This is a genomic window from Streptomyces sp. NPDC059649 (genome assembly GCF_042734445.1).
Taxonomy (GTDB): Bacteria; Actinomycetota; Actinomycetes; order Streptomycetales; family Streptomycetaceae; genus Streptomyces.
Map to the genome: position 1 here is coordinate 1 of NZ_JBHWDV010000027.1, position 56,252 is coordinate 56,252.

The following is a 56,252-nucleotide window of genomic DNA, read 5'->3' on the forward strand; positions in this document are numbered from 1 at the left end:
CCCCTGCTCCGGGCGGGAAAACCTCAGCTGTGGCCCAGCTCCTCCGCCGGGCCCGCTTCCTCGACGGAGCCGCCGTCGCGTTCCGGCCGCAGGGCCAGCGGTTCGACGACGGTTTCGTCGACCACGGGCGGCGCCGGCCGGGGCGGCTTCGGCATGACGGCCGCCTCGGAGTGGGCGCCGCAGCCGTACGACAGGGAGACCACGCGGCCGTCCGCGGGGGCGAACTCGTTGGCGCATACGCCGAAGGCCTGGCGCAGCGAGCCGGTGAGCGGGGTGAGGAAGCCGCAGGTCATACAGGTCGCGGGGGCCGCCTGGGCCATGGGGGACTTGGCGCCGAAGGCCTCTTCCCAGCGGTCGGCGGCGGCGTGCAGGCCGTAGCGGGACAGGACCCGGGCGCGGCGCAGGCCGAGTTCCTCGGCGACGTCGGCGATGCCGCCGCGGGCCGGGGCGGGCTGGACCGCGGGCGAGCCGGGGACGACGTCGGCCTCTTCGGTGTCGGCGACCTCGGCGGCCATGCCCTCGGCGACCGGGGAGTTCGGCGGCGGGACGTCCTCGCCGGTGAAGCCGGGCTCCAGGCGCAGGTCGTCGGCCTCGGTGGGGAGCAGGTCGCCGGGGCCCATGTCGCCGGGGCGGAGGCGTTCGCTCCAGGGCACCCACTCGGGGGCGAGGAGGGCGTCGGGGCCGGGCAGCAGGACCGTCTCGTCGAGGGTGACGACCTTGGCGCGGGAGGCGCGGGCGACCGTCACGGCCCAGCGCCAGCCGCGGTAGCCCGGTTCGTTGCAGACGAAGAGATGGGTGACGACGCGGTCGCCGTCGGCCACGGCCTCGATGTGCTCGCCGACCATGCCGGGGAGTGCGGTCTCCTCCGCCGCCGCCCGGGCGAGGTCGACCGCCTCGGCGCACAGGCGGTCAGGGGTACGGCTTCGCATCGCAGCACTCACAAGAATCGATTCTCTCTTCCACGCCGTCTCACGAGTGCGCCAGCCGGAGCTGTCCTTGTCCGTCCGGAGGGCCGGGGCGGGCGGAGCGGACCTGGGGACCGCGTCGACGTCCGCGCCCGATCGATTCGGTCGAGCGCACCTCTTGCAACCCATTCTGCGGGATCGCGGATCGCAATGAGACACGCGGCCAAAACCGACCGCCGGTGGCGCGCTAGACACGCTACCCCTTCAACGGTGTACGACTCCTCGGAGGGAGCGGCAATTGGCAGCGGGTGACGGCGACGGCCCGGTGCGCCCCGCGCGGCAAGCAGGAGGAACCGCCCGGTCCTGGGCGAGTTGGGGCACTATGGCCAGGTGGCTGCCGCGCGGGCGTCGAAGGTACGGAAGCCGCGCGCACCGACGCGCGGCGGGTTCGGCGGCAGCCGGCGCGGGCGGACCACGCGGGCGGTCGGACAGGCCCTGCACCGGCCGTTCACCGGCGCGGCCCGGGGCGTACGGCGGGCCACGCATGCGCACGGCGCGGGCGAGTCGGGGCTGGGCAAGCTGATCGAGCTGCACGCGGTGAACTCCGCGGGCGACATGATGATCACGGTCGCGCTGGCGTCGACGGTGTTCTTCTCGGTGCCGACCCATGAGGCGCGCGGCCGGGTGGCGTTGTATCTGGCGGTGACCATGGCGCCGTTCGCGGTACTGGCGCCGGTGATCGGGCCGCTGCTGGACCGGGTGCCGCACGGCCGGCGGGCGGCGATGGCCGCCTCGATGCTGGCCCGGGCGCTGCTGGCGCTGACGATGTCGGGGGCGGTGGCGACCGGTCGTCTGGAGCTGTATCCGGCGGCGCTGGGCGTGCTGGTGTCGTCGAAGGCGTACGGCGTGGTGCGCAGTGCGGTGGTGCCGCGGCTGCTGCCGCCGCGGATCTCGCTGGTCAAGGCCAACTCGCGGGTGACGCTGGCGGGGCTGCTGGCCACCGGGCTGGCCGCGCCGGCGGGGGCGGGGCTGCATCTGCTCGGGCCGCCGTGTCCGCTGTACGGGGCGTTCGTGGTGTTCGCGGTGGGCACGGTGCTGTCGTTCTCGCTGCCGCACAAGGTCGATTCGGCGAAGGGTGAGGGGCGGGCCCTGCTGGCGTCCCGGAACGGGGGCCGGGCAGGGGCGGCGGGGCGGGCGCCGAAGCCGGGGCTGCGGACGGTCGGGCCGTCCGTGCTGCACGGTCTGCAGGCGAACGCCGGGCTGCGGGCGCTCTCCGGTTTCCTGACGTTCTTCCTGGCCTTCCTGCTGCGCGAGCATCCGCTGGACGGGCTGGGCGCGGCGGCGTCGCTGGGGCTGGTGGCGGTGGCGGCGGGGGTCGGCAATGCGCTGGGCACGGCGGTCGGGGCGTGGCTGAAGGCGCGCGGGCCGGAGCCGATCGTGGCGGCGGTGCTGGGGCTGGCGCTGTGTTCGACGGTGTTGGCCGCGGTGTTCTACCCGGTGCTGGCGGTGGTCGTGGTCACCGCGGCGGCGGCCACCGCGGGGCTGTGCCAGGCGCTGGGCAAGCTGTCGCTGGACGCGATGATCCAGCGCGATGTCCCGGAGGAGGTGCGTACCTCGGCGTTCGCCCGGTCGGAGACGGTCCTGCAGGTGTCGTGGGTGGTGGGCGGTGCGCTCGGGATCGCGCTGCCGCTGGTGGGGGTGGTGGGCATGGCGGTGGCCGCGGGCCTGGTGACGGCGGGCGCGGTGCTGTCGGTACGGGGGCTGCTGCAGGCGGCGCGGCGGGGCGGTACGCCGACGCCGCGGGTGGCCTGAGCGCGGGCGGGACGGACCCGGTGGGGGCGTCGCCCCGGCCGGCCCGGCGGGCTCGGGAGGCACCCCCTCGGGGCGTGCCGCGCGGCACGCCGCACCCGGGGGTGGCGTGGGCCGGGGCGCCAGATAGCCTGCCCGTATGACCGCTGCGTTGATCTCCTGGGGCAAGGGCCGCCGCGCCGCTGCCGCCATCGGTGCCGTGTCCCTGGGTCTGGTGACCCTCTCCGCCTGCGAGAAGCCGACCGCGCTCGCGACCGTGACCGTCGGTTCGTCGACGGTGTCGGCCGAGGCCACCCCCGGCTGCGACGGCAACGGCAAGGAACTGTCCAGGAAGGCCGTGGCCGCCTGCATCACCAAGAAGGGCGGCAAGACGATCACCGTGCACCCCGGTGAGAAGGTGCGCGTGGGTGTGGACCCGGACGTCGCCAAGTCCGGCTGGATCGTCATCGGCGCCGGGCCCGTGATGCGCGAGCCGAGCAAGCAGACGTACCGCAGCTTCGACGCGGACACCCTGTTCATGCAGCAGAACCCGCAGACCGGTCAGACGACGTACACCAAGGACGTCACCCTGCAGGTCGCCGAGCTGCACGAGGGTGACGGCCCGACGACGATGTGGCACTTCACGCTCAAGCAGAAGGACTGAGCCCGCTGAGCGCCCCGAGCGACGCCGGCCGGCCGCTGCGGGTGCTGGCGGTCACCGCGGTGGCCGCCGAGCGCGACGCGGTGTGCGCCGCGGCGGAGTCCGGCGCGCCGGCGGTGCTGCCGGGCGGCTACGAGCTGTGCCGGGCGGACCGCGGGCCGGTGGCGTTCGACGTGCTGGCCGCCGGGGTCGGACCGGCCGCCGCGGCCGCCGGTACGGCCACCGCGCTGACCGCCGGGGCGCTCGCCGGGGAGCCGTACGACCTGGTGGTCTCGGCCGGTATCGGCGGCGGTTTCGCGCCGGACGCGCCGCTGGGCGCGGTGGTGGTCGCGGACGCGATCGTGGCGGCCGATCTGGGTGCCGAGACCCCGGACGGCTTCGTTCCGGTCACCGATCTGGGCTTCGGGACGGTGGCGCACCGCCCCGACCCGGCGCTGGTGAAGGCCGTCGCGGCGGCGGCCGGCGCGGTCACCGGCACCGTCGTCACGGTCTCCACGGTCACCGGCAGCGCCGCCCGTGCCGCCGAGCTGGTGCGGCGTCACCCGGGGGTGCTGGCCGAGGCGATGGAGGGCTTCGGGGTCGCGGAGGCGGCCGCCGCGCACGGGGTGCCCGTGCTGGAGATCCGGGCCGTCTCCAACGCCGTCGGCCCGCGCGACCGGGCCGCCTGGCGCATCGGTGCCGCGCTCACCGCGCTGACCGGCGCCTTCCGTACGCTTCCCGGAGCCCTGGTGGCCACCGCCGGGCCGGCTCCGGATCCGCACCGTAACGCCAGGAGGATTCCGTGACCCGGCCGCTGAACATCGCGTACTCGCCGTGCCCGAACGACACCTTCGTCTTCGACGCGCTGGCGCACGGCCGGGTCCCGGACGCGCCGGAGCTCGCGGTCACCTTCGCCGACATCGACGTCACCAACGGCATGGCCGAACGCGGTGAGTTCGACGTGCTGAAGGTGTCGTACGCGGTGCTGCCCTGGGTGCTCGACGAGTACGCGCTGCTGCCCTGCGGCGGGGCGCTGGGGCGCGGCTGCGGGCCGCTGGTGCTGACCCGCGAGCAGGGGTCGGCCGCGGGCCTGGCGGGGAAGACGGTGGCGGTGCCCGGCGAGCGGTCGACGGCGTATCTGCTGTTCCGGCTGTGGGCGGCGGCCGAGGTGCCGGGCGGGGTCGGGGAGATCGTGGTGCTGCCGTTCCACGAGATCATGCCGGCCGTGCGGGACGGCAAGGTCGACGCCGGTCTGGTCATCCACGAGGCCCGTTTCACGTACCAGGACTACGGGCTGGTGTGCCTGGCGGACATGGGTGAGCACTGGGAGCAGACCACCGGACTGCCGATCCCGCTCGGCGCGATCATCGCCAAGCGGTCGCTGGGCGAGCGGACCCTGCGGGAGCTCGCGGCGGCCATCAGGGCGTCGGTGCTGATGGCCTGGGACGACCCGCATGCGTCCCGGCCGTATGTGCTGGAGCACGCGCAGGAGATGGACCCGAAGGTGGCCGACCAGCACATCGGGCTCTACGTCAACGAGTTCACCGCCGACCTCGGCGAGGACGGCTATGCCGCGGTGCGCGGGTTGCTCACCCGTGCCGCGGCCGAGGGGCTGGTGCCGCCCCTCGGCCGGGATGCCTTGCGTTTCGTATGAGGTGGGTGCCGGGCGGTCCGGGCGGTCAGACGTCCAGCTGGTCGGCGACCGCCCGCAGCATGCCGGCGATCTTGGCGCCGTGCACCTTGTCGGGGTAACGGCCGCGCTCCAGCTGCTGGGTGACGTTCTCCAGGAGCGTGGTGAGGTCCTGGACGATCGAGGCGAGTTCGTCGGGCTTGCGGCGCTGGGCCGCGGCCACCGAGGGTGCGGGGTCGAGGAGTGTCACCGTCAGCGCCTGGTCGCCGCGCTGGCCTGCGACGACGCCGAATTCGACGCGCTGGCCTGGCTTGAGTGCGGCCACACCGTCGGGCAGCACCGACGAGTGTACGAAGACGTCACCGCCGTCGTCGCGGGAGAGAAAGCCGAAGCCCTTCTCGCTGTTGAACCACTTGACCTTGCCGGTAGGCACGTCTGTCCTCGTCCTCGTACTCGTTGGAAAAAACTGGGATGGGATCTGCCGCGGAACCGCGGAAGAAACGGTCTGAATAGCAATGCAGCGGGCCGCAGGACCCGCCACCACCAAGGCTAATGGTCGCCCGGCCGGTGACAAGACGCCGCCGGGGGGATCCCCGGTGCTTCCGGTGCGGACTTACCCTGGTCAGGTGTCTGACGAAACGCCCCGGGCAGGGGATCTGCTGGTCCGAATCGGCGCGATCATGTTCCTAGTTGGCGCGCTGGCCACTCTCGCCACGGTGACGCCGCTGTTCCTCGGCTCGACGCCGTTGCCGTGGGGCTTCTACTGGCTGTGCATGCTGATGGGCGCCGGCTTCCTGGTCGCGGCGAGCGGATTGGTCCGTTCCGCGGTGGTCCAGCGGCGTCAGGCGGTGGCGGCCGCCGAGGGCTCCGCGCCGTCCGCGAGGTAACGCGCCAGCCAGGACGGGAACTCCGTCAGGTCGCCGAGCAGCACCTCGGCGCCGGCCGCCCGCAGTTCCGCCGCGTCGCAGGGCCCGGTGGCCACCGCCACCGACAGCGCCCCCGCGGCGTGCGCACCGCGTACGTCACCGGTGTGGTCGCCGACGTAGACCCGCGCGTCGTGGTCGCGCAGCGCCTCGGCCTTGGCCTCCGCCCACAGCGAGCCGATCACCGCGTCCGGTTCGAGGCCCAGGTGGGCCAGGTGCAGCTTGGCGTTCGGCTCGTACTTGGCGGTCACCACGATCGCCCGGCCGCCGGCCGCCTGCACCGCGGCGACGGCCTCGTGGGCGCCGGGCATCGCGGGGGTGGAGGCGATCGCGTGCTCCGGGTACAGCGCGCGGTACAGGTCGCAGATCTCCGCGACCCGCTCCGCGGGGAACCACCGGCGGATCTCCTCCTCCAGCGGCGGACCGAGCCGGGTCACCGCGGCCTCGGCGTCGACATGGGTGCCGGTCCGCGCGGACAGCTCCTCGTACGCGGCCTTGATGCCGGGCCGGGAGTCGATCAGCGTCATGTCGAGGTCGAATCCGACCGTCAGGGGGTACGCAGCCATGCCCGCCATTGTGCCGGGGCCCCACGGCCGCCCGGGGGGCACCCCTGGCGGGCCGCCGGCCGGGGAGGCACCCCTACCGTGCCGCCCGCCGCATCCGCCACAGCAGGAACAGCGCCGAGGCGACCGCGGCGACCCGCACCACCCCCGGCAGCGCCTCGAGCAGCTCCTGGCCCAGCCGGCCCCGCGCGATCGGCTCGCCCCACCGCCCGTCGAACCGCCCCCACAGCCACACCAACAGACCGCCGACGACGGTCCCGGGCACCCCGAGCGCCGCGAACTTGGCCTCGGCGGGGCTGAGCCGCCGCGACACATAGGCGAGCGCCCAGCCGCCCGCCAGCGCGAGCCACGACCCCAGCACGGCCCCGGCCACCAGGAGGACCACCGCCAGCGCCGGCACCGGGCTGAGCCAGGCCCGCAGCGGCACCGTCCGGACGGCCTCCGCCGCCTCCGCGTCGTCGCCCGCGCCCTCGTCCGCGCCGCCGTCCGCACCCTCTTCCGTGCGGGCCCGGGCGGCGTCCCCGTCCGAGTCGTCGTCCGCCTCCGCGCCGTCCTTCCGCAGCGACGGCGGCCGCCCGGCGGGGTCGCCCTTCGGGCGGTGCCACATCTCCGGGATCTCGATCCCGCCCACGAACCCGGGCACGGTCTCCCCCGGCCCGTACGGCCCCGGCTCCACCCGCCACCAGTCGGGCGCGTCCTGCGCGTCACCCAGCTCGTCCGCACCGGCGAGATGCGGCGGCAGCCCGGCGGACGGCGCGGACTCCGGCTCACCGGCACGCGGGCCGGGCACCTTGCCGGACGCCGGGCCCTTGCTGAACAGGCCCCGCGTGCCGAACGCCGCCCTCCGGCCGGATGCGGGCCGGTCGCCGTTGCGGGCCGCCGCGTCGCCCTCCCCTGCCCCGCTCCCGACCGCCGTCCCGGCACCGTCCGCCGCCCGCTCCTTCGGCGCCGCCTTGGCGAGCAGTCCGTCGCGCCAGGCCGTCAGCGCGCCGAGCCGATCGCGGGCGGAGGGGGCTGACGGGGCGGGCGGGGCCGGGTCCGGCTGCGGGGTGCCGGCCGCCGCCGGGGCGCCCCCGGCCGCCTCGACCACCGCCTCCGGCGTGCCCAGCCGCGCCAGCATCCGCCTGGTGCCCACCACCGAGTCGGCCCTCTGCGCCTCGATCTGCGTCCGGAGCCCCGACACCAGCCGCATCCGCGCGGCGGACGGCAGGCCCCGCTGCTGGGCCAGGTCACCGACCCGGCTCAGATAGTCAAAGACGAGCTGCTCACTCTCGATCCCCACGAAATCCCCTGCGGCGTCCGCTGGTTGCTGCCCCGACCGTACCGCGCCGGCCGCCGCCCCGGCCGGAGCGGCGGCGGGGCGCCGGCGGATCCGCCGCGAGCGGCCCGGCGCCGGATCCTCCGGAACCCCGCCGCCGCTCCCTGCCCCTCCCCCGCTCGCCCCGCTAACGTTGTACGAATGACCACCGATACCCCCCGCACCCTCGCCGAGGAGCTGCGGACCCGTAGTGACAGCGGGATCGTCGGGCTGCTGCGGGCACGGCCCGATCTGCTCAGCCCGGTGCCGGGCGACGTCACCCAGCTGGCGACCCGGGCGGGGACCCGGGCATCGGTGGTACGCGCGGTGGAACGGCTCGACCGGTTCGCGCTGCAGACCGCCGAGGCGCTGGCGGTGGCGCCCGACCCGTGCCCGTACGACACGCTGGGCGCGCTGATGGGCGGGGACGCCGGGGACGAGGCGGTGGCCGCCGCACTGCCCCGGGCCGTCGCGGAGCTGCGCGGGCAGGCCCTGGTGTGGGGGCCGGACGACCGGCTGCGGCTGGTGCGGACGGCCCGGGAGCTGCTGGCGCCCGGCGCCACGCGGCCCTCACCGACCGGTCTGGGCCCGACCGTCGCCGAGGCCGCCGCCGGGATGTCGCCCGGGCGGCTGCAGGAGATCCTGGCCGCGGCCGGGCTGCCCACCACCCACGACCCGGTCTCCGCGGCCGCCGCGCTGACCGCGCTGTTCCGCGACCGGGAGCGGATGGCGGCGCTGCTGGACACCGCGCCGGCCGAGTCCGTCGCCGTCCTCGACAGACTGCTGTGGGGCCCGCCGTACGGCGCGGTCACCGACCGCCCGGCCGCCCATCTGCGGTGGCTGCTCGACCGCGGTCTGCTGCTGCCGGTGGGCGCCCGCAACGTCGTCCTGCCGCGGGAGGCGGCGCTCCATCTGCGCGGCGGGCGCGCGCACCGCAACCCGGAGCCGGTGCCGCCGGCGCTGACGCCCGCCACGGAACGCGATCCACAGCTTGTGGACAACGCCGCGGCGAGCCAGGCGTTCACCGCCCTGGCGACCGTCGAGGAACTCCTCAAGGAGTGGGACCTGGGCGGCCCGCCCGTACTGCGCGCCGGCGGAATGAGCGTCCGCGATCTCAAGCGCACCGCCACCGCCCTGGACACCACCGAACGGCTCGCCGCCTTCTGGCTCGAACTCGCCTACGCGGCCGGGCTGATCGCCTCCGACGGCGAGGCCGACGAGCGGTACGCGGCCACCCCCGCCGCCGAGGAGTGGCGACAGCTGCCCGATCACGAGCGGTGGGCGGTGCTGGCGGCCGGCTGGCTGACCGCGACCCGTACCTCGGGCGTGGTCGGCACCGCCGACGCGAAGGGGCGCGCGCTCGCCGCCCTCGGCCCGCACCTGGACCGCTCCCCGGCCCCCGAGGTCCGCCGCCGTGCCCTCGCCCTCCTCGCCACGCTGCCGCCCGGCACGTCCGTACCCGCGCCGACCGTGCTGTCCCGGCTGCGGTGGGAACGCCCGCTGCGCGGGGCGTCGGGCCCGGCAGCGGGTGCCGCGGCGGGGTCGACGGCGGGCGGCGTCGGAGGGCAGACGGCCGGTGGCGCCCCGGCATCGACGGCGGGCGGTGCCGGATGGTCGACGGCGGGCGGTGGCGCCGAGCCCGCTTCCGACGCCACCGATGACCTCCGTTCGCGCCTGGCCCAATGGGCGCTGGAGGAGGCCGAGTTGCTGGGCGTCACGGGGCGCGGCGCCCTCGCCACCCACGGCCGGGCGCTGATCGACGCGGAGGCAGCGAAGGCGCAGGCGGGGAGAGGAGCGGGAGGGGGAGGAGGAGAAGGCGGGGCCGGAACGAAGGCCGGAAGGGAAACCGGAGCGGAAGCCGGAGCGGAAGCCGGAGCGAAGGCCGGAACGGAAACCGGAACGGAAGCCGGAACGGAAGCCGGGTCGGAGGTCTCGCCGCTGACGGCCGCAGTGGCGTCCGAGGCCGAGGTACGTGCCGCGGCGACCCGCGCCGCCGCGCTGCTCGCCCCCCTCCTCCCCGAGCCCCTCGACCACGTCCTCCTCCAGGCCGACCTGACCGCGGTCGCCCCCGGCCCGCTGCAGCGCCCGCTCGCCGAGGCGCTGGAGGTCCTCGCGGACATCGAGTCCAAGGGCGGTGCGACGGTCTTCCGCTTCACCCCGGCCTCGGTCCGCCGCGCCCTCGACGCCGGCCGTTCCGCCGCCGAACTGCAGGACTTCCTCAGCAAGCACTCCCGTACGCCGGTCCCCCAGCCGCTCGCCTACCTCATCGACGACGTGGCCCGTAAGCACGGCCGGCTACGGATCGGCGCGGCCACCGCCTACGTCCGCTGCGACGACGACGCGCTGCTCTCCGAGATCCTCGCCGACCGGCGGGCCGCCGGCCTCCGGCTGCGCCGACTGGCCCCGACCGTGCTCGCCGCACAGTCCGCACCCGAGCAACTCCTCGACGGATTGCGGGCGATGGGCTACGCCCCGGCCGCCGAGTCCGCCGCCGGTGACGTCCTGATCGCCCGCGCCGACTCGTACCGCACCCCGCCGCGGACCGCCCCGGCCCCCGTCCCGGACGGCCCGCCGTCGCCCGACCGCACCCTCCTGGAGGCGGCGGTGCGCGCCATCCGCGCCGGCGACCTCGCCGCCACGGCGGAACGCAGACCGGTGCACGCCCCCGCCCCGGCACCCGGCTCCCTCCCGCGCACCACCTCCGCCGAGACCCTCGCCACCGTGCAGGCCGCGGTGCTGACCAACTCGGCGCTGTGGATCGGCTACGTCAACGCGGACGGTGCGGCCAGCCAGCGGGTGATCGCCCCGGTGCGGGTGGAGGGTGGCTTCGTCACGGCGTACGACCACACCGCCGACGAGGTGCGCACCTATCCGCTGCACCGGATCACCGGCGTCGCGGAACTGGCGGACGACGTGGTGTGAGACGGCAGGCGGCCGGCGGCACGCGGCAGACGACCGGCGGCAGGCGGCACACGGCAGGCGGCACACGGCAGGTGGCACACGGCAGGCGGCCGGGCCTCGCCTCGTGGCGACGCCCGGCCGGGAGCGGTGGTGCGGTGGTGCGGTGGAGCGGTGGAGCGGTGGAACCTGTTGTCGCGTCAGGTTGCGGTGAACCCTGTCGCAGTCCAGGTCAGCGGTTTCGGATCAGTGGTTTCGGGTCAGCGGGGCCAGCCGCAGTGCACATGGGTGCCGTGTCCGGCGTTGCCCGGCCCGAGGACTTCCCGCGCGCCGAGCTTCCGGCAGGCGGCCATCAGGGCACGGTGCGGTGCCCCGCTGCCGACGTGGCGGCCGTTGATGTGGGTGATGTCGAAGGCCAGCCCGGCGTAGTGCTTGGAGCGGGTGCTGTGGTCACCGCCGACGATCTCGGAGACCGCGATGCGGTAGCCGTACCGGGTCCGCAGCTTCAGCAGCCCGCCCAGCATCCGGGTGTCCAGGGCCACCCGGCGGTTGGGCCGGTCGCCCCAGGGGCTGGTGAGCGCGCCCTTGCCGTGGGCGGTGTCGACGATGTTCTGCCGCGCGGAGGAGGCCGGGTGCGGGCGGCTGACGTGGGTGGTGGCCAGCGCGATCCCGTTCGTCCGCAGGATCTGCTGCGCCAGCGCGGCCCGACTCGGCGCGGCGGAAGCGGAAGCGGAAGCCGCTGATGCGGAAGCGGCCGAGGTGGGGGCGGATGCGGCCGATGCGGGGGCGGCGGTACCCAGAAGGGCGGTCAGAGCGAGCGCCCCGGCGATCAGCCGCGGGGCACGCGCGGTGCGTACGGACGCGGACACGGAAGCGGGCAGAGGCAGGGGCCGGGGCCGGGACCGGTACAGCGACTCGGGCAGAGACGGAAACATGCTGATCTCCTCGTCAGTTATTGGACGGCTACTGCGTGTTGAGGGAAGGTGCCGGCCGTCAGCCGGCCAGGTCCCGCAGCTGCGCGAGGCTGCCGCGGAAGACGTTGCGGTCGCCGGTCCCCGGGATGCCGGGCGTACGACCGTGCTCGGTGTGCTGCCAGAACGTCCAGGAGCGCCCGGCACCGGGCACCGGCTGCGGCTCCCTGGCCCCGCTGCCGTAGCGCGCGAGCCACAGCCGGTGGCCGGCGAGGACCCGCCCGTCGCCGCCCATGCACTCCTTCACGAAGGACGCCCGGGTGTAGACGATCGGGGTGACCTTGAAGGCCCTGCGCACCTCCCTGAGGAACACCGCCACCTGCTGCGGGCGCAGGGCCGCAGGGCAGACCTCCTTCCGGTTGCGCCGCACCTTCTCCACGTCCAGTACGGGCGGGAGTTCACCGGCGCGGTCGCCCCGGTAGCCGGCCGCACGGGCGACGGTGATGAACTGCCGCGCCTGGGCAGCGCCGTCGGCGGTGCTCCTGGGGTCGAAGAAGTGGTACGGCGCGTGCAGCAGGGACGTACGGGCGACCGCCGCGTAGTCGCGGCGGAACCACGCGTCGTTGTCCGCCGCGCCGGGCCCCTGGCTGGCCTTGAGGAAGGCGAAGCTGTGCGTCTTCGCCACCCGGTTCCAGTCGATCCGCTCGTTCTCGTGCTCCCCGTGGCTGTAGTGGCTGGTGTCCACGCCGGCCACGGTGTACGCCGACGGCGGCGCGGCCTGCACCGGTGTGGCCGGGAGTGCGACCGCGGCGATCGTCGCCACCACTACGGCACGGGCAAGGGCGGCACCTACCCGAACGGGTGATGTCAGGGGCATATGTCATTCCCTCGTTCTCGTTGCTGCACAGCTCAGTTGGCCGCCCCCTCTCCGGATCCGCGCAGGCCGGAGCAGCCCTTGGCCAGGGAGGGAAACGGGGCGGGAGGTGCGGGGCCCGGTCGGCCGCGCTCCTCAACGATGCAGGAACCTCAGGGGAGTTCACTACGATCTGCCAGGCTCCGGCTCATGCATCCATGCAGCGGCCCGATGCGCGGCGCTGACCTGCACGTATGCAGAAGCCGGACGGCTCCCCAGTCCGCCGGACAGCGTTCGCCAACACCGAGCGGACGCACGGGGGCCGACGAAGGACACACAAGGACACACCAGATACGAGCCGGGCACGAGCCAAGCACGAGCCGGGCACGGACGACGTACGCACGAGGAACGGCCGCAAGCGGCCAACGAGCAGCCGAGGAACCGGCCGAGGGACGGCCGACGAGCAGCCGAGGAGCGCCGGGAAACGGGCGCCCCGGGGGGAAGCATGACGGGATCAACCAGCCCGGACCGTGAGGCGGGCCGCACGCACGGCACGACGGGCCTCGGAAACGGAGACGCGGGCCGCACGCATGACGCGACGGGCCGCGGCGATGAAGACGGGGGCCGCACGCACGACACGACAGCCCGCGGAAACGGAGAAGCGGGCCGCGGAGACGGGGACACAGGCCGCGCGCACGAGGCGACCGGCCGCGGAAACGGAGACGCGGGCCAGGCCCTGGCCCAATTACTCCGGGGCTGGTGGGAGTTGTCCGCCCGGGACGGCCGCCCGAAGCCCACCCAGCAGTCCCTGGCCGGCCGGCTGGGCATCGACCAGACCACCCTCTCCCGCTACCTCAACCCCGCCCACCCCTCCACCGCCCCGCTCAAGACCGTCGAACTCCTCCACACCGTCCTCCGGGCACCGGCCGCCGACCTCCCCCGGGCCCGCACCCTGGCCCAGCAGGCCGCCGCCACCGCATCCACCCGCCGCACCCCCCGCCCCCGCACGGCCCCCTACGCCACCTCCAAGACCACACCGGTGACCACACCGGTGACCACCCCGGAGGCCACCCCCGACGCCCCACCCGTCACCACAACCGCCAGCACAACAACCCCCGGCACAACCTCCGCCGCCCCACTCCCCAAGGCAGCAGACGACACCACACCCCCACCACCACCCACCCCGCCCCCGCCGGCGCCGCCCCGCCGCGCCGCCGCCCGTACCGCCCTCGCCCTCCTGGCCGTCCTCGCCCTCGGCACCGGTATCGGCCTCGGATGGGGCACCCTCGCCCACCGCGACGGCTCCCCGGCCGGCTCCGCCCACGCCCCGGCGGCCAGGTCCACCCAGTGGCCACTGGTCCGCAAGGGCCACCTCATGTGGTCGGCCCGCACGGTCCAGTTCCTCCTTCAGGCCCACGGCCACGACGTCCGGCCCGACGGCGACTTCGGGCCCGCGACGGCGGCCGCCGTCAAGGAGTTCCAGTCCGCGCACGGTCTGCTCCCCGACGGCAAGGTCGGCGACCGGACCTGGTCGCACCTGATCATCCGCGTCGACTCCCACAACGACACCAGGCCGGCCGTCCTGGCCCTCCAGTACCTGCTCGACAACACCGGCCTCCCCACCGACCAGACCGGCCTCTTCACCCCCTCCACCGTCCGCTCCCTGGAGGAGTTCCAGCGCTCCCGCCACCTCGCCCCGACCGGCGTCGCCGACGCCTCCACCTGGCGCGCCCTCCTCGTCGCCCAGGGCCCACCGGTCCACCGCTGACCGGCCGGGCATCGGTCCGCCCGTCCACCGCTGACCGGCCGGGCATCGGTCCGCCGGTCGTCGCTCCTCCCTCCCTTCCCCGCCGATGGGGCACACTGGAGATTTGGCCGTACGGGAGTCTCCCGTGCCGGGCCGCACACCGAACGGAAAGGGCGAGGCGCGTGAACGGACCCCTCATCGTCCAGAGCGACAAGACGCTGCTGCTGGAGGTGGACCACGAGCTGGCGGACGCCTGCCGGCGGGCCATCGCGCCCTTCGCCGAGCTGGAGCGGGCGCCGGAGCACATCCACACGTACCGGGTGACGCCGCTGGGGCTCTGGAACGCGCGGGCCGCCGGGCACGACGCCGAGCAGGTCGTGGACGCGCTGGTGCAGTACTCGCGGTACCCGGTGCCGCACGCACTGCTCGTCGACGTCGCCGAGACGATGGCCCGTTACGGCCGGCTCACGCTGGTCAAGCACCCGACGCACGGGCTGGTGCTGACCACCACCGACCGCCCGGTGCTGGAGGAGATCCTCCGCTCCAAGAAGGTGCAGCCGCTGGTCGGCGCACGGCTGGACCCGGACAGCGTGGCCGTCCACCCCTCCGAGCGCGGCCAGATCAAGCAGACGCTGCTCAAGCTGGGCTGGCCCGCCGAGGACCTCGCCGGTTACGTCGACGGTGAGGCGCATCCGATCGAGCTGCACGAGGACGGCTGGGCGCTGCGGCCGTACCAGCAGCAGGCCGTCGAGGGCTTCTGGCACGGCGGCTCCGGCGTCGTCGTCCTGCCGTGCGGCGCGGGCAAGACGCTGGTCGGGGCGGGCGCCATGGCACGCGCCAAGGCCACCACGCTCATCCTCGTCACCAATACGGTCTCGGCGCGGCAGTGGAAGCACGAACTGGTCCGCCGCACCTCGCTGACCGCGGACGAGATCGGCGAGTACAGCGGGACCAGGAAGGAGATCCGGCCGGTCACCATCGCCACGTACCAGGTGCTGACGACCAAGCGGAAGGGCGTCTACCCCCACCTGGAGCTGTTCGACTCCCGGGACTGGGGCCTGATCCTCTACGACGAGGTGCATCTGCTGCCCGCGCCGGTCTTCAAGTTCACCGCCGATCTGCAGGCCCGGCGCCGGCTGGGGCTGACCGCGACGCTGGTGCGCGAGGACGGCCGGGAGTCGGACGTCTTCTCCCTGATCGGCCCGAAGCGGTTCGACGCCCCCTGGAAGGAGATCGAGGCGCAGGGGTACATCGCCCCGGCCGACTGCGTCGAGGTACGGGTCAACCTCACCGAGTCGGAACGGCTGGCCTACGCCACCGCCGAGACCGAGGAGAAGTACCGCTTCTGCGCCACCACGGCCAGCAAGCAGTACGTGACCGAAGCGCTGGTCCGCCGCCACCAGGGCGACCAGACCCTGGTCATCGGGCAGTACATCGACCAGCTGGACGAACTGGGCGAGCACCTCAACGCGCCGGTGATCAAGGGCGAGACCACGAACGCGCAGCGGGAGAAGCTCTTCGACGCGTTCCGGCAGGGCGAGATCTCCGTCCTGGTCGTCTCGAAGGTCGCGAACTTCTCCATCGACCTGCCCGAGGCGACGGTCGCGATCCAGGTGTCCGGCACCTTCGGCTCCCGCCAGGAGGAGGCCCAGCGACTCGGCCGGGTCCTCCGTCCGAAGGCCGACGGCCACGAGGCACGCTTCTACTCCGTCGTCGCCCGCGACACCATCGACCAGGACTTCGCCGCCCACCGCCAGCGCTTCCTGGCCGAGCAGGGCTACGCGTACCGGATCGTCGACGCGGACGAACTGCTGGCGGCGGACGAGGACGTGTAAACGGACGAGGACGTGTAAACGGACGAGGACGTGTAAACGGACGAGGACGTGTGATCGGCAGGGGCGGCGGACGGACGAGGACGTGTACGACGTGTGATCGGCAGGGGCGGCGGGCCTTCCGGGAGCCCTGGGGACAACCGGCCCGGACCCGCCCGGCCCGGGCTCACGCGGGGCGGGCTCACGCGGGGCGGGTCCGGGCGGTCAGGTCCTGGTCGATGCGCGCTGCCGGGATACGGCGGGGCGCGGGCACTCCCGGCCACTGCCCCGACGTTCCTGCCTTTCCTGCCTTTCCTGCCTCTCCCGCCCCTCCCGGCTCGCCTGGCTCGCCCGGTGCGCTCCCCGTACGCCGGGTCCACCAGATCAGGGCCGCCAGCAGCGCCAGCCCGAGCAGCGGGTACGGCGCGGCGAGCGGCTGCTGCCACCAGGAGAAGTGCAGGTCGAGGTCGCCGCGGTGCGGCACGATCCACATCGTCCGGGCCGTGAAGGCGAGGGTGACGGCGGCCAGCAGGGCGCGCCGCCAGGGACAGCGCCGGACCCGGGCGGCGAGGCCGATCAGCAGCGGTACGCACCAGACCCAGTGGTGCGACCAGCTGATCGGCGAGACCAGCAGCGCCGTCACGGCCGTACACAGCACGCCCCAGCTGTCGAGGCCGCGGCGCAGATAGACCCGGCGGGCGGCGTAGAGCCCGGCGGCCGCGGTGAGCAGCGCCGGCACCGCCCAAAGCAGTCCCGGTGCGGGGTTGTGCAGAACGCGGCTGATCAGGCCCTGGAGGGACTGGTTGTCGACGATCCAGACCTTGCCCACCCGGTCGGTCTCGAACATCCGCCGGGTCCAGAACTCGACGCTCGCGTCCGGCAACACCAGCCAGCCCAGCAGCACGGAGACCAGGAACCCGGCGAGCGCGGTGAAGGCGGCCTTCACCCTGCCGGTGATGAGGAGGTAGACGGCGAAGATCGCGGGGGTGAGCTTGATGCCCGCCGCGAGACCGGTGGCGAACCCCTTGCCGCGAGCACCGTCCGGGCGAGCGAGATCCCAGAGGACGAGGCAGGTCAGGGCGAGATTGACCTGCCCGAAGACAAACGTCTGAAAGACCGGTTCGAGCCAGAGCCCAAGCGCGGTGACGACCAGAACGACCGGCGCGATACGCGCGGCCCTCCGCAGCCCGGCAACCCGGCGCAGGGCCGCAACCTGGCGCAGGACGGCAGCCCGCCGCGCTGCGGCAGCCCAGCGCAGACCGCCGGCCACGGGCGGTGCGGCGGCCTGAGGCGGTGCGGCGGCCTCGCACGGTCGGGCGGCCTGAGGCGGTGCGGCGGTCTCGCGGGGTCCGGCAAGACGCGGTCCCGGGGACTGACTCGGCGCGGTGGCCTCGCGAAGGCCGGCGGCCTCATCCGGTTCCGCGGCCCGGCGCGGTGCGGCCGCCTCGCGAAGTCCTGCACCTTGACGCGGCGCGGTGGCCTGGCGGGAGAGATGGATCAGCAGGGCGAGCAGCCCGGCATTGACGAGCACGCAGACGATCTTGAGGGTGCCGAGGGAGACCCAGGTCGTCGGGATGAAGAGGAGGGCGGCGAAGGGCGGGTAGGTGGCCGGAAGGTCCCACTTGGTGACCGTGAAGCCGTAGAGATCACCTCCACTCGCGGCGGCCTCCCCCTCGGCCCGGTATACCGCTATGTCGGACATCGGCAGCGGCTGCACCTCGTAAAGCACCCACAGTCCGGCGAACGAAACAAGCAGCAGGGCGACGGCGTAGAGAAGGTGACGGCGGGTGCGCGCGGGCCGCGTACCGGTGGACGTCGGCGTAGCGCTGTCACGGCTGGCCCTCGTACCGGTGGGCGTCGACGTGACGCTGGTGGAGTCGGGTGCGGGACTTGTGGAGCCGGGCCCGGTACTGGTGGAGCCGGGTCCAGTGCTGGTGGAGCCGGGTCCGGCACTGGTGGAGCCGGGAGCGGGACTGGTGGAGCCGGATGCGGTGCTTGAGTCGGTGGGGGCAGAGCAAGGGCCGCTGGGGGCGGAGCAAAGGCTGCTGGGGGCAGAGCAGGGGTTGGCAGGGCTGGGGTGGGGGGCGGAGGGCGGGGGTTCGTCGGTGCTGCTTCTGCTTCGGGGGCCCCTCCCCCTCCCCCACCCCTCCCCCTTCGCTTCGGTCTCTTCTCTCTCCGTCCGCGTACCGTCGGCGGAAGACACCCGTGGTCCCCTCTCGTCGCCTCGCCTCGTCGCCCTGAGCGCGCACTCCGCGCCGACGCTAGTGGATCGGGGCCGGCCGGCCGTAACGGTTTCCGGTCATCCGGATGTCGTCACGGAGTCGCCCAGGAACAGCCCGGCCGGCGCTCAACCACCCGCTCGACCACGGGCGGCCTCGACCCACGGGGCTCGGCCCGCGTGGCTCGGCGCTCGGGGCTCAGCCCTCGGCCCGCCGGTCGTCCGCGTACTCGCCGAGGACGGCGACGCTGAAGGCCGCGGCGGCGAAGACCCTTATCGCGCGCAGGGTGTTGCCCACGAGATGGCGGTGTCCGGGTGTCGAGGCGGCGTCGGCGGCCGGGGCCGCGCCGAGGGCCGCGGCGCCCTTGGCCGGGTGGCGAGGGGCGGATGCGAGGGAGGGGATGGACGGGACGGATGCGGGTGGAATCGTTGCGCTGCTCATGGGTCAATGATGAGTTTTGGGCGATTGCGGTGCATCGGTCCACGGGTCGATCCTTGGCGGGTCGGGCGTCAGCCTCCAGACCCACTCCATCCCCTAAGGGAGACCCAGGGTTGTACGGGTCGTCAACCCTGGGTACGGCACGGAGGGCTCGACACGCGCCCCGGCGTACAGCCTGGACCCTCCCCTCAATTAATTCGTTGGCGCCGCCATCCGCCCCTGACTACACTCGCGCGTCTGCCTGCCTCCCGCCGAGGAGTGCCGCTGACCGGTCGGAAACCGGTCGGCCTTTGCTTCACGCCGCTGACCCGCGCATCGCATGACCTGCGCTACGCACCGACACCGGCCCGCCGCGCCCGCGCACCACGGCGCGCCCGCCGCAGTACCGCCACCGGAGGCAACGCCGTGCCCTCGCACGCCCACGACCTGTCCGACGACGAGCCCCTCCAGCGCGAACGCGCCCATCTCGCCGCTTCCCGCGCCGCGCTCCGCGCGATGCGTGCCGACGCCGAGTCGCTGAACATCGCGGACGTCACCGCGAACTGGGTCAACGCCGAGGTGCTCCAGGGCGAGATCGAAGCCCGGATCAAGGCGCTCGCCGATCTCTCGCACACCCCGCTGTTCTTCGGCCGCCTCGACTACCTGCACGCCCCGGGCCTCGACCTCGCCGAGGGGGCGGACGGGGAGAACTTCTACATCGGCCGGCGGCACGTCCACGACGCCGACGGCGACCCGATGGTCATCGACTGGCGCGCCCCCGTCTCCCAGCCGTTCTACCGGGCCTCCAAGAAGGACCCGATGGACCTCAGGCTGCGCCGCCGCTTCGGTTACACCAGCGGCGAGTTGACCGCGTACGAGGACGAGCACCTCACCGACCCCGCAGAACTGGAGCGGACCAGCCGGCTCCTGCAGTCGGAGATCGAGCGGCCGCGCGTCGGCCCGATGCGGGACATCGTCGCGACGATCCAGCCGGAGCAGGACGAGATCGTGCGCGCCGGCATCGCCGGTTCGGTGTGTGTGCAGGGGGCGCCGGGCACCGGGAAGACGGCGGTCGGTCTGCACCGGGTGGCGTATCTGCTGTACGCGCACCGCGAGCGGCTGGCGCGGGCCGGCACCCTCGTCATCGGGCCGAACCGTTCCTTCCTGCAGTACATCGAGCAGGTGCTGCCGGCGCTGGGTGAGCTGGAGGTCAAGCAGGCCACGGTCGACGACCTGGTGGCGCACGTCGAGGTGCGCGGTACGGACGACGCGGCCGCGGCGACGATCAAGGGTGATGCGCGGATGGCGGAGGTCCTGCGGCGGGCCGTCCGCTCGCACATCACGCTGCCGCAGGAGCCCTGCATGGTGGTCCGCGGTTCCCGCCGCTGGCGCGTACCGGCGTACGAACTGCAGGAGATCGTCGAGGAGTTGATGGCCCGCGACATCCGTTACGGCGCGGCCCGCGAGGCGCTGCCGCAGCGGATCGCGCATGCCGTTCTGGTGCGGATGGAGCAGGCCGGGGAGGCGCCGGACGACCGGGTGCAGAACGCGGTGGCCCGGAACGCCGCCGTGAAGGCCGTGGTCAAGGAGGTCTGGCCGCCGGTCGATCCGGCGAAACTGGTGCTGCGGCTGCTGGGCGACGCGGATTTCCTCGCGGAGCAGGCCGACGGGATCCTGTCGCCCGAGGAGCAGAAGACGATCCTGTGGACCAAACCGGCGCGCAGCGTGAAGAGCGCCAAGTGGTCCGCGGCGGACGCGGTGTTGATCGACGAGGCGACGGACCTGGTGGAGCGCACGCATTCGCTCGGCCATGTGGTGCTGGACGAGGCGCAGGACCTCTCCCCGATGCAGTACCGGGCGGTCGGCCGGCGCTGTACGACGGGCTCGGCGACGATCCTCGGCGATATCGCCCAGGGGACGACGCCGTGGGCGACCGACACCTGGGAGGAGGCGCTGGCCCATCTCGGCAAACCGGGTGCGGCGGTCGAGGAGCTCACACAGGGGTTCCGGGTACCGCGCGAGGTGATCGCGTACGCGTCCCGGCTGCTGCCGGCCATCGCGCCGGATCTGACGGAGGCCACCTCGATCCGTGAGTCGGCGGGGGATTTCGCGGTCCGTCGGGTCGAGGCCGCGGAGCTGACCGCGGCGACCCTCGCGGCCTGCGACGAGGCGCTGGCGAAGGAGGGCTCGATCGGCCTGATCGCGGCGGAGGTGCGCATTCCGGAGTTGCGTGCGGCACTGGAGGCGGCCGGGGTGACCGTGCTGGCCCCCGGCGAGGAGACCTCGGCCGGGTCCCGGCTGACGCTGGTGCCGGCCACGCTCGCCAAGGGTCTGGAGTACGACTACGTGGTGCTGGACGAGCCGGCCGCGGTCGTCGACGGCGAACCGGACGAACGGACCGGCCTGCGCCGCCTGTACGTCTGCCTGACCCGCCCGGTCTCGGGCCTGACGGTGGTCCATGCGGCGCCCCTGCCGGAGCAACTGGCGACGGAGCAAGGGGCGGAGCGACTGCCGGAGCCACTGGCGGACGGGGCGGCCTAGCGCACCGGCGGCCGGCCCCGGAGACGGCCCACGGGTCGGCCGCCGCAGCACCTGCCAGGCCCATCGGCTCCCTTGCTCAGCCCCCGCCGCCCCCCGCCCCCAACAGCTCCGCCCCTTCCACGGCGTTGAGCAGCGCGTCCAGGAGGCCGGGGAAGCGCGCGTCGAGGTCGGCGCGCCGTAGTTGCACGTAGCGGTTGCGGCCGACGACCCGGGTGGAGGTGATCCCGGCCTCGCGCATGATCCGCATGTGGTGCGAGACGGTCGACTTGTGCAGATGGGCGAGGCCCAGCCGTTCCGACGAGCAGTCGTACTGCTGCCCGCTCGCGTAGATCCGCAGCAGATGCAGCCGGGTCGGGTCCCCGAGCGCGTGCAGCACCTTCACCAGCTGGATGTCCTCGGTGTCCGGCTGCGCCAGCAGCGCGCCGTCACCGCTGTCCGTACCCACGCCACTCACCACGGCCGTCCAGCCTCCTTCCGTCGCTCACTCCCGCCCACTGTATTTCCCCGCAGTGACAGTTTGACATCCACCCAACAATCAATATTGTTTGACGCACATCAAACACATGCTGCGCTCGCACTCAACCACGTGTGGCCGTCGCCTAGTTACGCCTCCCCTCGTCCCCGCTCGTACCGGGAAGGACACCCGTGCGTCTCCGCCTGCTCCTGCTCGCACTCGGTACCTTCGCCATGGGCACCGATTCCATGGTGATGGCCGGCATCCTCGGACTGATCGCCCATGACCTGGGCGTTTCCGTACCGGCCGCCGGCCAGATGGTCACCGTCTTCGCCCTCTCCTACGCCGTGCTCGCCCCCGTGCTCGCCACCGCCGCCGCCCGGTGGCCGCGCCGCCGGGTGCTGCTGACCGCGCTCACCGTCTTCACGGCCGCCAACGCGCTGAGCGCCCTGGCCCCCAACTACCCCGTCCTGCTGGCCACCCGGGTACTGGCCGCGGCCGGCGCCGCCCTGTACACCCCGACCGCCAACGCCGTGGCCACCATGCTCGTCCCCGCCGAGCGGCGCGGCCGGGCGCTGGCGACCGTGCTCGGCGGCATGACGGTGGCCACCGCGCTCGGTGTCCCCCTCGGCACCTACATAGGACGCACGGACTGGCGGCTGACCATGTGGCTGGTGGTCGTCCTGGGCGCCGCGGCGTTCCTGGGCCTCGCCCTGCTGCTGCGCGACCTGCCGGCGCCGACCGCCGCGCCCGGCCTGCGCACCCGCCTCGCGCCGCTGCGCAACGGCAGCGTCCTGGCCGCAGCGGCCACCACGCTGGTGTTCTTCGTGGCCTTCCACGCCGTCTACATCTACCTCGGTACGGCGGTACGCCCCGCCACCGGGGGCGACGCGGGCCGGCTCAGCCTGATCATGCTGGTGTCCGGCCTCGCCTCGGTCGCCGGTAACTGGCTGGGCGGCCGGGCGGTCGACCGGCTGGGCGTCCGGACCGTGCTGCTCACCGGCGGTTCGCTGGCCGCCCTCGCCTTCCTCACGCTGCCCTGGGTCTCGGTGACGATGCCCGGCGCGCTGGTCTACGCGGCGCTCTCACCGCTCGCCGGATGGGCGGTCGCGGTGGCGCTGCCGCACCGTCTCGCCTCCCTGGACCCGCCGAACGCGCCGCTGCTGATCTCCCTCAACAGCAGTGCGCTCTATCTGGGCATGGCCGCCGCGGGGGGCGTCGGCAGTCTCGCCCTCACCGTGCTGGGCGACCGCTGGTTCCCGCTCGCCTCGGCCCCACTGGCCCTGGTGGCGGTCATCCTGGCGGCGGTCACGACCCGCCGGCGGAGGGGCGGGACGGCAGAGACAGCAGAGACGGCAGAGACGGCAGAGACGGCAGAGACGGCAGAGACGGCAGGAACGGACGCGCCCACGTCGTCTCCGCGTTCCGCCCCCGCATCGAAAACCGGGGCTCCGGCGGCGCGCCCGTAAAGGCCACACCCCTAAGGCACGCCCGTAATGGTCACGGCCGTAAGAGCCACGCGCGGCCACCCCAGGCCCACCTGGCCACCCCGGCCTCCACCTACCACCCCACCCCACCCGGTCACCCCAACGGAACCGGCCGCTCCGCCTCCTGGTCCAGTGCCTCGCGCCACCGCCGTACCGCGGCCACGTCCACCGGTGCGGACCAGCCGTCGGGGCGGGCGGCGCCGCCGATGTGGAAGGCGTCGAGGCCGGCCGCGCGCAGCGCCGGGACGTGGTCGAGGCCGAGACCGCCGCCCACCAGGATGCGCGGCGCGTACCCGGGCTCGCCCGCCGCCGTACGGGCCTGCTCGGCCACCAGGACCGCCCGCCCGGCCGCCACCCCCTGGGGATCGCCGGCGGTCAGATACGTGTCGGGCCCGGCGCCCGTCAGGCCGGCCAGCTCCTTGCGCAGCGCGTTCCGGTCGGCGGCCCGGTCGATGGCCCGGTGGAAGGTCCAGGGGCAGCCGTCGATCACGTCGGTCAGCGCCGTCACCGCGGCGAGGTCCGGCCGCCCGTCCGGCGTGAGGAACCCGAGCACGAACTCCTCGGCGCCCGCCTCCCGCAGGGCCGCGGCCCGGCCGCAGAGCGCCGGGAGATCGCCGGCCGCGAACCCGTCGGCGGTCCGCAGCATCACCCGCAGCGGCAGATCGACCGCCGCCCGGATCGCCGCGAAGGTGGCCGTCGCGGGCGTGAGCCCGTCGGCCGCCATGTCGGTGACGAGTTCCAGGCGATCGGCACCGCCTTCCTGGGCGGCGACCGCGTCCTCCGGGCCGAGCGCGATCACCTCCAGGAGCGCGCGCTTGCTCATATGACCCCAATCCTCCGACGACATGTGGCGCGGAAGCCCTGCGTCCGCACGCCACCCAACAGGTCTAGTCCAATATTCCCAGCCTACGGGGTCGCCGGGCGCAAGGCACAATGATTCGCATGACGTCCGTGTCCCGTACGGCAGGCAGCACCATCGACCCGGTGCCGGAGCTGCGCACGCGCTGGGCCGCCACGGTCGCCGCGGCCCGCGGCACGAGGAAGTTCGCCACGCCCGGAGGCGCCCCGGCGCCCGACCCCGCCCCCTACGCGGACAACCTGCTCTCCCGTTGGAGCGAGCCGCAGCGGCGCTACCACACCGTCGCCCACCTGGCCGCGGTCCTCGACCGGATCGACGAACTCGCCGAACACGCCGACGACCTGCCCGTCGTCCAGTTGGCGGCGTGGTTCCACGACGCGGTCTACCGGCCGGACCGCTCGGAGAACGAGGAGCGCAGCGCGGCACTGGCCGAGCGCGCGCTGCCCGAACTGGGCGTCGGCGCGGCCCGTACGGCCGAGGTGGCCCGGCTGGTGCGGCTCACCGTCACCCACGACCCGGCGCCCGACGACCCGGACGGCGAGGTGCTGTGTGACGCCGATCTCGCGGTGCTCGCCGGTTCGCCCGACGCGTACGCCGCCTACGCCGCCGCGGTCCGCGACGAGTACGCCTTCGTGCCCGACGCGGACTTCACGGCCGGCCGCTCCGCCGTACTGCGTCAACTCCTGTCCCTGCCCCGGCTGTTCAGGACCCCGCAGGGCTACGACCGGTGGGAGCACCTGGCCCGCCGCAACCTGGCGACGGAGCTGGACCTGCTGTCCGGCGGCGGATGACCTGAGGGGCGGCGGCGTCAGGCTGCCGCACCTTCGATCACCGGCGACGGGAATGTAAGGCGTCCTATCGTTGTTAGTAGCTGACATGCCAGCTCCCGCACCGTCCGACCGCGCCCGTCTGCCCATCGCCGTCTACGTCCTCGGCCTCTCGGTCTTCGCCCTCGGCACCTCCGAGTTCATGCTGTCCGGGATCCTCCAGCCCCTGGCCCGTGATCTGAGGGTCTCGATTCCGCAGGCCGGGCTCCTGGTTTCCGCCTTCGCGATCGGCATGGTGGTCGGCGCGCCCGTACTGGCCGCGGCCACCCTCCGGCTGCCGCGTCGTACGACGCTGATCGCGCTGCTCGCGGTCTTCGGTCTCGGCCAGGTGGCGGGCGCGCTGGCCCCGACGTACGGCGTGCTGTTCGTCTCCCGGGTGGTCAGCGCGCTCGCCTGCGCCGGCTTCTGGGCGGTGGGCGCGGCGGTGGCGGTCTCGCTGGTGCCGGTGACCGCGCGGGCCCGGGCGATGGCCGTGATGGTCGGCGGGCTGAGCATCGCCAACATCGCGGGCGTGCCGGCCGGCGCCCTGCTCGGGCAGCACGCCGGGTGGCGCGCGGCCTTCTGGGCCGTGGCCGGGCTCGCCGCGGTGGGACTGCTGGGCGTCGTCGCGCTGGTGCCGCGGACGAGCGTGCCGACCGGCGACGACCGCCCGCGACTGCGCCGCGAGCTGACCATCTACAAGGACAAGCAGGTATGGCTGGCGCTGACCGCGACGGCCATGAACGGCGCCGCGGTCTTCGCCCTGTTCTCCTACCTCTCGCCACTGCTGACCGACACCGCCGGGCTCGCCGAGAGCTGGGTGCCGACGGTACTGGCGCTGTTCGGCGTCGGCGCGCTGATCGGCACGTTCATCGGCGGCCGGGTCGCCGATGCGCATCTCTTCGGGACGCTCTTCGGCGGCATCTCCGCGTCCACGGTGGTCCTGGCCGTACTGGCGCTGACCGCCCACAGCCCGGTGGCCGCGATCGCGCTGTCGCTGATGCTCGGGGTCACCGCGTTCGCCACGGCCCCGGCCCTGAACGCCCGGATGTTCAACGTGGCGAACGCCGCGCCCACCCTGGCCGGCGCGACCACCACCGCCGCCTTCAACATCGGCAACACCATCGGCCCCTGGCTGGGCGGCCTGACCATCGGCGCGGGCTGGGGCTACCCGTCCGTCGCCTGGACGGGTGCGGCACTGGCCGCGGTCGCGGTCCTCACCACCGCCGTCGCCTTCCGGCTGCACCGCAGGACGAACCACTCACGGCTGATCGCGTCGTCGGGGACGGCGGGCCCGGCTGGCCTGGCTGGCCCGGCGGCCGCCACGAGCACCGCGCCGGAGACCGCGAAGCAGCTGTAGCGACAACAACGGCCCGGCGCACCGACCGGCCGCGCCGGGCCGCCTCCATACCGCCCGCACGCATACAGCTCGCGCCCGTACAGCTCGCGTCCACAGCTGGCACCCGTACCGCTCGCGTCCGTACCGCTATCGCCTGCGTACGGCTCGCGCGCGTACGGCCCGCGCCCGTATGGCTTGCGTGCGTACGTGCCCGCGCCCCCTACCGGGTCCGCGCCGGCCGGTGCTTGGGTCGGCGCAGGCCGGCGTCCGTCAGCCGGCGCAGCAGTTCCTTGCTGCCGACCTCCACGGCCCCGGCGTGCACCGCATCGTCGTACCGCTCGGCCGGCAGGTCGTAGTGGTCGCGCTCGAAGGCGCCCCGGGGTACGCCGATGCGCGCGGCGAAGGCATGCAGTTCGGCGAAGGACACATCGCTGACCAGGTGCGACCACATACGGCCGTGCCCCGGCCATATCGGCGGGTCTATGTAGATCGCCAACGGCCACCTCAGCCTTCCGCCGGGGCGCGGAGCCGGCCGACGCGGGCGACCGCGACCGCCGTCTTCGGGCAGACCCAGTGCGGGTCGGGCCCCAACTCCGGCTCCACATCGAGGGCATGGGGGTCGCCCGACTCCACACACACCGGGCACAGCGGCCAGCGGCCGTACCTCTCCAGGAGGGCGTCCTGGACGTCCTGCGCGATCAGTCCCGCGACGAACGCCGCGCCTTCAGGCCATTGCTCGACCCACCACCGGCGGTGGACGACCGCGTCCTCCACGAGCGAGACGATGTCGGCGTCGGCCACCTTGTCCGCCATCAGGTCGGCGAGCACCAGCGCTCGCGCGGCGTGCAATGCCTGTTCCAGCTCCATGCCCTCCATTGTCTCCCGGCCGCCCGACGCCGCTCGGCGTTGTCCACAGGCCCGGCGGCCGAGACCGTGCGTTGTCCACAGCCCTCACGGAGGGTATTGACGCGGTGCGGCGATGAAATTACTTTTCAAGCGTGAGCAGCAGCCTGAAGGAAACTTTCAAGGGCGTGGCCGTCGAGACCCGACCGGCCCCGGCCCCACCCGCCCCCGCGGCGCTGGCCGCCAAGGTCCGCAGCCTCGCGCCGACGATGACCCGCTCCATGCAGCGGGTCGCCGAGACCGTCGCGAGCGACCCGGCCGGCTGCGCCGCCCTGACCGTCACCGGCCTCGCGGAGCGCACCGGCACCAGCGAAGCCACCGTCGTACGCACGTCGCGACTGCTCGGCTATCCGGGCTATCGCGACCTCCGACTTGCGCTCGCCGCGCTCGCCGCGCAGCAGGCGGCCGGCGGCGCGCCCGCGGTGACGGCCGACATAGCGGTCGACGACTCCCTCATCGACGTCGTCGCCAAGCTGGCGCAGGAAGAGCAGCAGTGCCTGGCCGACACCGCGGCCGCGCTGGACGTCACCCAGCTCGAAGCGGCGGTCGCCGCGCTCGCGTCCGCCCGCCGGATCGATGTGTACGGCATCGGTGCGTCCAACCTCGTCGGCCAGGACCTGGTCCAGAAGCTGCTGCGCATCGGCCTGATCGCGCATGCGCACGCCGACCCCCACCTCGCGGTGACGAACGCCGTGCAGATGCGGACCGGTGACGTCGCCCTCGCGATCACCCACTCCGGCCGGACCACCGACGTCATAGAGCCCCTGCGGGTGGCCTTCGACCACGGCGCGACGACGATCGCCATCACCGGCCGCCCGGACGGCGAGATCGCCGCGTACGCCGACCACATCCTGACCACCTCCACCGCGCGCGAGAGCGAACTGCGCCCGGCCGCGATGTCCTCCCGGACGAGCCAACTGCTGGTCGTGGACTGCCTGTTCATAGGCGTCGCGCAGCGGACGTACGAGACCGCCGCCCCCGCCCTCTCCGCCTCCTACGAGGCACTGGCCCACCGCCACCAGCCCTGACCGCCGCCCGCCGCGCGGGGGCGGCGTACGCCCGACCCGGAAAGAGCCACCGAGCCATGACCTCCACCGCCGACCACCCCCACTACGCCGACCTGCGGGCCGAGTTGGACGGCCTCACCACCGAGGCGTTCCGTCCCGACCTCGCCGAGATCGACCGCCGCTCCACGCTCGACATCGCCCGCACGATGAACGACGAGGACGCCACCGTCCCCGCCGCGGTCGCCCGGCGGCTCCCCGAGATCGCCGCCGCCATCGACGCCACCGCCGCCCGGATGGCCCGTGGCGGCCGGCTGGTCTACGCCGGCGCCGGCACGGCCGGCCGGCTCGGGGTGCTGGACGCCAGCGAATGCCCGCCGACCTTCAACACCGACCCCTCCGAGGTCCTGGGCCTGATCGCCGGCGGCCCCTCCGCGCTGGTCACGGCCGTCGAAGGGGCCGAGGACAGCAAGGAGTTCGCGGCCGAGGACCTGACCGCGATCGGGCTGACCGAGCGGGACGCCGTCGTCGGCATCTCGGCTTCCGGCCGCACTCCCTACGCGATCGGCGCGGTCGAGCACGCCCGGGCCCGCGGTGCGCTGACCATCGGCCTGTCCTGCAACGCCGGTTCGGCGCTGGCCGCGGCCGCCGAGCACGGCATCGAGATCGTCGTGGGCCCCGAGCTGCTGACCGGCTCGACCCGCCTCAAGGCGGGCACCGCGCAGAAGCTGGTGCTCAACATGCTCTCGACCATCACCATGATCCGGCTGGGCAAGACCTACGGGAATCTGATGGTCGACGTCCGTGCCTCCAACGACAAGCTGCGGGCCCGCTCACGGCGGATCGTCGCGCTCGCCACCGGCGCCACCGACGCCGAGATCGAGACCGCGCTCGCCATAACGGGCGGCGAGGTGAAGAACGCCATCCTCACCCTGCTCGCCGGCGTCGACGGCCCGACCGCCGCCCGCCTCCTCGCCGCCTCGGACGGCCATCTGCGCGCGGCCCTGGAAGCCGCCGGATCCCGCTGACACCGTCTGTCGCGCTCCTCTGCCGTCCCTTCGCCCCGCCCGCCTCCGAACCCCACCACTCCGGATGGTCCGCACAGCAAGGCACCGCACATGTCCGAAGACGCCCACCGCGCCACCGCCGCCGCGCTCCTCCCGCTGGTCGGCGGCGCCCCCAACGTCATCTCCGTCACCCACTGCATGACCCGGCTCCGCCTGGGCATCCGGGACCGCTCCCTGGTCCGGGACGAGGACCTCAAGGCGCTGCCCGCCGTCATGGGAGTGGTCGAGGACGGGTCCACGTACCAGATCGTGCTGGGACCCGGCACGGTAGCCCGGGTCACCCCCGCCTTCGAGGCTCTGCTGGAACAGGCCCCCAGCGCCAAGGAACCGAACACCGCGCCCGCAACCACCCAGCCCCCGACCACCACCACGCACCCAACCGCCACCGCGCAGCCGACCACCGCGGCCTCGTCCACCACCGCCGAGCAGCTCGCCGAGCAGGGCGCCGCGCTCAAGGCACGCCAGAAGGCCCGGAACGCCACCCCGGTCAAGCTGTTCCTGCGCCGGGTGGCGAACATCTTCGTCCCGCTGATCCCGGCGCTGATCGGCTGCGGCATCGTCGCCGGGATCAACGGCCTGCTCACCAACCTCGGCTGGCTGCCGTCCGTAGTCCCCGCGCTGACCGCCCTCGCCTCCGGCTTCATGTCGCTGATCGCGGTGTTCGTGGGCTACCACACCGCCAAGGAGTTCGGCGGGACACCGGTGCTCGGCGGCGCGGTCGCCGCGGTCATCGTCTTCCCCGGCGTCACCCACATCACCGCCTTCGGCCGCCACCTCTCCCCCGGCCAGGGCGGCGTACTCGGCGCACTCGCCGCCGCACTGCTCGCCGTCCAGGTGGAGAAGCACTGCCGCAAAAGAATCCCCGAGGCGCTCGACGTCCTCCTCACCCCCACCCTGACGGTCCTGATCACCGGCCTGGTCACGCTCTTCGGGCTGATGTACGTCGCCGGTGAGGCCGCCACCGCCATCGGGTCCTTCGCCACCTGGCTGCTCGCGCACGGCGGCGCGGCGGCCGGCTTCCTGCTGGGCGGGCTCTTCCTCCCCCTCGTCATGCTGGGCCTCCATCAGGCCCTCATCCCGCTGCACACCACCCTGATCCAGCAACAGGGCTACACCGTCCTGCTGCCGATCCTCGCCATGGCCGGCGCGGGCCAGGTCGGCGCCGCCCTCGCCGTCTACGTCCGCCTCCCCCGCAACCACTCGGTCCGTACGACCATCAAGTCCGCTCTGCCCGCGGGCTTCCTGGGCGTCGGCGAACCGCTGATCTACGGTGTGTCACTCCCGCTCGGACGGCCCTTCGTCACGGCTTGCGTCGGCGGCGCGTTCGGCGGCGGCTTCATCGGCCTGTTCCACCAGCTCGGCGACACGGTCGGCGCCACCGCCATCGGCCCTTCCGGCTGGGCGCTGTTCCCCCTCGTCCAGGGCAACCACGGCATCGTCACCACGCTCGCGGTCTACGCGACGGGCCTGGCAGTCGGCTATCTGACCGGCTTCCTGGCAACGTACTTCTTCGGCTTCAGCAGCCAGCTGCGCACCGACCTCAACACCCCACCGCCCACACCAGAATCACCAGAAGTCCCAGAACCAGCAGTACCGGCGGGAGGAGCGGAACCAGCGGAACCGCCGACAACGGCTCCCGCCGCACCGCCCACCACCGCCCCTGCCCCTGCCACGGCCGAAACCTAGGAACACCGGGCCCCAGGGACGCCGGCACCAGGAACGCCGGAACGTCGGGACGTCGGAACGCCAGAACGCCGGGACACCGTCCTAAGCCTCGGACCCCTCGTGCTCGCGGGTGGTCACCGCCTCGACGTGGCCGCAGAATGCGCAGACCCAGACGGGTCCTTCGGTGTCGCGCTGCTGCCACATGGTGCGGCGACAGCGGGAGCAGCCCGTCGTGCCGATGCCGTCCGCACCCATCAGCGGCGGCTCGGGGGTCGCGTCGGCGTAGGCGATGATCTGCTTGCGCAGCCGGTCGTCCGTGGTGTTGGCCATCTGGAGCAGGCGCACCACACGGGAACGGACTTCTTCGACAAACTCGGTCATCGTCGGAGCAGCGTACGCGTCCGGGGAGCAGTCCTCGATCGGTTCGTTCAAATACCAGGAGCTCCGGACGCCCGCCACCCTCGATGGAGTGAGACAGCCCCGCGCGGTTGACGCCCGCCGGCGTCCGGCGTCGCCTGACGGCCGCTCAGGGAGTGGACGCGGGCGAACGGGTCTCCGTACGGGGTGCCGCGGATGCCCGGGCCGCCGTTGCCGAGCGGTGTGATTCGACGGCCAGCAGGGCGAACCACACGCCCACCAGGACCAGATGGACGCGCTGCGGGACGCCGTGCCAACCGGGTCGGCCGAACAGGGGACCCACGGTGCACACGGCGGCCGGCAGGGCCACCGCCAGCACCCGCGGCCCCCACCGGCGGATCAGCCGCCGGTGGGGGCGCTCGGCCACGGCGGCACGGCTGAGCAGCGCCATCGATGCGAAGAGGAAGAAGTGGGCCAGGGCGCTGGTGGCCGTGTGCCAGGGGTGCACGGGCTCGCACCCGGGCTCCAGTGAGGGCGCGCAGCGCATCGGCAGCGCGACGTCGGCCAGGGACGACAGTCCGAGGCCGGCCAGTGCCCCCCATCCGGCGCGGGACCAGCCGCCCGCCGCCCGGCCGTACGCGAGCAGCGCGCCCAGGACGACGAGGGCGGCGCAGACGCATTCGATGCCGCCGAAGAGACCGCGCAGCGGCTGGTCGGCGGCGTACAACTCGCTGACGTACGAGTGCCGGGGGTCGAGGCCGGTCGGCAGGACGAACTCCAGCAGCCAGCCGTTGTAGAGCACGGCGGCCACGGCGAGCAGTCGGGCCGCCCAGGCGTCCCGGCGGCCCGGATCGCCGGGCGGCCCCAGGTGCCGTGGTGCGGGCTCCCCCACCTGCGTCGCGTTCCGCTCTCGCCCGGGCATGATCAGTCGCCGCCCGTACCGGACCTGATCAGACCTCTACGCACCCTGGCTCGCACGAAAACTCCTTCGTTTGCGATCACCGGGGGCGCGGCCACCCCGAGACCCTTGGCCGTGACTGTCCATGGTCGATCCAGTGCACAGCGTAACCGCGATGCCGCCGTCACCCCGAGAGGCTCAGGGCACGGCGGCGGTCCGGGGGTAAAACGCCGCCGGGGCGGCACCCCCTGGGAGGAGGGTGCCGCCCCGGCGTTCAGGACGGGTGATCCGGGAGGATCAGCGTTCTGGTCCAGCGGGCCGGAGGTCCGGCGCGGTGGATCAGAAGTCCATGTCACCGCCCGGCATGCCGCCCGGAGCGGCCGCGGCGGCCTTCTCCGGCTTGTCGGCGATGACGGCCTCGGTGGTGAGGAAGAGCGCCGCGATGGAGGCGGCGTTCTGCAGCGCGGAGCGGGTGACCTTGGCCGGGTCGATGATGCCCTCGGCGACCATGTCGACGTACTCGCCGGTGGCGGCGTTCAGACCGTGGCCGACGGCCAGGTTGCGCACCTTCTCCACCACGACGCCGCCCTCGAGGCCGGCGTTGACCGAGATCTGCTTCAGCGGGGCCTCCAGGGCCAGCTTCACAGCCGCGGCACCGGTGGCCTCGTCACCCTCGAGCTCGATCTTCTCGAAGACCGAGGAAGCCTGCAGCAGGGCCACGCCACCGCCGGCGACGATGCCCTCCTCGACGGCCGCCTTCGCGTTGCGGACGGCGTCCTCGATGCGGTGCTTGCGCTCCTTGAGCTCGACCTCGGTGGCGGCACCGGCCTTGATGACGGCCACGCCGCCGGCCAGCTTCGCCAGACGCTCCTGGAGCTTCTCGCGGTCGTAGTCCGAGTCGCTGTTCTCGATCTCGGCGCGGATCTGGTTGACCCGGCCCTGGACCTGCTCGCTGTCACCGGCACCGTCGACGATGGTGGTCTCGTCCTTGGTGATGACGACCTTGCGGGCGCGGCCGAGCAGGTCGAGACCGGCGTTCTCCAGCTTGAGGCCGACCTCCTCGGAGATGACGGTGCCACCGGTGAGGATGGCGATGTCGCCGAGCATGGCCTTGCGGCGGTCACCGAAGCCCGGGGCCTTGACGGCGACGGACTTGAAGGTGCCACGGATCTTGTTGACGACCAGGGTCGACAGGGCCTCGCCCTCGACGTCCTCGGCGATGATCAGCAGCGGCTTGCCGGACTGCATGACCTTCTCCAGGAGCGGCAGCAGGTCCTTCACGTTGCCGATCTTGGAGTTGACGATGAGGATGTACGGGTCGTCGAGCGACGCCTCCATACGCTCCATGTCGGTGGCGAAGTACGCCGAGATGTAGCCCTTGTCGAAGCGCATACCCTCGGTGAGTTCCAGCTCCAGACCGAAGGTCTGGGACTCCTCGACGGTGATGACGCCTTCCTTGCCGACCTTGTCCATGGCCTCGGCGATGAGCTCGCCGATCTGGGTGTCGGCGGCGGAGATGGAGGCGGTGGAGGCGATCTGCTCCTTGGTCTCCACGTCCTTGGCCTGCTCGAGCAGGGCGGCGGAGACGGCCTCGACGGCCTTCTCGATACCGCGCTTCAGGGCCATCGGGTTGGCGCCGGCGGCGACGTTGCGCAGGCCCTCGCGGACCAGAGCCTGGGCCAGGACGGTCGCGGTCGTCGTGCCGTCACCGGCGACGTCGTCCGTCTTCTTCGCGACCTCCTTGACCAGCTCGGCGCCGATCTTCTCGTACGGGTCCTCGAGCTCGATCTCCTTGGCGATGGACACACCATCGTTGGTGATCGTGGGGGCGCCCCACTTCTTCTCGAGGACGACGTTGCGGCCCTTGGGGCCGAGGGTGACCTTGACGGCGTCGGCGAGCTGGTTCATCCCGCGCTCGAGACCGCGCCGTGCCTCCTCGTCGAACGCGATGATCTTGGCCATGTGAAGTGGTCCTCCCGGACTGGGGTGGATTGCTCCGGACCGCGCTGGCGCCCGCGACGGACGACCTGCAGACCTGCTGTGGTTCCTTGCCCCACCGGCCTGCGGGCCTCACCGACCCGGTCCTTCGTTGTCACTCTCACTCGGAGAGTGCTAACGCCAATGATTAGCACTCGAGGCATGCGAGTGCAAGCCGTTCGGAGCGTGGCCCATCCATCGAGGGGTGGCGGCCGGGAGGTCCGTCCGTCGCGGCGGACAGCAGAAGGCCCGTACCCCCGTCAGGGGTACGGGCCTTCACCACGCAGCAGTCGGTCGGCGCCTCAGCCGGCCACCCGGACCATGTCCGCCTGCGGCCCCTTCTGGCCCTGCGAGATCTCGAACTCGACCCGCTGGCCCTCCTCAAGGGTGCGGTAGCCGTCCATCTGGATCGCGCTGTAGTGGACGAATACATCCGCACCACCGTCGACCGCGATGAAGCCGTACCCCTTCTCCGCGTTGAACCACTTGACGGTGCCCTGAGCCATGCCTAACTCCCCTATTACTGGCCCTTGCGCAGGACCGCACTCCGCGGACCCGGGTCAGACCTCACCCCGCGAAAGGCCCGTGGGGTGTGCGCCGGAACGCGTCGACCGCCGCTGAATGTATCTGGACCGATGCCCAGCGCAACAGGTCAATCGGACGAGAATTCTGGCACCGGAGAATCGGCTATATGCGGCGAAATCGCGATTCTCCCGGGCAAGCCGGGCCGGGCATAGGCGTATCTAACCGACAAATGCCGCACACACTTTGAGCACAACTCAGCACGGATTCTTATGCGCTCGGCATACCCGGGGACATATACAGCGGGGAGATCGCCACAATGCTATCCCCTTTCACGAAACGGAATTGCCCCGTCCGTTTTTGATGGACGGGGCAATTCCGGTCAAGCGGGGGAAAGGATGGCGCAAATCCGCGCCTGTTCGATCACCGTACGGGCAAGGCCGCGCCACCGGGAGGAGGCGCGGCCCAGGTCCGACGGAAGGTCAGCAGCCTCCGGCCACCGCGGGGATGATGGAGACGCCCGCGCCGTCCGGCGTCGGCGTCTGCAGGCCCTGCTCGAAGCGGACGTCGTCGTCGTTGACGTAGACGTTCACGAAGCGGCGCAGCTTGCCGGCGTCGTCGAGCACCCGCGCCGCGATGCCCTGGTGGTTCTTCTCCAGGTCGGCGATCACCTCGGAGAGGGTCGCGCCCTCGGCGGTGACCTCGGCCTCGCCACCGGTGTACGTGCGCAGGATGGTGGGGATGCGGACCTTGACGCTCATGGTTCTGCCTTCCGGACAGGGATTACGGAGTACGGGTGCGGGGACTGCGCGGGCTCAGCCGGCCAGGCCGGCCGCGCGGAACGCGTCCAGGTTCGGACGGATCGTGGCCGAGGGCCCGGTGGTCGGCGCGACCGCGTCCAGTGTCTTCAGGCCGTCACCCGTGTTGAGGACGACGGTGGTCAGCGCCGGGTCGAGCAGACCCTCCTCGATGAGCTTCTTGGTCACGCCGACGGTCACCCCGCCCGCGGTCTCCGCGAAGATGCCCTCCGTACGGGCCAGCAGCTTGATCGCGTCCACGACCTGCTCGTCGTTGACGTCCTCCACCGCACCGCCCGTACGGCGCGCGATGTCGAGCACGTACGGGCCGTCCGCCGGGTTGCCGATCGCCAGCGACTTGGCGATGGTGTTCGGCTTCTGCGGGCGTACGACGTCGTGCCCGGCCTTGAAGGCCGTCGACACCGGCGAGCAGCCCTCCGCCTGGGCGCCGAAGATCTTGTACGGCTTGTCCTCGACCAGCCCGAGGGCGATCAGTTCCTTGAGGCCCTTGTCGATCTTCGTCAGCTGGGAGCCGGACGCGATCGGGATGACGATCTGGTCCGGCAGCTGCCAGCCGAGCTGCTCGCAGATCTCGTAGGCCAGGGTCTTGGAACCCTCGCCGTAGTACGGCCGCAGGTTGACGTTGACGAAGCCCCAGCCCTCGCCGAGCGGGTCGCCGATGAGCTCCGAGCAGAAGCGGTTGACGTCGTCGTAGTTGCCCTCGATGCCGACCAGGTCACCGCCGTAGACCGCGGCCATGACGACCTTGCCGGCCTCCAGGTCGTGCGGGATGAAGACGCAGGACTTGAAGCCCGCGCGGCGCGCCGCGGCGCCGACCGCACCGGCGAGGTTGCCGGTCGAGGAGCAGGACAGGGTGGTGAAGCCGAAGGCGCGGGCGGCCTCGACGGCGATCGCGACGACACGGTCCTTGAAGGAGTGCGTCGGGTTGCCGGAGTCGTCCTTGACGTACAGGCCACCGGTGACGCCGAGCTCGGCGGCGAGCCGGTCGGCCTTGACGAGCTTGGTGAAGCCGGGGTTGAGGTTCGGCTTCTCGGCCACGTCGGCGGGGACCGGGAGCAGCGGGGCGTAGCGCCAGATGTTGTCGGGGCCGGCCTCGATCTGCTTCCGCAGGGCCTCAGGGTCGCCGCTCGGCAGGTCGTAGGCGACTTCGAGCGGCCCGAAACAGCTGGCACAGGCGAAGATCGGACCGAGATCGAAGCGCTCACCGCATTCCCGGCAGGACAGCGCGACGGCGGGGCCCAGGGCGACGGGGGTGGGGTTTGCGGTGGTTTCGGTGACTTGCACAGCCATGGAGGCGAGGCCCTTTCTCCTCATCTTCCTCGCGGCGCATCTCGTCGCGAGACGGATTTGGCACCTTCCCTAGCCGGGAGCCTCGGCGCGCTGGACGCGGAGACCGACTGGAGGGTTGCCGGGGCTTCAACGGGCCGTATCCCTCTGCCCCTCTGGATGAGCGGTATGGCGCTGGGCCGAAACCCAGGCGTTTGTCGCGAGGCGACCCCGGCATGCGAGGGTCATCCGCGTTGTTCAAGACTGTAACCGAAGGCACTGACAGTTGAGATAGTCGTCCGAACCGCGAGATGGATCACACGATGGATCACCTGGCGACCGCTGCACCGGCAGCCACCGAGGAGTAAGAGACGTGCTGGAAGAGGTGGAGCGCTGGCTGCGCAGCCGCTCCTGGTCGGCTGCCGACCGCCCGTTGGAGCAGCTGCTGGCGGCCAAGCGCCAGACGGGCCGTACGGTCAGCGTCGTCCTGCCCGCGCTGGACGAGGAGGCCACGGTCGGCACGATCGTGGCGACGATCCGCGCCGAGCTGATGACCGACGCCGTCCCGCTGGTCGACGAGCTGGTGGTGCTGGATTCCGGTTCCACCGACCGGACGGCCGGGGTCGCGGCGGCGGCCGGCGCCAAGGTCGTCCACCGTGACGCCGTGCTGCCGCGGCTCCCCGCCGTCCCCGGCAAGGGCGAGGTGCTGTGGCGCTCGCTGCTCGCGACCACCGGCGACATCATCTGCTTCGTCGACGCCGATCTGCGGGAGTTCTCCGCGACCTTCGTCTCCGGGATCGTCGGACCGCTGCTGACCGACCCGGACCTGCAGTTCGTCAAGGCGATGTACGACCGCCCGCTGGAGACCGGGGGCGAGGGCGGGGGTCCGGGCCAGGGCGGCCGGGTCACCGAACTCGTCGCCCGTCCGTTGCTCAACCTCCACTGGCCGCAGCTGGCCGGTTTCGTCCAGCCGCTGGGCGGCGAGTACGCGGCCCGCCGTTCCCTGCTGGAGCGGCTGCCCTTCCCGGTCGGCTACGGCGTCGAGCTGGGCCTGCTCGTCGACGCGCTGCACACGGTCGGCCTGGACGCCCTCGCCCAGGTGGACGTCGGCGTACGCAGGCACCGCCATCAGGACGGCCAGGCCCTCGGCCGGATGGCCGCCGCGATCTACCGCACCGCCCAACTCCGCCTGGCCCGCGGCCACTTGGTGCGGCCCCGGCTCACCCAGTTCGACCGGGGCGAGGCGGGTTTCGTGCCCCGCACCACGGACGTGGACACCGAGGAACGGCCGCCCATGACCGACATCCCGGAATACGCGGCCAGGCGGGCGGCCTGACCCGCGTCGCACGTTTGCACGGATCCGTCACTGGTTAATCTCGCGACATGGTCTCCGAGCGCAATGTGGTGCACGCAGGTGCCGAGGTTCTCGTCGCGTCCAATCGCGGACCGGTCTCGTACGCCCTGGGGGAAGGCGGGGCGCTGACCGCGAAGCGGGGCGGGGGCGGGCTGGTGTCGGGGCTGTCGGCGATCGGACCCGAGACGGACGCGGTGTGGGTGTGTGCCGCGCTCGGTGAGGGCGACCGGGAGGCGGTGCGGCGGACCGGCGACGTGCTGGACCGGGCCGACACCGGCGGACAGCGCGTCCGGATGCTGGACATCCCGTCTCATATCCACGCCGACGCCTACAACGGCATCGCCAATTCGGTGCTGTGGTTCGTCCACCACATGCTCTACCAGACGCCGCTGGAGCCGGTCTTCGACGCGGAGTTCCGGCGGCAGTGGGGGGCCTACGAGGCGTACAACCACGCCTTCGCGCGGGCGCTCGCCGCCGAGGCGGGCCGGGGCGCGGCGGTGCTGGTGCAGGACTACCACCTGGCGCTGGTGCCGGGGATGCTGCGGGCGCTGCGGCCGGACCTGAAGATCGCGCACTTCTCGCACACCCCCTGGGCGCCGCCCGAGTACTTCCGGATGCTCCCGGACGGGATCGCCGAGCAGCTGCTGCGCGGGATGACCGGCGCCGACCAGCTGGGGTTCCTGACGCACCGCTGGGCGGACGCCTTCAGCGCGTGCTGCGCCGAGGTGCTGGACGGCACCGGCGGCACCCGGCTCGGGGTGTACGGGCTGGGGGCGGACGCCGCGTTCCTGCGGGAGCGGTCGCGGCGGGCCGACGTGGACGAGCGGCTGGCGGCGCTGCGCGAGCAGATCGGCACCGGCCCGGACGGGACGGCGCGCCGGACCATCGTGCGGGTGGACCGTACCGAGCTGTCGAAGAACATCGTGCGCGGGCTGCTGGCGTACCGGGAGCTGCTGGTGGACCGGCCGGAGTGGCGGGAGCGGGTGGTGCACGTCGCCTTCGCCTACCCCTCGCGGCAGGACCTGGCGGTGTACCGGGAGTACACCGCGCAGGTGGGGCGGCTGGCCGAGGAGATCAACGCCGAGTTCGGCACGGACGACTGGCGGCCGGTGGTGCTGCACGTGAAGGACGACTTCGCGCGGTCGCTGGCGGCGTACCGGCTGGCGGACGTGGCGCTGGTCAACCCGATCCGGGACGGGATGAACCTCGTCGCGAAGGAGATCCCGGTGGTGTCCGAGGAGGGCTGTGCGCTGGTGCTGTCGCGGGAGGCCGGCGCCCATGAGGAGTTGGGTGCCGCGGCGCTGACGGTCAATCCGTACGACGTGGGCGGTACGGCGCGGGCGCTGCACGAGGCGCTGACGATGAAGGCCGGGGAACGGACGGAGCGCACCGAACGGCTGGCCGCGGCGGCGACCGCGCTGCCGCCGGCGCGCTGGTTCCTGGAGCAGTTGCGGGCGTTGCAGGAGGGCTGAGCGAGGGCGGCGCGGGGCGCGGCCGGGAGGCGGCGTCCGGGTCGCGCCACGCGCTGTTCAGGTCCGCGCCACCGGGGCGCGGGCTGTTCCGGTCCGCGGTGGGGTAGTTCTTCTTCATGCCGAACTCCGCGCGTGCCCTGCCGCTTTCCGTCCGTACGTCCACGATGGCGGCCGTCGCCGTGCTGGCCCTCGCGGCCGGCGGGTGTTCGTCCGTCCCGACCCATCCCGACGCCAAGGGGAGTTCGGGCCGCACGTCGGGCCCTTCCGGGACATCGGGCCCTTCCGGGACATCGGGCCCTTCCGGGACGTCGTCCCCCGCCCCGCCCACCGGGGCGATAGCCGTCGGGCCCGGCCCCCAGGGTGCGTACACCGTGCAGCGGCAGCCCGCGCCCGGTACCTGCCACGTCCGCCACACCACCGGCAAGCAGCCGCTGCCGGACCCGAAGTGCACGCCGGGCGCGACGAATCCGAAGGTGACCGCGGCGACCCTCAGGTCGACGATCTGCCGGAGCGGCTACACCAAGGACATCCGGCCGCCGGTGAACATCACCAGCCGCGAGAAGAAGGCCAACGCCGCGTCGTACGGCTATACGGGCCCGCTGCACGACGCCGAGTACGACCACCTCATCAGCCTCCAGTTGGGCGGCGACCCCAACGATCCCCGCAACCTCTGGGTCGAACCGCCGTCCCCGGGGCACCGGCCGGGCGCCGGGCCCAACAACCCCAAGGACGTGGTGGAGAACCGCCTCAAGGCCGCGATCTGCTCGGGCAGGGCCGACCTGACGAAGGCCCAGCAGGCCATCGCCCGGGACTGGACCACGGCGGAGGCGGTGCTGGGGTTGGGGAGGTAGCGCCGTTGCCGGGGGAGGTGGCGCCGGTGCCGGAGGAGGTAGCTCCGTCGCCTGGGAGGTGGCGCCGTGGCCCGGGGAGGTGGCGCCGGCTCGGGGCGCAGCGCAAGCCCGGGGCGCAGCACTTGGGGGCGTGCGTGCCAGGGGGACGGGGCGTCCCCTAGGGCGGGGGCGAACACATCCCTTAGGGGACGCGAACGCCCCCTGCGGGGCCACAAGGGGGTGGGGATGGGGGATATTCCCGCGGCTCGACAGGGGGTCGGTGGTTCAGCGGTCGGTGAGCCGGGACGCCACCGCGTCGAGGAGGTCGACGACGCCCGCGGGGCCGGCGACGACCAGGTCGGCGCGGTCGGCGAGTTCGGTGACCTCGTTGCTGCCGCTGCAGACCAGGAGGCCGGTCAGGCCCTCGGAGCGGAGTTTCTCGACGGCGCCGAAGGCGGCCAGGTCGCCGAGGTCGTCGCCGGCGTAGAGGACCGTCGAGGCGCCGGTTTCGCGGATCCAGTCCGCGAGCGCGACGCCCTTGTCCATGCCGGGCGGGCGGAGTTCGAGGACGAGCCGGCCCGGTTCGACGATCAGGCCGTGGCGTTCGGCCAGCGCGGTGAGCGGCGCGCGCAGCCGCTCGAAGGCGCCCTGGGGGTCGTCGGCACGGCGGGTGTGGATGGCGATGGCCCGGCCGCCCTTGCGCTCGATGGCCGTCTCGACCCAGGTGCCGTGCCAGACGCCGGAGGCGTCCAGGACGCCGGGGAGTTCGCCCTGTATGGCGGCGATGCCGGGGTGCGGCGGCGGGGCGTGCACGGTGCCGGTGGACGCCTCCCAGCGCTCGGCGCCGTAGTGGCCGAGGACGGTGAGGTGTTCCAGACCGGGGACGTCGGCGAAGCCGCCGAGGCGGACCGCGACGGTGGCCGGTCGGCCGGTGATCACCGCGGCGGCGCGCAGATGCGGTACGAGGCGGCCGAGGGCGGTGACCGCGCCCTCGTGGGCGCGGGCCTTCTCCGGGTCGGGGACGATGTCGGCGAGGGTGCCGTCGAAGTCGAGGGCGACGACGGCGCGTTCCGGGTGGGCCAGCAGCGCGGCGAGGCCGTCGCGGCCGGCGGGGGTGACGGGGGTCGGCACGTTCGGGGGGCTGCCCATGCCGCCGACCCTACCGGCGGTGGGCGGGCGCACGGCCGGTGCACGGGCGCATCGGGCCGACGGGTCGCGAAACCGCCCGTGCCGCGACGGGCGCCCGGTCAGCGGCGGGCGCGGCGGGCGTCGCGCATCCGGCGCAGCCGGTTGACGGTGACGGGGTCGTGGGCGAGCGCCCGGGGGTCGTCCAGGAGGGCGTTGAGGAGCTGGTAGTAGCGGGTCGGGGAGAGGCCGAGCCGTTCGCGGATGGCGCGTTCCTTGGGGCCGGGGCCGGGCCAGGAGCGGCGCTCGACGGCGAGCACCGCCTCGTCCCGGGCGGACAGCCCGGAGCCGCCCGCGCCGCCGGTGGCCTGCGGGTCGTCCGTACTGCCGGGGCCGCTCGTCATCACGTTCCCACGATAAGCGCACGGTCGGACGGGGCGGGGGCCGGGCGGGTGGCCCGGTCCCCGCGTGCGGCGTCATTCGCCGCTGTTGTCCTCGGCGTCCGCGGTGTTCTGGATGTCGGTGAGCACGCCGGAGGGGTTGCCGTTCGGGCCGACCACGGCACCCATCCTGGCCTTGATGGTCTTGGAGATCAGCGGCCAGGAGGTCTTGTCCGCGGGGTAGAACTCGGCGGCGGCCAGCTGCTTGAGGAAGCTGTGCAGCTTGGCGTAGTGGTCGTCGGCGAGCATCGCCTGGGAGGCGGAGGTGGTGACCGGCAGCAGGCCGTATTCGCCGGAGAACTTCTCGACGTTCTTGTCGCTGTAGACGAAGTCGAGGAACTTGCCGACCTCGGCACGGTGGCCGTTCTGCTTGAACGCCATCATCCAGTCGGCGACGCCCAGGGTGGCCTTGGCCGGGCCGTGCACGCCGGGCAGGTCGACGGTGCCGTAGTCGATGCCCTTGGCCTCGGCCTGCTTCATGAGGGTGGGGTGGCCGTTGAGCATGCCGACGTCGCCGGCGGTGAAGCCGGCGAAGGCGTCCTCGCGGTTGAGCTTCGCCGGGTCGCTGCCGGTCAGGTCCTTGCCGACGAGGTTGTTCTTCAGCCAGGTGAAGGTCTTGATGTTCTGCGGCGAGTTGATCTGGTACTTGCCGATGCTGTCGGTGTAGCTGCCGCCGCCGCTGAGCATCCACATCAGCGTCTCGGCCTGGGTCTCCTCGGGGCCGAGCGGCAGTGCGTAGGGCATCTTGACGCCGTGTGCCTTCAGCAGGGCGGCGTCGTGGGCGATGTCGTCCCAGGTCTTGGGCGGGCTGGTGATGCCGGCCTGGGCGAACAGCTTCTTGTTGTAGAAGAGCCGCCGGGTGCTGGCGCCGAAGGGCATGCCGTACTGGACGCGGTGGTATTCGCCGGCCTCGGCGAGGCCGGGCGTGAAGTCCGCCTGGACCGGTATGGAGAGCAGCTGGTCGGCGCTGTAGAGCTTGCCCTTGGCCGCGTAGTCGGCGTACGCGCCTATCTGGGCGAGGTCGGGGGCTTTGCCCTCCTTGACCAGGTCCTCGACGTGCTTGTCGACATCGGTCCAGCTGTCGACCTCGACGTCGATCTTGATGTCGGGGTGCTTCTTCTCGAAGGCTCGGGCGAGCTGGTCCCAGTAGTGCTGGGAGCTGTTGGCCCGGCTGTCGCCGTAGTCCGCGGCGATCAGCTTCAGGGTGACGTCGCCGTCGCCCGGTCCGCCGCCGCAGCCGGTGAGTGTCAGTGTCATGGTGGTGGCCGTTGCTGCCGCCGCCAGGCTCAAGTACCGCCGCTGCACCCGCTGTTACCGCCCTTTTCCTGTCCCGAAATTCTGTGTCCGCCGGGTTCTTCGACACCGTCTCGGGGATCGCCCTCGCCCGGCGTGAACAGCGAGTTTCCACCCGCGTTCGGTACAAGGTCTACACCACAGGCGATTGCGCTTCGGTATCGGGCTCCCACACTTCCTTCACCCGGACCGGACCGGTGAGTGGACTAGACCTTTCGGGGCGCAGCGCGCGAAACTGTTCCCGTGAGACATGTCATCGCCCTGGATGTGGGCGGCACCGGGATGAAGGCCGCCCTCGTAGGGGTGGGCCCCGCGCCGTCCGGGAAGACACCGCCCGCCCTGCTCTACGAGGCACGGCGCCCCACCGGCCGCGAGCACGGCCCCGAGGCGGTGGTCGAGACGATCCTCGGCTTCGCCGCCGAGCTCCGCGACCTCGGCGCCGCCCGCTTCGGCGCCCCCGCCGAGGCCGCCGGCGTCGCGGTCCCCGGCATCGTCGACGAGACCTCCGGCACCGCCGTCTACGCCGCGAACCTCGGCTGGCGGGACGTGCCGCTGCGGGCGCTGCTCTCCGAGCGGCTCGGCGGGGTCCCGGTCGCGCTCGGCCACGACGTGCGCACCGGCGGCCTGGCGGAGGGCCGGATCGGTGCCGGCCGGGACGCCGGCCGCTTCCTGTTCGTCCCGCTGGGCACCGGCATCGCCGGCGCCATCGGCATCGGCGGCCGCATCGAGGCCGGCGCCCACGGCAGCGCCGGCGAGATCGGCCACATCGTCGTACGGCCCGGCGGGCGGACCTGCGGCTGCGGCCAGCGGGGCTGTCTGGAGACGCTGGCCTCGGCCGCCGCGGTGGGCCGGGACTGGGCGGCGGCCTGCGGCGACCCGCGGGCCAGCGCGGCGGACGCGGCCAAGGCCGTGGCGTCCGGCGACGAACGGGCCCTGGCGGTGTGGCGGGACGCGGTGGAGGCGCTGGCCGACGGCCTGGTCACCGGGCTGACCCTGCTCGACCCGGAGATGGTGATCATCGGCGGCGGACTGGCCGAGGCGGGCGACACGCTGTTCACGCCTCTGCGGGAAGCGGTCCGGCGGCGCGTTACGTTCCAGCCGCTCCCCTCGATCGTTCCGGCGGCCCTCGGGGACGCCGCCGGGTGCCTGGGCGCGGGACTCCTCGCCCGGGATCTTCTCTCCACGGAGGTAACCGCCTGATGGCACTGCAACAGTCCGCGCAGCCGGCCGCGGGTCCCCGGCGCACCGTCCTGGCCGGCGCCCGGATCGCCCGCCCCTCCGGCGTCGTCGAACGCGGCCGGATCACCGTCGAGGGCCGTCGGATCGCCGCGGTCCACAGCCGCGACGCCGACCTGACCGAGGACCGCGGCACCGACGCCATGGACCTCACCGGCCACCTCGTCGTCCCCGGCTTCGTCGACATGCATGTGCACGGCGGGGGCGGCGGCTCGTTCTCGTCCGCCGACCCCGGCGAGTGCATGACCGTCGTGGAGACCCACCGCCGGCACGGCACCACCTCGATGGTCGCCTCCACGGTCACCGGCGAACTGTCCGAACTCGCCCGGCAGGCCGGGGTGCTGGCCGAGCTGGTCCAGCAGGGCGAACTGGCCGGCATCCACTTCGAGGGCCCGTTCATCTCCCCGCACCGCTGCGGCGCCCACCAGCCGGGACTGCTGCGCGACCCGGACCCCTCCGACGTCCGCGCGCTCCTCGCCGCGGCGCACGGCACCGCCGCGATGATGACCGTCGCCCCCGAACTGCCCGGCGGCCTGGACTCCGTACGGCTGCTCTCCGACGCCGGGGTGATCGCCGCCGTCGGCCACACCGACTCGTCCTACGACGCGACCCGGCAGGCCATCGACGCGGGCGCGACCGTCGCCACCCACCTCTTCAACGCGATGCCGCCGCTCGGCCACCGGGCGCCGGGGCCGGTCGCCGCGCTCCTGGAGGACGAGCGGATCACCGTCGAGCTCATCAACGACGGCACCCATCTGCACCCCGCGATGCTCCAGCTGGCCGTCCGCGAGGCGGGCAACGGCCGGGTCGCGTTCATCACGGACGCCATGGGCGCGGCCGGCATGGACGACGGGAGGTATCCGCTCGGCCCCATGCAGGTCGAGGTCCGGGACGGGGTGGCCCGGATCAGCGACGGCCCCACGGCCGGCTCCATCGCGGGCTCCACGCTCACCTTGGACCGCGTCTTCCAACGGGCGGTGCTGGTCGATGGCCTGACGGTGGATCAGGCCGTCCAGGCGCTGTCGGCCACCCCGGCCCGTCTGCTGGGCATCGACGACCGGACCGGCTCCCTGGCGGCCGGCAAGGACGCCGACCTGGTGGTGCTGGACGCGGCGTTCGCCCTGGTCGGCGTCATGCGCCAGGGCGAGTGGGTGGTGCGCCCGCAGAGCGCGTGAGGTGAGCTGCGGGTCTGGGCCAACCGCCCCGACGATGGCATGATCGCTCGCGCACTTGTCCGCATGCCACCGCCGTGCGCGGTTGCCCGACCCAGGCCGCCCGGCCATGACTGCCCGGAGGGGCGACCATGATCCTCACGGTCACGCTGAACGCCGCCCTGGACATCACCTACCGCGTGCCCCGGCTCCGCGCGCACCGCACGAACCGGATCACCGAGGTGTCCGAACGCCCCGGCGGCAAGGGCGTCAACGTCGCCCGGGTACTGGCCGCACTCGGCCACCGCACCGTCGCCACCGGCTTCGCGGGCGGCGGCACCGGGAACGCGCTGCGCGCCCTGCTCGCCGAGACGGCGGTCACCGACGCATTGGTCCCGGTCGGCGGCGCCACCCGCCGCACGGTCGCCGTCGTCGACGCGACCACCGGGGACACCACCCAGCTCAACGAGCCGGGCCCGACCGTCTCCCCCGCCGAATGGGACACCTTCCTCGGCACCTACCGCGAGCTGCTGGGCGAGGCCCGGGCGGTGGCCCTGTGCGGCAGCCTCCCCCCGGGCGTCCCGGTCGACGTCTACGCCCGCCTCACCCGCGCCGCCCGCACCGCCGGCGTCCCCGTCCTGCTGGACACCAGCGGCGAACCGCTGCGCCGGGGCCTGGCCGCCCGCCCCGACCTCGCCAAGCCCAACGCCGACGAACTGGCCGCACTGACCGGCAGCACCGAGCCGCTGCGCGCCGCCCGCGACACCCGCCGCCGCGGCGCGCACGCGGTGGCCGCCTCACTGGGCCCGGACGGGATGCTGGCGGTCACCGCGGACGGCGCCTGGCAGGCCGCCCCGCCCCGCCGGTTCGCCGGCAATCCGACCGGCGCCGGCGACTCAGCGGTCGCCGGACTGCTCTCCGGCCTGGTGGAGGACCTCCCGTGGCCCGCCCGCCTGGCCCGCGCGGTGGCCCTGTCCGCCGCGACGGTCCGCGCCCCGGCCGCCGGCGAGTTCGACCTGACGACGTACGAGGAGCTGCTGCCGGCGGTGGCGACCGCCTCCGTCACCGACCTCAAGGATCGCTGACCACCGAGGCCGGGAGCGGGGCGAACTGCTACACCGTCACGGCCCCCGGACGGCAATGCTCTTCACCGGCCACGGAGTCTTGGAGGTGGGGCTGATCAAGCTGTAGGCGTGGCCTCCGAAGTTCGGCGGTGACCAGCCACGGACATTGCCCTTCGGGCACTTGGCAGCGACTTGGCTCCGCCCCGGTCCACTCGCTCGAAGCGACTCCGGCAACCGGATACGCCGTACCGGACCTGCCCGCCCGCGCCGCGGAAGTACCGGTCGGAAGCTACTGGTTGGCGCCCTTCAGCCACAGCTGGTCGAGGATGGCGTTGCACTGGTTGCCCTGGGCGCAGGCGATCTCCACGGTGTTGGTGCCCTTGTTGAGGGTCACCGGAGCCCAGGTCGACTGCCAGCCCTTCTTCCAGTCGCCCTCCGGGGAGTGGATGAAGTTCTTCAGGCCCAGCGGCTGGTTGTTGGGCTTGCCGTTGACCGAGAGCGTGGCGTTGGCGTCCTGGCCCGGGATGCTGTAGCGCACGTACAGCCGGAAATCGCCGGCGTCCGGTACGTCGACGTTCCACTGCACCTTCGCCCCGACCTGGTTGAAGCCGGTGACGTACGAACCGCTGGTCGAGCGGGCGCCCTCGATGTCCTTCGCCGTGGTCGCGCCGCCGTCCAGGCGGAGGCTGCCGGCGTCCTCCTTGGGGAGCTCGCCGGGCTTGGGCTTGCTGTGGGGCTGTTCGCTCGGCTTGACGGTGTCGCCGGCCGTGGGGCCGGAGTTGCCGGCGTTGTTCTTCTTGGCGTCATCGCCGTTGTTGGTGAGCATCGCGACGCCGATGCCTATGCAGACCACCGCGACCACCGCGACCGCGCCGATCAGCAGGCCGTTGCGGCGGCGCGGCTCCGGCTCACCGCCGTGGCCGGGCGCCGGCACCGCCCGGGTGCGGTCACCGCCGGGCAGGGTTTCCGGCGCGGCGTAGGTGGCGTTCGGCTGCCCGTAGGTGACCTGCTGCTGGGCCTGCTGGCCGTACTGGCGCTGGCCGACCGCCCGCACCTGGTTGTACGACGTGCGCGGCACCCCCGGCTGTCGGGCCGCCCCGCCGGCGCCCGCCGAGCCCGGTGCCCCGCCCTCGCCGCCTTCCGCGCGGTAGAGGTAGGCGAAGGGGTCGTCGTTCTCCGGCGTGTCCGCGCCGTTGTTGCCGGCCGTCATTCCGTGTCACTCCCAAGCGATGTGTGCGCGTCATGAACGCGTCGGTCGGTACGCGTGCGCAGACGTCTGCTGCGCGAATCTCTGGTCCGGGCCCCTGGGCGGCGCCGCGCCGCATCGGCGCAGCCTACCCCCTCGCGTCCGGCCCACACCGAGCCCGGCGGGCCACGAGATCGCTACGGATCGGTGAACTGCTGGTGCGGGGGCCGGCGGACCGCGGATGTGAGATGCGCCGCGCGGCGCAGACCGGTCCGCGGCACAGTTCCCGCACGGTCCGCCGAGCAGTCCGCGCACGGTCCGCGGCCGCGGCGCCCGCCCGGTCCGCAACCGCGGCTCCCGCCGGGTCCGCAGCGCGGCCGCCCGCCCGGTCCATGGCGCGGCGCCCGCCCGGTCCACAGCGTGGCCGCCTGCCCGGTGTCAGCCCACCGCCCGCCGGTTCGCCTTCGACCGGGAGCGCTTCTCGACGTACATCCGCTGGTCCGCCGACTCCAGGACCTCCTCGGCGGTCATTCCGCAGCTCGCCCAGCCGATGCCGAAGCTGGCGCCCACCCGGACCGCCCGGCCCTCGACCCGGATCGGCGGGATGATCGCGTTCCGCAGCCGCACCGCGAGGTCCTGGGCGTCGGCCGTGCCCAGCCCGTCGGCGAGCACCACGAACTCGTCGCCACCGAGCCGGGCGACCGTGTCGCCGTCCCGTACGCCGTTGGTCAGCCGGCGGGCGACCTCGATCAGTACCGCGTCACCGGTGTTGTGCCCGAAGCGGTCGTTGATCGACTTGAAGCCGTCGAGGTCGCAGAAGAGGACCGCGAGCCCCTTGGAACCGTCGTCGGCCGGCCCGTCCGTAGGGGCGACGAGGTGGACGTGGTGGTCGAACGGGACCGGGGCGTGGCCCTCGAAGCCGTCGACGCCGTCGAACGGCTCCTGGCCGTCCGGCCGGAAGCCGTGCGGGCCCCGTGGGTCGGCGCCGCCCGAGGAGGCGTAGGCGTCCGCCAGGGAGCCGGCCGGCCGGGAGCACAGCCGGGCGCCGAGCCGGGCCCGCAGTTCGGCGCTGTTGGGCAGACCGGTCAGCGAGTCGTGGCTGGCCCGGTGCGCCAGTTGGAGCTCGTGCCGCTTGCGCTCCTCGATGTCCTCGACGTGGGTGAGCAGATAGCGGGGGCCGTCGGCGGTGTCGGCGACGACGGAGTTGCGCAGCGAGACCCACACGTACGTGCCGTCGCGGCGGGCCAGCCGCAGCTCGGCGCGGCCGCCCTCGGCGGAGGTGCGCAGCAGGGTGCCGATGTCCTCGGGATGGACCAGGTCGGAGAAGGAGTACCGGCGCAGCCCGGAGGCGGTGCGGCCGAGCAGCCGGCACAGCGCGTCATTGGTCCGTAGCAGCCGCCCGTGCTGGTCCCCGCCCATTTCGGCCACGGCCATCCCGCTGGGCGCGTACTCGAAGGCCTGCCGGAAGCTTTCCTCGCTGGCGCGCAGGGCCTGCTGCTCGCGCTCCAGCCGGACCAGCGCACGCTGCATGTTCGCCCGCAGCCGGGCGTTGCTGATCGCGATCGCGGACTGGAAGGCGTACATCTGCAGCGCCTCCTGGCCCCAGGGGCCGGGGCGGCGGCCGTTGCGCGGCCGGTCGACGGAGATCACGCCCAGCAGCTCGCCGCCGCCGTTGCCCGCGGTGTACATGGGCGCGAAGAGGCGGTCCATCGGATGCCACTCGTCGGGGAAGCGCGGCGCCGGCCCGGCCGTGTGCCACTGCGGTACGTCGTCGTCGTCCAGCACCCAGCCCTCGGTGTGCGGGATGAAGCACAGGTCACCCCACCGCTCCCCCATGGACAGCCGGCGGTCCCAGGAGGAGCGCGAGCCGACCCGGCCGGCCATCAGGGCCTCGGCGCCCGCGCTGCCGGCGACGGCGGCCACCACGAGGTCGCCGTCGGGCCGCACGAGGTTGACCGCGGACAGCTCGTACCCGAGGCCGTTGACGGCCCCGTCGGCGACGGTCTGCAGGGTGTCCGCCAGGCTACGCGCGGTGTTCAGTTCGGCGACCACTTGGTGCAGCTGCCGCAGGGTCGCAAGACGGACGTATGGCTCCGACTCGGTCTCCATCGCTCGCTCCCCTGAGACCTCGACAGCAGACTCCACGATTCTTGTCGTCCGATTCCACGCTCACTGAATCACAGTGAGCTGTTCACTCGGTACACAGGGTCAACAATTAGAAGCGTCTGTGACTCAAGTCACAGACGGTGAGCGAGCGTTGACCGTGCCGCACCACCCCATCCCAGCAGACTCGCCTTCACCCTTTCTACACTTTCTGAACGCAAATTCCGAGGGTTCGGCAGCCTGGATACGACCTCCGTCGCTGGACCTAGGTCGCGGGTGGTTCCGGGGCCCGATGCGCGCCGGGACGGCGGGAAGTTAGCGTTCATGGCGTGTTCACGGAAACCCCTGTCGAAGCGGCGGCCGCCGGGCCCGCCGCCACCACCGCCCCCACCGTCGCGCCGGCCTCCGTGCCGGGTGACGCACCGATCCCGCATGCTGTGGGGGTGAGTGACGACGAGTTCCGCGCCGCCCTGTCCCGGCTCGCCGCCGGCGTCGTACTGATCACCGCCCACGACCCGGACGCCGGGCCGCGCGGCGAGGGCGTCGGCATGACCGCGACGGCCTTCCTCTCCGTGTCGCTCGACCCGCCGCTCGTGATGGTGAGCGTTCGCAACGGCTCCCGGATGGACGACCTGCTGGCGGAGCAGCCGCTGTGGGCCGTTTCCGTGCTCTCGGGGCATCAACGGCAGATCGCCGGACGATTCGCCATGAAGGGCCGCATCAGCGACCGGCTGCTCTTCGAGGACATCGCACACGTACAGGGCGAAGTATCCGGCGCTCCGCTCGTCAGCGGTGCGCTGGCCACCCTGGAGTGCCGCACCGAGCAGCGCATCGTGGCCGGCGACCACACCCTCGTCATCGGACGGGTCCTGTCCACCGCGGTCCCGAACGAGGACGACGGCCCGCTGACGTACTTCCGGGGACGGTACCGGCAGTTGGGGTGAGGGGCCGGCAGTTGGGGTGAGGGGCCGGGTGTTGGGGTGAGGGGCCGGGTGTTGGGGTGACGGGCCGGGCGTCGGGTTGAGGACCGGGCGTCGGGGTCAAGGGCCGGGCGTCAGGGGCGCTCGGCGGCAGGCAGGTGCGGGGCGCTCGGCGGCAGGCAGGTGGGGCGCGCCCGGCGGATGGCAGTCGGGCCGTGGCTCAGCTCCAGTCGCGGCCCGAGCGGCCGCGCTTGGTATCACCGCGCTGCTTCTTCTCGCGCAGCCGGCGCTCGTTGATACCCCGTGGGATCCGCGACTTCCGGCGCGCCTTGGGCGGCGGCGCGGTGGCCTCGGCGAGCAGCGCGGCCATCCGGACGGCCGCGGTCTCGCGGTTGCGCCACTGGGAGCGGTGGTCGGAGGCGCGTACCGACAGCACGCCGTCGACCAGCCGGCCGGCCAGCCGCTCCAGCGCACGCTCCTTCCACACCGGCGGCAGCGCCTGGGTGCTGCCGAGGTCGAAGCGCAGCTCGACCTGGCTGTCGCTGGTGTTGACGTGCTGGCCGCCCGGACCCGAGGACCGCGAGAAACGCCAGACGAGCTCGGCCTCGGGAAGGACGACCGAACCGCGGATGACATGGGGCCCGGACATGGCCCTATGATCCCGCGGATCCGCCCGCCCCGTCACCCACTTTTCGTCCCCCTGACCTGGCCGCACATCAGATTCCGGCATGCCACGTCGAAACCGGCAGCAGAATTACGCAAAACACGGCAGGCAAAACACGGCATCAGGATTGCGCAAAGAAAGTAAAGAGAGCTGGAACCTCACGGTCCCCCGACGACGTTCTGGTGGGTGACGGTAGCTTCGTGGCAGCACGGAGCCCGACGACTCGACGCGTTGACTAGGAAAGGGACATCCCCATGGCTGTAAGCCTGTCCAAGGGCGGCAACGTCTCGCTCACCAAGGAGGCACCGGGCTTGACCGCCGTCACGGTCGGCCTCGGCTGGGACGTCCGCACCACCACCGGCACGGACTTCGACCTCGACGCCAGCGCGATCGCGGTGAACGCGACCGGCAAGGTCTACTCCGACCAGCACTTCGTCTTCTTCAACAACAAGAGCACGCCGGACCAGTCGATCGTCCACACCGGCGACAACGTCACCGGCCAGGGCGAGGGCGACGACGAGCAGATCAACGTCAACCTGGCGGCGCTGCCGGCCGACATCGACAAGATCGTCTTCCCGGTGTCCATCTACGACGCCGAGAACCGCAGCCAGAACTTCGGCCAGGTGCGGAACGCCTTCATCCGCATCATCAACCAGGCCGGTGGCGCGGAGATCGCGCGCTACGACCTGAGCGAGGACGCGGCCACCGAGACCGCCATGGTCTTCGGCGAGCTGTACCGCAACGGCGCGGAGTGGAAGTTCCGTGCGGTGGGCCAGGGTTACGCGTCGGGCCTGGTCGGCATCGCGAAGGACTTCGGCGTCAACGTCTGAGTCGTCGCCGACGTCAAGGACTTCGGCGTCAGCCTCTGAGTCGTCGTCGGCGTCAAGGGCTTCGACGTCAGCGTCCGAGTCGTTGACGCGAAGGACTCTTGCGTCAGCGCCCGAGTCGTCGTCGGCGTCAAGGACTTCGGCGTGAGCGTCCGAGTCCTCGACGTTCGCCGGGCTGTGAGCCGGTGGATTGCAGGCTTGCTTCAGGGCCGGTCCCCTTCGGGGGGCCGGCCCTTCGCGCGTTTCGGGTCAGGCGGCCGCGCCGCTCCCGCTCGCCGCCCCCTCCGCCGGTTCGGGCGGTGTGGCCAGCACCGCCACCTCGTCCAGCGACAGTCCGAGCGTGCCGGCCAGCGCCGCGACCGTGAAGAACGCCGGGGTCGGCGCCCGGCCGGTCTCGATCTTCCGCAGCGTCTCGGCGGACAGCCCCGCCGCCGCCGCGACCTCGACCATGCTCCGCCCGCCACGCGCCGCCCGCAGCAGCGCGCCGAGCCGTTCACCGCGTTCCCGCTCCCAAGGAGTCAGTGGAGTTCGCACCATGCCCGTGATACTAATACCGGTAAACAATTACCGGTAAACAAATACCGGTGAGTGACGTACTCCCCCTGTCCTGCGGAGGTCATCCATGGTGGAAATCAAGACGGACACCGCGGTGGACGCGATGCGGGTGACCGGCCGGGTCGTGGCCGACGCGCTGGCCGCGGCGCGCGCGGCCGCCGCGCCCGGGGTGCGGCTGCTGGACCTCGACGAGGCCGCCCGGGCGGTCCTGCGCGAGGCCGGCGCCACCTCGCCCTTCCTCGGCTACCGCCCGTCGTTCGCGCCCACCCCGTTCCCGGCCGTCATCTGCGCGTCCGTCAACGACGCGATCGTGCACGGCATCCCGGACGGGTACCGGCTGCGCGACGGCGACCTGGTGAGCATCGACTGCGGCGCGGTGGTGGACGGCTGGGCCGGTGACGCCGCCACCAGCTTCACGGTCGGCACCCCTCGCCCCGAGGACGAGCGGCTCATGGACACCACCCGGCGGGCGCTGGCGGCCGGTATCGCGGCCGCCGTACCGGGCGCCCGGATGGGCGACGTCTCCCACGCGATCGGCAGCATCGGACGCGCCGCCGGCTACGGCATCCCCCGCGACTTCGGCGGCCACGGCATCGGCCGGCAGATGCACGAGGACCCGCCGGTCCCGAACAACGGCCGGCCGGGACGCGGCTACGTACTGCGCCCCGGCCTGGTGATCGCCATCGAGCCGATGTTCCTCGCCGGCGGCGCGGACGCCTACGTGACGGACGACGACGGCTGGACCCTGCGCACCACCGACGGCGGCCGTGCCGCCCACTTCGAGCACACGGTCGCGGTGACGGAGGACGGGCCACGGGTGCTGACGCTGCCGTAGGCGGACGCGCGGGGGCTGACGCTGCGCAGGGGGGCGGCGGGGGTTGAGGCTGCTATAGGGGCTCCGGCCCCGTTCGGCTCACCTGCCCGTCTGGGCCCCTACGGTTCTCCCGCCCCTGCCGTCCCCGCCTCCGTCCTCCGTTGTCCGTTCTCCGTTCTCCCGTCTCTCCGGACCCCTTGGGCTACCCGTCGAGGGCCTGCACGCCGGCCTGGGCGAACTGCTCGTCGAGGGTCCCGCTCGGCGCCCCCGCCACCCCGATGCCGGCGATCGGCGCGTCCTCGTCCTGGACCGGCGCACCGCCCGCCAGGAAGAGGGTGCCGGGGATGTCCTTGAGCGTGGGGGCCTGGTCGAGGCGCTTGACCAGCTCGGAGGTGGGGGCGTTCCAGGAGACCGCGGTGAACGCCTTCCGCGCCGCCGACTCGTACGCCTGCGGTCCGGAACCGTCGCCGCGCAGCGCGACCAGCGTGCTGCCGTTGCGGTCCACGACGGCCACCGAGACCCGCTGCCCGGCCTTCTCGGCCGCCTTCAACGCGGCCTGGGCGGCCTTGGTGGCGGCGTCGATGGTGAGGTGGGTGCTGGTGCGGGTGAGGCCCTTGCCGACATTCACGGACGAGGACGCGGCGACCGAGCTCGTGGACGAGGGCGCGGCGGACGCGGAGGCGCCACCGAGGACGCCCGCGCCCACCAGGGCGGTCGCGACACCGGCGGCCGCGGCGACGGCACCGACCGCGGAGACCTTACGAGAGACCTTGCGGGAGATCTTGCGGGTCATCTGGTCGGAGGCCTGGCCGGAGGACCGGCGGGAGGCCTTGGGGGAGGCATCGGAGGAGCGGAACGGAGTTCTCGGATTCATGCCCCCATCGTCGGAGCGCGAACGGCCCGCCCGGATCGGCGGTCCGGCCCGGATCGCCGTGCATGATGGGGGATACCGGTGTCGGCCGATCGGTTGATGCGGGCGCCGCTCCGCCCGGGTTACGACTACGAGGTCGGCGCCCCACCAGGGCCCGTCCGACGGACGTCGGCCTACGAGGAGACCCACGGTGCACATCACTCAGCAGCCCCCGGACGACCGGGACGGGGCCGCCGGCCACGAAGCGGTCACCGCCGGGGCGAAGCCGGACGAGGGATCGCCGGACGCACCGGCCAGGGGAACGACAGCCTCCCCCACCACGGGATCAACGGCCGCCCCGGCCACGGGATCAACGGCCGCCCCGGCCACGGGATCGCCGGCCGCCCCGACCGCGGGATCGACCGCCGTTCCGGGTCGCGACCCCGACGCCCACTGGTTCGGCCCGGTACTGCACCTGACGTTCTTCCTGCTGCTCGCCGCCTCGCTCACCCGCTTCCTGCTCCGGCACCCGGGTGAGCCCCGTACCCCCTGGATCATCGCGCTCAGCATCACCCTGGCCCTGCTCCACGTCCTCGGCCCGCGCCTCGACCGCCATACGGAGCCTCCTGCCCCTCGTTCATTCCGTGCACCCCGTGCACCCCGTTCGCCCCGTACATCACATACATCCCATTCACCCCAGAGGCCCGGTCCGCGGGACGCCCGGCAGACCGACACCCGCCGGCTGCTCTGGCTGGCTGCCGTCGTGACGGTGTGGGTCGTCGTGGTCCTGCTCGCGCCGAGCTTCGCGTGGTGCGCCGTGCCGCTCTTCTACACGGGCCTGCGGACGCTGCCGGCCGGCGCCGCATCGGTGCTGGTCGGCCTGCTCACCGCGTTCGTCGTCGCCGCCCAACTCCGGCTGTCCACCGACTTCGACCCGATCCTGGTGCTGGCCCCACCGGCCGTCGCCGCGCTCGCCACCGCCGTCTTCGTCCACATGGAGCGGCAGGCGGCCCGCCAGCGGGCACTGATCGACGACCTGCTGCGTACCCGTCGCGAACTGGCCGCGACCGAGCGGCGCGAGGGCACGCTCGCCGAGCGGCAGCGGCTCTCGATGGAGATCCACGACACCCTCGCCCAGGGCCTGTCCAGCCAGCAGATGCTGCTGCAGGCCGCCGACCGGACCTGGGACAGCGACCCGGCCACCGCCCGCGGCCACCTCCGTACGGCCACCGAGATCACCGCCCGCAACCTCGCCGAGGCCCGCCGCTTCGTCCACGACCTCGCCCCCGCCGACCTGGCCGGCGGCACTCCTCTCCCGGAGGCCCTCCGCCGGCTGGCCACCCGTACGACCGGCCCGGCAACCGCCGCTCCCACCACCGGCCCGGCAACCGCCGCTCCCACGGCCGGCCCGACGCCTGGTCCCCCTACGGGTCCTGCGGCCGGCGCCACTACGGACGGGCCGGGTGGCAGCGGTGCCGGCGGGCGGCTGAGCGTGCGCTTCCACCAGGACGGAACCCCCGTACCGCTCCCGGACCGGGTGCAGTCCGCGCTGCTGCGCATCGCCCAGGGCGCCCTCGCGAACGTCCGCGAGCACGCCGCCGCGCGCACCGTCACCCTCACCCTGAGCTACCTGGGCGACCAGGTCGTCCTCGACATCGCCGACGACGGCCGCGGCTTCACCACCGCCGCCGCACAAGGACGCGGCCACGGGTTGCCCGCCATGCACGCCCGGATGCGGCAGCTCGGCGGGACCCTCACCATTGAATCGGCACCGGGCGAGGGCACCGTCCTGTCCGCCGCCGT

Annotated in this window: 51 protein-coding genes and 1 riboswitch (1 of these 52 running past the window's edge); of the genes, 25 read left to right on the plus strand and 26 right to left on the minus strand. The window is 73.1% G+C overall.

The features are described from left to right. Positions 1-23: 23 nt before the first annotated feature. Complete coding sequence (locus tag ACFV1J_RS25020; RefSeq protein ID WP_385861483.1) at positions 24-929, minus strand: DUF3027 domain-containing protein; 906 nt, start codon at positions 927-929, stop codon at positions 24-26. 348 nt (positions 930-1,277) lie between these two features. Here ACFV1J_RS25020 and ACFV1J_RS25025 point away from each other — a divergent pair, with 348 nt between their 5' ends. The 4 genes from ACFV1J_RS25025 to ACFV1J_RS25040 all read left to right on the plus strand — a co-directional run bounded on the left by ACFV1J_RS25025 (position 1,278) and on the right by ACFV1J_RS25040 (position 4,987). Continuing rightward, positions 1,278-2,717, plus strand: a complete 1,440-nt coding sequence (locus ACFV1J_RS25025) for an MFS transporter (RefSeq protein ID WP_385861484.1) — start codon at positions 1,278-1,280, stop codon at positions 2,715-2,717. A gap of 136 nt (positions 2,718-2,853) precedes the next feature. Next, the gene (locus ACFV1J_RS25030) at positions 2,854-3,357 is read left to right on the plus strand and encodes a hypothetical protein (protein WP_385861487.1); all 504 of its coding nucleotides are present in this window, start codon (positions 2,854-2,856) and stop codon (positions 3,355-3,357) included. Positions 3,358-3,392: 35 nt separating this feature from the next. Then, on the plus strand, positions 3,393-4,139 hold the full coding sequence (locus ACFV1J_RS25035; RefSeq protein WP_385861664.1) for a futalosine hydrolase: 747 nt from the start codon (positions 3,393-3,395) through the stop codon (positions 4,137-4,139). Next, positions 4,136-4,987: a 1,4-dihydroxy-6-naphthoate synthase gene (locus tag ACFV1J_RS25040; RefSeq protein ID WP_385861489.1), complete on the plus strand. Its 852-nt coding sequence runs from the start codon at positions 4,136-4,138 to the stop codon at positions 4,985-4,987. Before ACFV1J_RS25035 ends, ACFV1J_RS25040 begins: the two co-directional genes overlap by 4 nt. Positions 4,988-5,012: 25 nt before the next feature. Here the strand turns inward: ACFV1J_RS25040 and ACFV1J_RS25045 are convergent, their stop codons facing one another. Continuing rightward, entirely contained in the window at positions 5,013-5,396 is a 384-nt protein-coding gene (locus tag ACFV1J_RS25045; RefSeq protein ID WP_018089689.1) for a cold-shock protein, read from the minus strand. 193 nt (positions 5,397-5,589) lie between these two features. Here ACFV1J_RS25045 and ACFV1J_RS25050 point away from each other — a divergent pair, with 193 nt between their 5' ends. Continuing rightward, the gene (locus ACFV1J_RS25050; protein ID WP_385861493.1) at positions 5,590-5,850 is read left to right on the plus strand and encodes a hypothetical protein; all 261 of its coding nucleotides are present in this window, start codon (positions 5,590-5,592) and stop codon (positions 5,848-5,850) included. On the opposite strand, the gene ACFV1J_RS25055 is transcribed toward ACFV1J_RS25050, so the two are convergent. After that, a complete protein-coding gene (locus ACFV1J_RS25055) occupies positions 5,805-6,452 on the minus strand; it encodes an HAD family hydrolase (RefSeq protein ID WP_385861494.1) in 648 nt (215 codons plus the stop codon). The two genes, ACFV1J_RS25050 and ACFV1J_RS25055, sit on opposite strands and share 46 nt — an antisense overlap. A 73-nt stretch (positions 6,453-6,525) precedes the next feature. After that, positions 6,526-7,731 carry a hypothetical protein gene (locus ACFV1J_RS25060; RefSeq protein ID WP_385861496.1) on the minus strand — a complete coding sequence of 402 codons (1,206 nt, stop codon included), beginning with the start codon at positions 7,729-7,731 and terminating at the stop codon, positions 6,526-6,528. 177 nt (positions 7,732-7,908) lie between these two features. Here ACFV1J_RS25060 and ACFV1J_RS25065 point away from each other — a divergent pair, with 177 nt between their 5' ends. Further along, entirely contained in the window at positions 7,909-10,668 is a 2,760-nt protein-coding gene (locus ACFV1J_RS25065) for a helicase-associated domain-containing protein (RefSeq protein WP_385861498.1), read from the plus strand. Positions 10,669-10,904: 236 nt separating this feature from the next. On the opposite strand, the gene ACFV1J_RS25070 is transcribed toward ACFV1J_RS25065, so the two are convergent. Then, the gene (locus tag ACFV1J_RS25070) at positions 10,905-11,579 is read right to left on the minus strand and encodes a hypothetical protein (RefSeq protein ID WP_385861500.1); all 675 of its coding nucleotides are present in this window, start codon (positions 11,577-11,579) and stop codon (positions 10,905-10,907) included. Positions 11,580-11,637: 58 nt separating this feature from the next. Then, positions 11,638-12,432 (minus strand): glycoside hydrolase family 25 protein, encoded by a 795-nt coding sequence (locus ACFV1J_RS25075; RefSeq protein WP_385861502.1) that lies wholly within the window; start codon positions 12,430-12,432, stop codon positions 11,638-11,640. Between the two features lie 742 nt (positions 12,433-13,174). On the opposite strand from ACFV1J_RS25075, the gene ACFV1J_RS25080 reads away from it, so the two are divergent. Both ACFV1J_RS25080 and ACFV1J_RS25085 read left to right on the plus strand, forming a co-directional pair. Beyond that, entirely contained in the window at positions 13,175-14,176 is a 1,002-nt protein-coding gene (locus ACFV1J_RS25080) for a peptidoglycan-binding protein (RefSeq protein WP_385861503.1), read from the plus strand. Between the two features lie 161 nt (positions 14,177-14,337). Beyond that, the gene (locus ACFV1J_RS25085) at positions 14,338-15,990 is read left to right on the plus strand and encodes a DNA repair helicase XPB (RefSeq protein WP_385861505.1); all 1,653 of its coding nucleotides are present in this window, start codon (positions 14,338-14,340) and stop codon (positions 15,988-15,990) included. A 178-nt stretch (positions 15,991-16,168) separates the two neighbouring features. On the opposite strand, the gene ACFV1J_RS25090 is transcribed toward ACFV1J_RS25085, so the two are convergent. Together ACFV1J_RS25090 and ACFV1J_RS25095 are read right to left on the minus strand one after the other, a co-directional pair. Next, positions 16,169-17,668: a glycosyltransferase 87 family protein gene (locus ACFV1J_RS25090; RefSeq protein ID WP_385861506.1), complete on the minus strand. Its 1,500-nt coding sequence runs from the start codon at positions 17,666-17,668 to the stop codon at positions 16,169-16,171. Positions 17,669-18,383: 715 nt separating this feature from the next. Next, positions 18,384-18,626, minus strand: coding sequence for a hypothetical protein (locus ACFV1J_RS25095; protein ID WP_385861508.1), 243 nt, complete (start codon positions 18,624-18,626; stop codon positions 18,384-18,386). Between the two features lie 402 nt (positions 18,627-19,028). Between ACFV1J_RS25095 and ACFV1J_RS25100 the strand changes: the two genes are divergently transcribed. Beyond that, positions 19,029-21,143: a HelD family protein gene (locus tag ACFV1J_RS25100; RefSeq protein WP_385861510.1), complete on the plus strand. Its 2,115-nt coding sequence runs from the start codon at positions 19,029-19,031 to the stop codon at positions 21,141-21,143. Positions 21,144-21,219: 76 nt separating this feature from the next. On the opposite strand, the gene ACFV1J_RS25105 is transcribed toward ACFV1J_RS25100, so the two are convergent. Then, positions 21,220-21,600, minus strand: coding sequence for an ArsR/SmtB family transcription factor (locus ACFV1J_RS25105; RefSeq protein ID WP_385861512.1), 381 nt, complete (start codon positions 21,598-21,600; stop codon positions 21,220-21,222). A 188-nt stretch (positions 21,601-21,788) separates the two neighbouring features. On the opposite strand from ACFV1J_RS25105, the gene ACFV1J_RS25110 reads away from it, so the two are divergent. After that, positions 21,789-23,066, plus strand: a complete 1,278-nt coding sequence (locus ACFV1J_RS25110) for an MFS transporter (protein WP_385861514.1) — start codon at positions 21,789-21,791, stop codon at positions 23,064-23,066. 112 nt (positions 23,067-23,178) lie between these two features. Here the strand turns inward: ACFV1J_RS25110 and ACFV1J_RS25115 are convergent, their stop codons facing one another. Next, a complete protein-coding gene (locus ACFV1J_RS25115; protein WP_385861515.1) occupies positions 23,179-23,907 on the minus strand; it encodes a copper homeostasis protein CutC in 729 nt (242 codons plus the stop codon). Between the two features lie 119 nt (positions 23,908-24,026). Here ACFV1J_RS25115 and ACFV1J_RS25120 point away from each other — a divergent pair, with 119 nt between their 5' ends. After that, complete coding sequence (locus ACFV1J_RS25120; protein ID WP_385861517.1) at positions 24,027-24,734, plus strand: hypothetical protein; 708 nt, start codon at positions 24,027-24,029, stop codon at positions 24,732-24,734. Between the two features lie 85 nt (positions 24,735-24,819). Continuing rightward, a complete protein-coding gene (locus ACFV1J_RS25125) occupies positions 24,820-26,109 on the plus strand; it encodes a Cmx/CmrA family chloramphenicol efflux MFS transporter (RefSeq protein WP_385861519.1) in 1,290 nt (429 codons plus the stop codon). Between the two features lie 199 nt (positions 26,110-26,308). On the opposite strand, the gene ACFV1J_RS25130 is transcribed toward ACFV1J_RS25125, so the two are convergent. Together ACFV1J_RS25130 and ACFV1J_RS25135 are read right to left on the minus strand one after the other, a co-directional pair. Beyond that, on the minus strand, positions 26,309-26,584 hold the full coding sequence (locus ACFV1J_RS25130; protein WP_385861521.1) for a DUF4031 domain-containing protein: 276 nt from the start codon (positions 26,582-26,584) through the stop codon (positions 26,309-26,311). 8 nt (positions 26,585-26,592) lie between these two features. Then, entirely contained in the window at positions 26,593-26,964 is a 372-nt protein-coding gene (locus tag ACFV1J_RS25135) for a hypothetical protein (protein ID WP_385861523.1), read from the minus strand. Positions 26,965-27,086: 122 nt separating this feature from the next. Between ACFV1J_RS25135 and ACFV1J_RS25140 the strand changes: the two genes are divergently transcribed. The 3 genes from ACFV1J_RS25140 (at position 27,087) to ACFV1J_RS25150 (ending at position 30,748) form a co-directional block, all read left to right on the plus strand. Beyond that, positions 27,087-28,019 carry a MurR/RpiR family transcriptional regulator gene (locus ACFV1J_RS25140; protein WP_385861525.1) on the plus strand — a complete coding sequence of 311 codons (933 nt, stop codon included), beginning with the start codon at positions 27,087-27,089 and terminating at the stop codon, positions 28,017-28,019. A 56-nt stretch (positions 28,020-28,075) separates the two neighbouring features. After that, on the plus strand, positions 28,076-29,023 hold the full coding sequence (murQ, locus tag ACFV1J_RS25145; RefSeq protein ID WP_385861527.1) for an N-acetylmuramic acid 6-phosphate etherase: 948 nt from the start codon (positions 28,076-28,078) through the stop codon (positions 29,021-29,023). Between the two features lie 90 nt (positions 29,024-29,113). After that, positions 29,114-30,748, plus strand: a complete 1,635-nt coding sequence (locus tag ACFV1J_RS25150; RefSeq protein ID WP_385861529.1) for a PTS transporter subunit EIIC — start codon at positions 29,114-29,116, stop codon at positions 30,746-30,748. Positions 30,749-30,829: 81 nt separating this feature from the next. Here ACFV1J_RS25150 and ACFV1J_RS25155 read toward each other — a convergent pair whose 3' ends face one another. From ACFV1J_RS25155 to thrC, 6 genes are all read right to left on the minus strand, one after another. Beyond that, positions 30,830-31,108: a hypothetical protein gene (locus tag ACFV1J_RS25155; RefSeq protein WP_385861531.1), complete on the minus strand. Its 279-nt coding sequence runs from the start codon at positions 31,106-31,108 to the stop codon at positions 30,830-30,832. Positions 31,109-31,253: 145 nt separating this feature from the next. Next, on the minus strand, positions 31,254-31,976 hold the full coding sequence (locus tag ACFV1J_RS25160) for a DUF998 domain-containing protein (protein WP_385861533.1): 723 nt from the start codon (positions 31,974-31,976) through the stop codon (positions 31,254-31,256). A gap of 345 nt (positions 31,977-32,321) precedes the next feature. Continuing rightward, on the minus strand, positions 32,322-33,944 hold the full coding sequence (gene groL, locus ACFV1J_RS25165; RefSeq protein WP_030810521.1) for a chaperonin GroEL: 1,623 nt from the start codon (positions 33,942-33,944) through the stop codon (positions 32,322-32,324). 317 nt (positions 33,945-34,261) lie between these two features. Beyond that, complete coding sequence (locus tag ACFV1J_RS25170) at positions 34,262-34,465, minus strand: cold-shock protein (protein ID WP_003986833.1); 204 nt, start codon at positions 34,463-34,465, stop codon at positions 34,262-34,264. 498 nt (positions 34,466-34,963) lie between these two features. After that, on the minus strand, positions 34,964-35,242 hold the full coding sequence (locus tag ACFV1J_RS25175; RefSeq protein ID WP_385861534.1) for a MoaD/ThiS family protein: 279 nt from the start codon (positions 35,240-35,242) through the stop codon (positions 34,964-34,966). A 54-nt stretch (positions 35,243-35,296) separates the two neighbouring features. Continuing rightward, positions 35,297-36,589, minus strand: coding sequence for a threonine synthase (gene thrC, locus ACFV1J_RS25180; protein ID WP_385861536.1), 1,293 nt, complete (start codon positions 36,587-36,589; stop codon positions 35,297-35,299). Between the two features lie 17 nt (positions 36,590-36,606). Next, positions 36,607-36,752, minus strand: a riboswitch (SAM riboswitch). 186 nt (positions 36,753-36,938) lie between these two features. Between thrC and ACFV1J_RS25185 the strand changes: the two genes are divergently transcribed. The 3 genes from ACFV1J_RS25185 to ACFV1J_RS25195 all read left to right on the plus strand — a co-directional run bounded on the left by ACFV1J_RS25185 (position 36,939) and on the right by ACFV1J_RS25195 (position 40,242). After that, the gene (locus ACFV1J_RS25185; RefSeq protein ID WP_385861538.1) at positions 36,939-37,901 is read left to right on the plus strand and encodes a glucosyl-3-phosphoglycerate synthase; all 963 of its coding nucleotides are present in this window, start codon (positions 36,939-36,941) and stop codon (positions 37,899-37,901) included. Positions 37,902-37,948: 47 nt separating this feature from the next. Next, positions 37,949-39,391, plus strand: coding sequence for a trehalose-6-phosphate synthase (locus ACFV1J_RS25190; protein WP_385861540.1), 1,443 nt, complete (start codon positions 37,949-37,951; stop codon positions 39,389-39,391). Positions 39,392-39,762: 371 nt separating this feature from the next. Continuing rightward, entirely contained in the window at positions 39,763-40,242 is a 480-nt protein-coding gene (locus tag ACFV1J_RS25195) for a hypothetical protein (RefSeq protein WP_385861542.1), read from the plus strand. Between the two features lie 264 nt (positions 40,243-40,506). Here the strand turns inward: ACFV1J_RS25195 and otsB are convergent, their stop codons facing one another. From otsB to ACFV1J_RS25210, 3 genes are all read right to left on the minus strand, one after another. Beyond that, positions 40,507-41,370 carry a trehalose-phosphatase gene (gene otsB, locus ACFV1J_RS25200; protein ID WP_385861545.1) on the minus strand — a complete coding sequence of 288 codons (864 nt, stop codon included), beginning with the start codon at positions 41,368-41,370 and terminating at the stop codon, positions 40,507-40,509. 98 nt (positions 41,371-41,468) lie between these two features. Continuing rightward, the gene (locus ACFV1J_RS25205) at positions 41,469-41,750 is read right to left on the minus strand and encodes a DUF3263 domain-containing protein (RefSeq protein WP_385861666.1); all 282 of its coding nucleotides are present in this window, start codon (positions 41,748-41,750) and stop codon (positions 41,469-41,471) included. Between the two features lie 72 nt (positions 41,751-41,822). Beyond that, entirely contained in the window at positions 41,823-43,043 is a 1,221-nt protein-coding gene (locus ACFV1J_RS25210) for an extracellular solute-binding protein (RefSeq protein ID WP_385861546.1), read from the minus strand. Between the two features lie 279 nt (positions 43,044-43,322). On the opposite strand from ACFV1J_RS25210, the gene ACFV1J_RS25215 reads away from it, so the two are divergent. The 3 genes from ACFV1J_RS25215 (at position 43,323) to ACFV1J_RS25225 (ending at position 46,551) form a co-directional block, all read left to right on the plus strand. Next, the gene (locus tag ACFV1J_RS25215) at positions 43,323-44,279 is read left to right on the plus strand and encodes an ROK family protein (RefSeq protein WP_385861547.1); all 957 of its coding nucleotides are present in this window, start codon (positions 43,323-43,325) and stop codon (positions 44,277-44,279) included. Further along, the gene (gene nagA / locus ACFV1J_RS25220) at positions 44,279-45,490 is read left to right on the plus strand and encodes an N-acetylglucosamine-6-phosphate deacetylase (protein ID WP_385861549.1); all 1,212 of its coding nucleotides are present in this window, start codon (positions 44,279-44,281) and stop codon (positions 45,488-45,490) included. Before ACFV1J_RS25215 ends, nagA begins: the two co-directional genes overlap by 1 nt. Positions 45,491-45,618: 128 nt before the next feature. Then, a complete protein-coding gene (locus tag ACFV1J_RS25225; RefSeq protein ID WP_385861551.1) occupies positions 45,619-46,551 on the plus strand; it encodes a 1-phosphofructokinase family hexose kinase in 933 nt (310 codons plus the stop codon). 268 nt (positions 46,552-46,819) lie between these two features. On the opposite strand, the gene ACFV1J_RS25230 is transcribed toward ACFV1J_RS25225, so the two are convergent. After that, a complete protein-coding gene (locus ACFV1J_RS25230) occupies positions 46,820-47,740 on the minus strand; it encodes a CBM35 domain-containing protein (RefSeq protein WP_385861553.1) in 921 nt (306 codons plus the stop codon). 414 nt (positions 47,741-48,154) lie between these two features. After that, complete coding sequence (gene cdgB, locus ACFV1J_RS25235; protein WP_385861555.1) at positions 48,155-49,825, minus strand: diguanylate cyclase CdgB; 1,671 nt, start codon at positions 49,823-49,825, stop codon at positions 48,155-48,157. A gap of 323 nt (positions 49,826-50,148) precedes the next feature. Between cdgB and ACFV1J_RS25240 the strand changes: the two genes are divergently transcribed. Beyond that, a complete protein-coding gene (locus ACFV1J_RS25240; RefSeq protein ID WP_385861557.1) occupies positions 50,149-50,763 on the plus strand; it encodes a flavin reductase family protein in 615 nt (204 codons plus the stop codon). A 196-nt stretch (positions 50,764-50,959) separates the two neighbouring features. On the opposite strand, the gene arfB is transcribed toward ACFV1J_RS25240, so the two are convergent. Then, positions 50,960-51,388, minus strand: coding sequence for an alternative ribosome rescue aminoacyl-tRNA hydrolase ArfB (gene arfB / locus ACFV1J_RS25245; protein WP_385861560.1), 429 nt, complete (start codon positions 51,386-51,388; stop codon positions 50,960-50,962). Positions 51,389-51,657: 269 nt separating this feature from the next. On the opposite strand from arfB, the gene ACFV1J_RS25250 reads away from it, so the two are divergent. After that, positions 51,658-52,233, plus strand: coding sequence for a TerD family protein (locus tag ACFV1J_RS25250; RefSeq protein ID WP_385861563.1), 576 nt, complete (start codon positions 51,658-51,660; stop codon positions 52,231-52,233). 246 nt (positions 52,234-52,479) lie between these two features. Here the strand turns inward: ACFV1J_RS25250 and ACFV1J_RS25255 are convergent, their stop codons facing one another. Continuing rightward, a complete protein-coding gene (locus tag ACFV1J_RS25255) occupies positions 52,480-52,767 on the minus strand; it encodes a helix-turn-helix domain-containing protein (protein WP_385861565.1) in 288 nt (95 codons plus the stop codon). A gap of 85 nt (positions 52,768-52,852) precedes the next feature. Here ACFV1J_RS25255 and map point away from each other — a divergent pair, with 85 nt between their 5' ends. Beyond that, entirely contained in the window at positions 52,853-53,620 is a 768-nt protein-coding gene (gene map / locus ACFV1J_RS25260) for a type I methionyl aminopeptidase (protein ID WP_385861566.1), read from the plus strand. A 181-nt stretch (positions 53,621-53,801) separates the two neighbouring features. Here the strand turns inward: map and ACFV1J_RS25265 are convergent, their stop codons facing one another. Then, on the minus strand, positions 53,802-54,392 hold the full coding sequence (locus ACFV1J_RS25265; protein ID WP_385861668.1) for a heme-binding protein: 591 nt from the start codon (positions 54,390-54,392) through the stop codon (positions 53,802-53,804). A gap of 268 nt (positions 54,393-54,660) precedes the next feature. Between ACFV1J_RS25265 and ACFV1J_RS25270 the strand changes: the two genes are divergently transcribed. Next, positions 54,661-56,252: the 5' portion of a histidine kinase gene (locus ACFV1J_RS25270; RefSeq protein ID WP_385861568.1), read on the plus strand. The gene runs 22 nt beyond the window's last position; 1,592 of the gene's 1,614 nt are visible here — the first part of the coding sequence; the start codon lies at positions 54,661-54,663; its stop codon lies beyond the right edge, outside the window.

What these genes read in the sequence shown, in the direction of transcription:
- ACFV1J_RS25230 (WP_385861553.1), bottom strand. Translation starts at nt 47,740, where the DNA reads ATGACGGCCGGCAACAACGGCGCGGACACGCCGGAGAACGACGACCCC.
- otsB (WP_385861545.1), bottom strand. Translation starts at nt 41,370, where the DNA reads ATGGGCAGCCCCCCGAACGTGCCGACCCCCGTCACCCCCGCCGGCCGC.
- ACFV1J_RS25150 (WP_385861529.1), top strand. Translation starts at nt 29,114, where the DNA reads ATGTCCGAAGACGCCCACCGCGCCACCGCCGCCGCGCTCCTCCCGCTG.
- ACFV1J_RS25265 (WP_385861668.1), bottom strand. Translation starts at nt 54,392, where the DNA reads ATGACCCGCAAGATCTCCCGCAAGGTCTCTCGTAAGGTCTCCGCGGTC.
- murQ (WP_385861527.1), top strand. Translation starts at nt 28,076, where the DNA reads ATGACCTCCACCGCCGACCACCCCCACTACGCCGACCTGCGGGCCGAG.
- ACFV1J_RS25175 (WP_385861534.1), bottom strand. Translation starts at nt 35,242, where the DNA reads ATGAGCGTCAAGGTCCGCATCCCCACCATCCTGCGCACGTACACCGGT.
- ACFV1J_RS25030 (WP_385861487.1), top strand. Translation starts at nt 2,854, where the DNA reads ATGACCGCTGCGTTGATCTCCTGGGGCAAGGGCCGCCGCGCCGCTGCC.
- ACFV1J_RS25170 (WP_003986833.1), bottom strand. Translation starts at nt 34,465, where the DNA reads ATGGCTCAGGGCACCGTCAAGTGGTTCAACGCGGAGAAGGGGTACGGC.
- ACFV1J_RS25020 (WP_385861483.1), bottom strand. Translation starts at nt 929, where the DNA reads ATGCGAAGCCGTACCCCTGACCGCCTGTGCGCCGAGGCGGTCGACCTC.
- thrC (WP_385861536.1), bottom strand. Translation starts at nt 36,589, where the DNA reads ATGGCTGTGCAAGTCACCGAAACCACCGCAAACCCCACCCCCGTCGCC.
- ACFV1J_RS25205 (WP_385861666.1), bottom strand. Translation starts at nt 41,750, where the DNA reads ATGACGAGCGGCCCCGGCAGTACGGACGACCCGCAGGCCACCGGCGGC.
- ACFV1J_RS25095 (WP_385861508.1), bottom strand. Translation starts at nt 18,626, where the DNA reads ATGAGCAGCGCAACGATTCCACCCGCATCCGTCCCGTCCATCCCCTCC.
- ACFV1J_RS25155 (WP_385861531.1), bottom strand. Translation starts at nt 31,108, where the DNA reads ATGACCGAGTTTGTCGAAGAAGTCCGTTCCCGTGTGGTGCGCCTGCTC.
- ACFV1J_RS25125 (WP_385861519.1), top strand. Translation starts at nt 24,820, where the DNA reads ATGCCAGCTCCCGCACCGTCCGACCGCGCCCGTCTGCCCATCGCCGTC.
- arfB (WP_385861560.1), bottom strand. Translation starts at nt 51,388, where the DNA reads ATGTCCGGGCCCCATGTCATCCGCGGTTCGGTCGTCCTTCCCGAGGCC.
- ACFV1J_RS25090 (WP_385861506.1), bottom strand. Translation starts at nt 17,668, where the DNA reads ATGTCCGACATAGCGGTATACCGGGCCGAGGGGGAGGCCGCCGCGAGT.
- ACFV1J_RS25070 (WP_385861500.1), bottom strand. Translation starts at nt 11,579, where the DNA reads ATGTTTCCGTCTCTGCCCGAGTCGCTGTACCGGTCCCGGCCCCGGCCC.
- cdgB (WP_385861555.1), bottom strand. Translation starts at nt 49,825, where the DNA reads ATGGAGACCGAGTCGGAGCCATACGTCCGTCTTGCGACCCTGCGGCAG.
- ACFV1J_RS25250 (WP_385861563.1), top strand. Translation starts at nt 51,658, where the DNA reads ATGGCTGTAAGCCTGTCCAAGGGCGGCAACGTCTCGCTCACCAAGGAG.
- ACFV1J_RS25065 (WP_385861498.1), top strand. Translation starts at nt 7,909, where the DNA reads ATGACCACCGATACCCCCCGCACCCTCGCCGAGGAGCTGCGGACCCGT.
- ACFV1J_RS25055 (WP_385861494.1), bottom strand. Translation starts at nt 6,452, where the DNA reads ATGGCTGCGTACCCCCTGACGGTCGGATTCGACCTCGACATGACGCTG.
- ACFV1J_RS25210 (WP_385861546.1), bottom strand. Translation starts at nt 43,043, where the DNA reads ATGACACTGACACTCACCGGCTGCGGCGGCGGACCGGGCGACGGCGAC.
- ACFV1J_RS25075 (WP_385861502.1), bottom strand. Translation starts at nt 12,432, where the DNA reads ATGCCCCTGACATCACCCGTTCGGGTAGGTGCCGCCCTTGCCCGTGCC.
- ACFV1J_RS25190 (WP_385861540.1), top strand. Translation starts at nt 37,949, where the DNA reads ATGGTCTCCGAGCGCAATGTGGTGCACGCAGGTGCCGAGGTTCTCGTC.
- ACFV1J_RS25255 (WP_385861565.1), bottom strand. Translation starts at nt 52,767, where the DNA reads ATGGTGCGAACTCCACTGACTCCTTGGGAGCGGGAACGCGGTGAACGG.
- groL (WP_030810521.1), bottom strand. Translation starts at nt 33,944, where the DNA reads ATGGCCAAGATCATCGCGTTCGACGAGGAGGCACGGCGCGGTCTCGAG.
- ACFV1J_RS25135 (WP_385861523.1), bottom strand. Translation starts at nt 26,964, where the DNA reads ATGGAGGGCATGGAGCTGGAACAGGCATTGCACGCCGCGCGAGCGCTG.
- nagA (WP_385861549.1), top strand. Translation starts at nt 44,279, where the DNA reads ATGGCACTGCAACAGTCCGCGCAGCCGGCCGCGGGTCCCCGGCGCACC.
- ACFV1J_RS25120 (WP_385861517.1), top strand. Translation starts at nt 24,027, where the DNA reads ATGACGTCCGTGTCCCGTACGGCAGGCAGCACCATCGACCCGGTGCCG.
- map (WP_385861566.1), top strand. Translation starts at nt 52,853, where the DNA reads ATGGTGGAAATCAAGACGGACACCGCGGTGGACGCGATGCGGGTGACC.
- ACFV1J_RS25115 (WP_385861515.1), bottom strand. Translation starts at nt 23,907, where the DNA reads ATGAGCAAGCGCGCGCTCCTGGAGGTGATCGCGCTCGGCCCGGAGGAC.
- ACFV1J_RS25225 (WP_385861551.1), top strand. Translation starts at nt 45,619, where the DNA reads ATGATCCTCACGGTCACGCTGAACGCCGCCCTGGACATCACCTACCGC.